The organism is Rhodoferax sp. GW821-FHT09E07 (assembly GCF_059416145.1).
This window is the reverse complement of sequence record NZ_JBWKOP010000005.1, coordinates 165,918-222,731: the sequence shown is the minus strand read 5'-3', so window position 1 is coordinate 222,731 and position 56,814 is coordinate 165,918. Positions and strand designations below refer to the sequence as shown.

56 protein-coding genes (2 of these 56 running past the window's edge) are annotated in these 56,814 nt (G+C 57.8%); 8 read left to right on the top strand and 48 right to left on the bottom strand.

From position 1 onward, the window contains the following. A protein-coding gene (locus tag AC07OE_RS11535) for a hypothetical protein (protein ID WP_495070706.1) crosses the window boundary here: on the bottom strand, positions 1 to 325 show its 5' portion. 278 nt of this gene lie to the left of the window's left edge; only the first 325 of its 603 coding nucleotides appear in the window; the start codon lies at positions 323 to 325; the stop codon falls past the left edge of the window. A gap of 140 nt (positions 326 to 465) precedes the next feature. Next, positions 466 to 2,301 carry an ABCB family ABC transporter ATP-binding protein/permease gene (locus AC07OE_RS11530; protein ID WP_495070705.1) on the bottom strand — a complete coding sequence of 612 codons (1,836 nt, stop codon included), beginning with the start codon at positions 2,299 to 2,301 and terminating at the stop codon, positions 466 to 468. A 40-nt stretch (positions 2,302 to 2,341) separates the two neighbouring features. Between AC07OE_RS11530 and AC07OE_RS11525 the strand changes: the two genes are divergently transcribed. From AC07OE_RS11525 to AC07OE_RS11490, 8 genes are all read left to right on the top strand, one after another. Beyond that, a complete protein-coding gene (locus tag AC07OE_RS11525) occupies positions 2,342 to 2,758 on the top strand; it encodes an acyl-CoA thioesterase (protein ID WP_495070704.1) in 417 nt (138 codons plus the stop codon). A gap of 176 nt (positions 2,759 to 2,934) precedes the next feature. Beyond that, the gene (locus tag AC07OE_RS11520; protein ID WP_495070703.1) at positions 2,935 to 3,831 is read left to right on the top strand and encodes a branched-chain amino acid ABC transporter permease; all 897 of its coding nucleotides are present in this window, start codon (positions 2,935 to 2,937) and stop codon (positions 3,829 to 3,831) included. 1 nt (position 3,832) lies between these two features. Next, on the top strand, positions 3,833 to 4,909 hold the full coding sequence (locus AC07OE_RS11515) for a branched-chain amino acid ABC transporter permease (RefSeq protein ID WP_495070702.1): 1,077 nt from the start codon (positions 3,833 to 3,835) through the stop codon (positions 4,907 to 4,909). Further along, complete coding sequence (locus AC07OE_RS11510; RefSeq protein ID WP_495070701.1) at positions 4,906 to 5,730, top strand: ABC transporter ATP-binding protein; 825 nt, start codon at positions 4,906 to 4,908, stop codon at positions 5,728 to 5,730. The genes AC07OE_RS11515 and AC07OE_RS11510 overlap by 4 nt, the downstream gene beginning before the upstream one ends. Then, a complete protein-coding gene (locus tag AC07OE_RS11505) occupies positions 5,727 to 6,524 on the top strand; it encodes an ABC transporter ATP-binding protein (protein WP_495070700.1) in 798 nt (265 codons plus the stop codon). The genes AC07OE_RS11510 and AC07OE_RS11505 overlap by 4 nt, the downstream gene beginning before the upstream one ends. Positions 6,525 to 6,530: 6 nt before the next feature. Then, positions 6,531 to 8,384: an AMP-dependent synthetase/ligase gene (locus tag AC07OE_RS11500; protein WP_495070699.1), complete on the top strand. Its 1,854-nt coding sequence runs from the start codon at positions 6,531 to 6,533 to the stop codon at positions 8,382 to 8,384. A 49-nt stretch (positions 8,385 to 8,433) separates the two neighbouring features. Beyond that, positions 8,434 to 9,609 (top strand): ABC transporter substrate-binding protein, encoded by a 1,176-nt coding sequence (locus AC07OE_RS11495; RefSeq protein ID WP_495070912.1) that lies wholly within the window; start codon positions 8,434 to 8,436, stop codon positions 9,607 to 9,609. Positions 9,610 to 9,848: 239 nt separating this feature from the next. Further along, a complete protein-coding gene (locus tag AC07OE_RS11490; RefSeq protein WP_495070698.1) occupies positions 9,849 to 10,409 on the top strand; it encodes a PEP-CTERM sorting domain-containing protein in 561 nt (186 codons plus the stop codon). A 63-nt stretch (positions 10,410 to 10,472) separates the two neighbouring features. Here AC07OE_RS11490 and AC07OE_RS11485 read toward each other — a convergent pair whose 3' ends face one another. The 46 genes from AC07OE_RS11485 to AC07OE_RS11260 form a co-directional block, all read right to left on the bottom strand. After that, positions 10,473 to 10,982, bottom strand: coding sequence for a thioesterase family protein (locus AC07OE_RS11485; protein ID WP_495070697.1), 510 nt, complete (start codon positions 10,980 to 10,982; stop codon positions 10,473 to 10,475). Positions 10,983 to 10,991: 9 nt separating this feature from the next. Further along, positions 10,992 to 12,182, bottom strand: coding sequence for an acyl-CoA dehydrogenase family protein (locus AC07OE_RS11480; protein WP_495070696.1), 1,191 nt, complete (start codon positions 12,180 to 12,182; stop codon positions 10,992 to 10,994). After that, positions 12,179 to 13,351, bottom strand: coding sequence for an acyl-CoA dehydrogenase family protein (locus tag AC07OE_RS11475; protein ID WP_495070695.1), 1,173 nt, complete (start codon positions 13,349 to 13,351; stop codon positions 12,179 to 12,181). Before AC07OE_RS11475 ends, AC07OE_RS11480 begins: the two co-directional genes overlap by 4 nt. Positions 13,352 to 13,380: 29 nt before the next feature. Then, positions 13,381 to 14,265 carry an SDR family oxidoreductase gene (locus AC07OE_RS11470; protein ID WP_495070694.1) on the bottom strand — a complete coding sequence of 295 codons (885 nt, stop codon included), beginning with the start codon at positions 14,263 to 14,265 and terminating at the stop codon, positions 13,381 to 13,383. Continuing rightward, positions 14,265 to 14,924: a TetR/AcrR family transcriptional regulator gene (locus AC07OE_RS11465; protein WP_495070693.1), complete on the bottom strand. Its 660-nt coding sequence runs from the start codon at positions 14,922 to 14,924 to the stop codon at positions 14,265 to 14,267. Before AC07OE_RS11465 ends, AC07OE_RS11470 begins: the two co-directional genes overlap by 1 nt. A gap of 130 nt (positions 14,925 to 15,054) precedes the next feature. Next, a complete protein-coding gene (locus AC07OE_RS11460; protein ID WP_495070692.1) occupies positions 15,055 to 15,819 on the bottom strand; it encodes an enoyl-CoA hydratase in 765 nt (254 codons plus the stop codon). A 34-nt stretch (positions 15,820 to 15,853) separates the two neighbouring features. Beyond that, entirely contained in the window at positions 15,854 to 16,660 is an 807-nt protein-coding gene (locus AC07OE_RS11455; protein ID WP_495070691.1) for an acyl-CoA thioesterase, read from the bottom strand. Beyond that, positions 16,657 to 17,553 (bottom strand): alpha/beta hydrolase family protein, encoded by an 897-nt coding sequence (locus AC07OE_RS11450; protein ID WP_495070690.1) that lies wholly within the window; start codon positions 17,551 to 17,553, stop codon positions 16,657 to 16,659. Before AC07OE_RS11450 ends, AC07OE_RS11455 begins: the two co-directional genes overlap by 4 nt. 59 nt (positions 17,554 to 17,612) lie before the next feature. Further along, positions 17,613 to 18,806, bottom strand: a complete 1,194-nt coding sequence (locus AC07OE_RS11445; protein ID WP_495070689.1) for an acetyl-CoA C-acyltransferase — start codon at positions 18,804 to 18,806, stop codon at positions 17,613 to 17,615. An 11-nt stretch (positions 18,807 to 18,817) separates the two neighbouring features. After that, the gene (locus tag AC07OE_RS11440) at positions 18,818 to 19,312 is read right to left on the bottom strand and encodes a DUF4442 domain-containing protein (protein ID WP_495070688.1); all 495 of its coding nucleotides are present in this window, start codon (positions 19,310 to 19,312) and stop codon (positions 18,818 to 18,820) included. 1 nt (position 19,313) lies between these two features. After that, positions 19,314 to 21,713: a 3-hydroxyacyl-CoA dehydrogenase/enoyl-CoA hydratase family protein gene (locus AC07OE_RS11435; RefSeq protein ID WP_495070687.1), complete on the bottom strand. Its 2,400-nt coding sequence runs from the start codon at positions 21,711 to 21,713 to the stop codon at positions 19,314 to 19,316. A gap of 18 nt (positions 21,714 to 21,731) precedes the next feature. Continuing rightward, complete coding sequence (locus tag AC07OE_RS11430) at positions 21,732 to 22,166, bottom strand: DUF2147 domain-containing protein (RefSeq protein ID WP_495070686.1); 435 nt, start codon at positions 22,164 to 22,166, stop codon at positions 21,732 to 21,734. Between the two features lie 44 nt (positions 22,167 to 22,210). Beyond that, the gene (locus AC07OE_RS11425) at positions 22,211 to 24,007 is read right to left on the bottom strand and encodes an acyl-CoA dehydrogenase C-terminal domain-containing protein (RefSeq protein WP_495070685.1); all 1,797 of its coding nucleotides are present in this window, start codon (positions 24,005 to 24,007) and stop codon (positions 22,211 to 22,213) included. 36 nt (positions 24,008 to 24,043) lie between these two features. Then, positions 24,044 to 24,718 (bottom strand): TetR/AcrR family transcriptional regulator, encoded by a 675-nt coding sequence (locus AC07OE_RS11420; protein ID WP_495070684.1) that lies wholly within the window; start codon positions 24,716 to 24,718, stop codon positions 24,044 to 24,046. A gap of 108 nt (positions 24,719 to 24,826) precedes the next feature. Beyond that, complete coding sequence (gene slmA, locus AC07OE_RS11415) at positions 24,827 to 25,498, bottom strand: nucleoid occlusion factor SlmA (RefSeq protein ID WP_495070683.1); 672 nt, start codon at positions 25,496 to 25,498, stop codon at positions 24,827 to 24,829. 56 nt (positions 25,499 to 25,554) lie between these two features. Beyond that, positions 25,555 to 26,985, bottom strand: coding sequence for a sensor histidine kinase (locus AC07OE_RS11410; RefSeq protein ID WP_495070682.1), 1,431 nt, complete (start codon positions 26,983 to 26,985; stop codon positions 25,555 to 25,557). A 22-nt stretch (positions 26,986 to 27,007) separates the two neighbouring features. Continuing rightward, positions 27,008 to 27,691: a response regulator gene (locus AC07OE_RS11405; protein ID WP_495070681.1), complete on the bottom strand. Its 684-nt coding sequence runs from the start codon at positions 27,689 to 27,691 to the stop codon at positions 27,008 to 27,010. A gap of 61 nt (positions 27,692 to 27,752) precedes the next feature. Continuing rightward, complete coding sequence (argB, locus tag AC07OE_RS11400) at positions 27,753 to 28,652, bottom strand: acetylglutamate kinase (RefSeq protein ID WP_495070680.1); 900 nt, start codon at positions 28,650 to 28,652, stop codon at positions 27,753 to 27,755. Between the two features lie 89 nt (positions 28,653 to 28,741). Then, positions 28,742 to 30,607, bottom strand: coding sequence for a polysaccharide biosynthesis protein (locus AC07OE_RS11395; RefSeq protein ID WP_495070679.1), 1,866 nt, complete (start codon positions 30,605 to 30,607; stop codon positions 28,742 to 28,744). Then, a complete protein-coding gene (locus AC07OE_RS11390; protein WP_495070678.1) occupies positions 30,597 to 30,944 on the bottom strand; it encodes an H-NS histone family protein in 348 nt (115 codons plus the stop codon). The genes AC07OE_RS11395 and AC07OE_RS11390 overlap by 11 nt, the downstream gene beginning before the upstream one ends. Before the next feature lie 40 nt (positions 30,945 to 30,984). Then, complete coding sequence (locus tag AC07OE_RS11385) at positions 30,985 to 31,548, bottom strand: sugar transferase (protein WP_495070677.1); 564 nt, start codon at positions 31,546 to 31,548, stop codon at positions 30,985 to 30,987. Beyond that, a complete protein-coding gene (locus tag AC07OE_RS11380; protein WP_495070676.1) occupies positions 31,548 to 32,456 on the bottom strand; it encodes a UDP-glucose 4-epimerase family protein in 909 nt (302 codons plus the stop codon). Before AC07OE_RS11380 ends, AC07OE_RS11385 begins: the two co-directional genes overlap by 1 nt. Before the next feature lie 18 nt (positions 32,457 to 32,474). Next, positions 32,475 to 33,596, bottom strand: a complete 1,122-nt coding sequence (wecB, locus tag AC07OE_RS11375) for a non-hydrolyzing UDP-N-acetylglucosamine 2-epimerase (RefSeq protein WP_495070674.1) — start codon at positions 33,594 to 33,596, stop codon at positions 32,475 to 32,477. Further along, positions 33,589 to 33,792, bottom strand: coding sequence for a hypothetical protein (locus AC07OE_RS11370; RefSeq protein WP_495070911.1), 204 nt, complete (start codon positions 33,790 to 33,792; stop codon positions 33,589 to 33,591). The genes wecB (AC07OE_RS11375) and AC07OE_RS11370 overlap by 8 nt, the downstream gene beginning before the upstream one ends. After that, entirely contained in the window at positions 33,771 to 34,718 is a 948-nt protein-coding gene (locus AC07OE_RS11365) for a Wzz/FepE/Etk N-terminal domain-containing protein (RefSeq protein WP_495070675.1), read from the bottom strand. The genes AC07OE_RS11370 and AC07OE_RS11365 overlap by 22 nt, the downstream gene beginning before the upstream one ends. Before the next feature lie 176 nt (positions 34,719 to 34,894). Next, positions 34,895 to 36,016, bottom strand: a complete 1,122-nt coding sequence (wecB, locus tag AC07OE_RS11360; RefSeq protein WP_495070674.1) for a non-hydrolyzing UDP-N-acetylglucosamine 2-epimerase — start codon at positions 36,014 to 36,016, stop codon at positions 34,895 to 34,897. After that, the gene (locus tag AC07OE_RS11355; protein WP_495070673.1) at positions 36,009 to 37,019 is read right to left on the bottom strand and encodes a polysaccharide biosynthesis protein; all 1,011 of its coding nucleotides are present in this window, start codon (positions 37,017 to 37,019) and stop codon (positions 36,009 to 36,011) included. The genes wecB (AC07OE_RS11360) and AC07OE_RS11355 overlap by 8 nt, the downstream gene beginning before the upstream one ends. Positions 37,020 to 37,021: 2 nt before the next feature. Then, positions 37,022 to 37,900 (bottom strand): dTDP-4-dehydrorhamnose reductase family protein, encoded by an 879-nt coding sequence (locus tag AC07OE_RS11350; protein ID WP_495070672.1) that lies wholly within the window; start codon positions 37,898 to 37,900, stop codon positions 37,022 to 37,024. Then, positions 37,897 to 39,135 carry a glycosyltransferase family 4 protein gene (locus tag AC07OE_RS11345; protein WP_495070671.1) on the bottom strand — a complete coding sequence of 413 codons (1,239 nt, stop codon included), beginning with the start codon at positions 39,133 to 39,135 and terminating at the stop codon, positions 37,897 to 37,899. The genes AC07OE_RS11350 and AC07OE_RS11345 overlap by 4 nt, the downstream gene beginning before the upstream one ends. After that, positions 39,132 to 40,226: a glycosyltransferase gene (locus AC07OE_RS11340; RefSeq protein WP_495070670.1), complete on the bottom strand. Its 1,095-nt coding sequence runs from the start codon at positions 40,224 to 40,226 to the stop codon at positions 39,132 to 39,134. Before AC07OE_RS11340 ends, AC07OE_RS11345 begins: the two co-directional genes overlap by 4 nt. Positions 40,227 to 40,318: 92 nt before the next feature. Next, the gene (locus AC07OE_RS11335) at positions 40,319 to 41,263 is read right to left on the bottom strand and encodes a glycosyltransferase (protein WP_495070669.1); all 945 of its coding nucleotides are present in this window, start codon (positions 41,261 to 41,263) and stop codon (positions 40,319 to 40,321) included. Between the two features lie 7 nt (positions 41,264 to 41,270). After that, positions 41,271 to 42,542 (bottom strand): hypothetical protein, encoded by a 1,272-nt coding sequence (locus tag AC07OE_RS11330; RefSeq protein WP_495070668.1) that lies wholly within the window; start codon positions 42,540 to 42,542, stop codon positions 41,271 to 41,273. 35 nt (positions 42,543 to 42,577) lie between these two features. Further along, complete coding sequence (locus AC07OE_RS11325) at positions 42,578 to 43,756, bottom strand: hypothetical protein (RefSeq protein WP_495070667.1); 1,179 nt, start codon at positions 43,754 to 43,756, stop codon at positions 42,578 to 42,580. An 11-nt stretch (positions 43,757 to 43,767) separates the two neighbouring features. Further along, positions 43,768 to 43,977, bottom strand: coding sequence for a hypothetical protein (locus AC07OE_RS11320; RefSeq protein ID WP_495070666.1), 210 nt, complete (start codon positions 43,975 to 43,977; stop codon positions 43,768 to 43,770). 45 nt (positions 43,978 to 44,022) lie between these two features. Continuing rightward, the gene (locus AC07OE_RS11315; RefSeq protein ID WP_495070665.1) at positions 44,023 to 45,180 is read right to left on the bottom strand and encodes an MBOAT family O-acyltransferase; all 1,158 of its coding nucleotides are present in this window, start codon (positions 45,178 to 45,180) and stop codon (positions 44,023 to 44,025) included. Further along, positions 45,173 to 46,864: an AMP-binding protein gene (locus AC07OE_RS11310; RefSeq protein ID WP_495070664.1), complete on the bottom strand. Its 1,692-nt coding sequence runs from the start codon at positions 46,862 to 46,864 to the stop codon at positions 45,173 to 45,175. The genes AC07OE_RS11315 and AC07OE_RS11310 overlap by 8 nt, the downstream gene beginning before the upstream one ends. A 3-nt stretch (positions 46,865 to 46,867) precedes the next feature. Then, positions 46,868 to 47,128 carry an acyl carrier protein gene (locus AC07OE_RS11305; RefSeq protein ID WP_495070663.1) on the bottom strand — a complete coding sequence of 87 codons (261 nt, stop codon included), beginning with the start codon at positions 47,126 to 47,128 and terminating at the stop codon, positions 46,868 to 46,870. Positions 47,129 to 47,144: 16 nt separating this feature from the next. Then, a complete protein-coding gene (locus tag AC07OE_RS11300; RefSeq protein ID WP_495070662.1) occupies positions 47,145 to 48,020 on the bottom strand; it encodes a polysaccharide deacetylase family protein in 876 nt (291 codons plus the stop codon). Between the two features lie 14 nt (positions 48,021 to 48,034). Continuing rightward, positions 48,035 to 48,337 carry a hypothetical protein gene (locus AC07OE_RS11295; protein ID WP_495070661.1) on the bottom strand — a complete coding sequence of 101 codons (303 nt, stop codon included), beginning with the start codon at positions 48,335 to 48,337 and terminating at the stop codon, positions 48,035 to 48,037. Next, positions 48,330 to 50,159, bottom strand: coding sequence for a carbamoyltransferase family protein (locus tag AC07OE_RS11290; protein ID WP_495070660.1), 1,830 nt, complete (start codon positions 50,157 to 50,159; stop codon positions 48,330 to 48,332). The genes AC07OE_RS11295 and AC07OE_RS11290 overlap by 8 nt, the downstream gene beginning before the upstream one ends. Next, positions 50,156 to 51,226, bottom strand: coding sequence for an SGNH/GDSL hydrolase family protein (locus AC07OE_RS11285; RefSeq protein WP_495070659.1), 1,071 nt, complete (start codon positions 51,224 to 51,226; stop codon positions 50,156 to 50,158). The genes AC07OE_RS11290 and AC07OE_RS11285 overlap by 4 nt, the downstream gene beginning before the upstream one ends. Positions 51,227 to 51,270: 44 nt before the next feature. Next, complete coding sequence (locus AC07OE_RS11280; protein WP_495070658.1) at positions 51,271 to 52,206, bottom strand: hypothetical protein; 936 nt, start codon at positions 52,204 to 52,206, stop codon at positions 51,271 to 51,273. Between the two features lie 275 nt (positions 52,207 to 52,481). Then, positions 52,482 to 53,873 carry a polysaccharide biosynthesis protein gene (locus tag AC07OE_RS11275; RefSeq protein WP_495070657.1) on the bottom strand — a complete coding sequence of 464 codons (1,392 nt, stop codon included), beginning with the start codon at positions 53,871 to 53,873 and terminating at the stop codon, positions 52,482 to 52,484. Continuing rightward, positions 53,866 to 54,618 (bottom strand): nucleotidyltransferase family protein, encoded by a 753-nt coding sequence (locus AC07OE_RS11270; RefSeq protein WP_495070656.1) that lies wholly within the window; start codon positions 54,616 to 54,618, stop codon positions 53,866 to 53,868. Before AC07OE_RS11270 ends, AC07OE_RS11275 begins: the two co-directional genes overlap by 8 nt. Further along, positions 54,618 to 56,045: a PfkB family carbohydrate kinase gene (locus AC07OE_RS11265; RefSeq protein WP_495070655.1), complete on the bottom strand. Its 1,428-nt coding sequence runs from the start codon at positions 56,043 to 56,045 to the stop codon at positions 54,618 to 54,620. Before AC07OE_RS11265 ends, AC07OE_RS11270 begins: the two co-directional genes overlap by 1 nt. A gap of 31 nt (positions 56,046 to 56,076) precedes the next feature. Further along, a protein-coding gene (locus tag AC07OE_RS11260; RefSeq protein ID WP_495070654.1) for an acyltransferase family protein crosses the window boundary here: on the bottom strand, positions 56,077 to 56,814 show its 3' portion. It continues 1,221 nt past the right edge of the window; the window shows 738 of its 1,959 coding nt (coding positions 1,222-1,959); its start codon lies beyond the right edge, outside the window; it ends in the stop codon at positions 56,077 to 56,079.

Below are 56,814 nucleotides of genomic sequence, written 5' to 3'. Positions count from 1 at the left end.
GAAACACCGCCGCATAGGGAATCGCCACCGGCAGCTTGCTCACGCGGGTAGCCGCGGCATCTTCGCGCGCGAACTCGGTGGCAAACGCCCGGAACTGCTCCACCAGCTTCACCTCTTGCGCGGCCAGAAAGCTCCACACCTGGGCCTGGCGTTCGGGGTTCTCTTCGCCCAGCGCACGCAGGTAGCCATCGGTCAGGCCCTCCATCAAACGCTCAATGTCATAGCGCGACAGCGCCTGGCCCAAGAGCGCTATGCGCTGGCGCTGGTCGCGTTTTTTGAGAAACAGAATGCCGCCGGCAATCAGGGCAATGAGAATGAGGTCCATGGGGGAGAAATTGGGGCGTGACAGCAGCGCGGCAGTGTACGCGGCGGCCAATTGCCCCTACGCTTTGGACTTGATTGCTATGATTTCAGGAGCTATTGGCGCAATGGATACGGGGGTCAGAGGCCCAAATAACCATCAAATCATTCCGCACTCTGCTGCAGCGCCCACATCGATGCGTAGCGGCCATTGGCGGCCAGCAGCTGGGCGTGGTTGCCGCGCTCAATGATGTGGCCGGCGTCCATCACCAGGATCTCGTGCGCGTCCACCACCGTGGAGAGGCGGTGGGCGATGACCAGCGTGGTCTTGTTCTGCGCCACGCTTTGCAGCTCGGCCTGGATGGCGCGCTCGTTGGCACTGTCCAGGGCGCTCGTAGCCTCGTCAAAAATCATCACGGGCGGGTTCTTCAGCAGCGTGCGGGCAATGGCCACGCGCTGTTTTTCACCTCCACTGAGCTTCAGCCCACGCTCACCCACCATGGTGTCGTAGCCCTTGGCGGCGGCATGGATGAATGCGTGGATGTGGGCGGCCTTGGCTGCCGCCTCCACCTCGGCCCGGGTGGCACCGGGGCGGCCGTAGGCAATGTTGTATTCCACCGTGTCGTTGAACAACACCGTATCTTGCGGCACGATGCCCATCGCCTGGCGCACGCTGCTTTGCGTGACCTGTTTGATATCTTGCCCTGCAACGGTGATGCGGCCCTGCTGCACATCGTAAAAACGGAACAGCAAGCGCGCCAGCGTGGACTTGCCCGAACCACTGGGGCCGACCACGGCCACGGTCTTGCCCGCGGGAATCTCGAAGCTGATGTGGTGCAAGATGGTCCTGGCCGGGTCGTAGGCAAAGGTCACATCCTCAAAGCGCACGGTGGCATCGGCGCCGTTGGCGGCCAGCTGCAAGGGTTGGGCGCCGGGCACGTCGGCAATCTCGCGCTCCCGCTCCATCAGCGTGAACATCTTCTCCAGGTCGGTCAGGCTCTGCTTGATTTCGCGGTAAATCACACCCAGAAAGTTCAAGGGGATGTAGAGCTGGATCATGAAGGCGTTGACCATGACCAGGTCTCCCAGCGTCATGCGGCCGTCCACCACGCCTTGCGTGGCGCGCCACAGCATGGTGACCAGCGCCGTGGCAATGATGAGTTGCTGCCCGGTGTTGAGCAGAGACAGCGTGGTCTGGCTCTTGACCGCCGCGCGGCGGTAGCGCTCCAGATTTTCGTCGTAGCGCTGGGCCTCGAATTCCTCGTTGTTGAAGTACTTGACCGTTTCGTAGTTCAGGAGCGAATCGATGGCGCGGCTGTGGGCCGTACTGTCCATCTCGTTCATCTTCTTGCGGAACTGGGTGCGCCATTCAGTCACGGTGATGGTGAAGGCGATGTAGACCACCAGCGCGACGATGGTGATCCAGGCGAACCACACATCGAACTTGACCGCCAGCAGCGTGAGCACCAGCGTCACCTCGATCAGCGTAGGAATGATGCTGTAGAGCGAATAGCTAATGAGGGAATGGACGCCGCGCGTGCCGCGCTCAATGTCGCGCGTCATGCCGCCCGTCTGGCGCTCCAGGTGAAAGCGCAGGCTCATGGCATGCAGGTGGCGGAACACCTGCAGGCTGATGGAGCGTGCCGCGCCCTCGGTGGCCTTGGCAAACACCAGTTCGCGCAGCTCGGTGAACAGTGAGGTGGACAGGCGCAGCACGCCGTAGCCCAGCAGCAGCGCTGCAGGCACCACCAACAGCGCCGCGGGGTCGCCGGGCTTGAGCGTCATGGCATCCACCAGGCTCTTGAGCAGCAGCGGAACGCCCACGTTCGCCAACTTGGCGCCCACCATGAAGGCCAGCGCGGCGATCACCCGCCATTTGTAGATCCACAGGTAGGGAAACAGGCGACGCAAGGTCTGCCAATCGGACTTGGCAGGCGTGCTGGTGCCCGGGGCGGCGACCGGGGCAAGAGGTGCGTGGGCGGGGATGCCGGAGGGGCGCATGGGGGACAATCCAGAGAAGAACCAAACAAGGATTGTGCCCATGTCTACCAATTCAAGCCCCCTGCTTGCCCAATTACCCCAGGACCAGGAGCTGGTGCTCAAGGTCATCCCCATGCCGGGCGACTGCAATGCCAATGGCGACATCTTTGGCGGCTGGGTCATGGCGCAGGTGGACTTGGCCGGCTCGGTGCTGCCCGCGCGCTACACGCAGGGCCGCATGGCCACCGTGGCGGTGAACGAGTTTGTCTTCAAGCAGCCCGTGCGCGTGGGCGACATCCTGAGCTTTTTCAGCAAGGTCAGCCGCATTGGGCGCACCTCCATCACGGTGAAGGTGGAGGTCTATGCCGAGCGCTTTGGCAGCCAGGGGCAGTACATCAAGGTCACCGAGGCGTCACTGACCTACGTGGCCATTGACGACAAGGGGCAGCCCCGCGAGATCCCCAAACGCGACATCTGATCACTATTATTTTGATAGCTTCTCACGCATATTTCACGCGGGTTTGAAGCATTTTTTGCTTAAACCCCAAGGCACCAGAACGCACGCCTTCTAGGGGTCTACGAGAATAGTGACAACCCTATCGGTGAATCAGGGGAGCACAGCTATAACCGAACTGCACAACACAAGGAGGCAAGGTGCAGTTCCTTCAATTGCTGATCAGCGGCGTGGCACAGGGGTGCATCTACGGCCTGATCGCACTGGGCTTCGTGCTCATCTACAAGGCCACAGAGACGGTCAGCTTCGCCCAGGGTGAACTGATGATGCTGGGCGCCTTTGGGGGCCTGGTCGGCATGACGCTCCTGGGCATGCCGTACTGGGCGGCCATGCTGCTGGCGGTGCTGGGCATGGCGGTATTTGGCATGTTGGTGGAGCGCCTGGTGATTCGCCCCATCCTGGGCCAGCCGGCCTTCTCCATCGTGATGCTGACCATCGGCATTGGCTATATGGCGCGCGGGCTGATCACCATGATCCCCGGAATGGGTACCGACACCCAGGCCCTGCCCGTGCCCTACAAGGACGAAATCATCAAGATGGGCGGCGACGCCATGGGCATAGGCGCACTGGTGCTCAACGTCGAGCACATGGTGGTGATTGGCGCAACCGGCGTGCTGTGCCTGCTGCTGTTTGCGCTGTTCCGCTACAGCAAGCTGGGCATTGCCATGCAGGCTGCCTCACAAAACCAGCTGGCCGCGTACTACATGGGCATCCCGGTGCAGCGCCTCAATGGCCTGGCCTGGGGTCTGGCCGCCGCGGTGGCTGCCATTGCCGGGCTGCTGCTGGCCCCCATCACCTTTGTCCACGCCAATATGGGCTTCATTGGCCTCAAGGCGTTCCCCGCTGCGGTGGTCGGTGGTTTTGGCAGCCTGCCGGGCGCGATTGTGGGCGGGCTTGTCATCGGGCTGGTCGAATCGTTTTCGGGCTTCTACCTGCCCGACGGCTTCAAGGACACGGCGGCCTACATCGTGGTGCTGGTGATGCTGATGGTCAAACCCAACGGCCTGTTTGGCGACACGCTCAGAAAGAAGGTCTGACGTGCGATTCATCTTCAAGACCGACTACGCGCAGGACATCCGCCTGGCCAAGCACGGCGGACATTTGTTTTGGTACAGCGCGCTGCTGCTGTTGCTGGTGGCGGCGCCCTGGCTGTTTGCCGAGTACTGGCTGGCGCAGCTCACGTTTGTGCTGATCTATGCCATCGCCGGGCTGGGCATCATGCTGCTGGCGGGGTTCACCGGGCTGTTCTCGCTGGGCCATGCGGCGTTTCTGGGCGTGGGGGCCTATGCGCAGGCCGTGCTCACCCACCATGGCGTGCCCTTCCCGCTGGCGCTGGCCTGTGCGGCGGGGCTGTCCGCTGCCGTGGGTTTGGTGGTGGGGCTGCCGGCACTGCGCGTCAAGGGTATCTACCTGGGCATGGCCACGCTGTCGTTTGGCTTCATTGTGGAAGAGGTGCTGGCACGCTGGGAGTCGGTCACTGGGGGGAACGCGGGCATCCACATCGACAAACCGAACATGTTTGGCTGGGTGCTGGAGACGGGCGAGCAGTTCTACTTCCTCTGCCTGGTCATCACCGTCATTGCTACCTTGGGCATCCTGAACTTGCTGCGCTCACCCACGGGCCGCGCGTTTGTGGCTATCCGAGATTCCGAAATCTCGGCACAAAGCATGGGCATCCACCTGGCCTATTACAAGACCCTGTCGTTCTCGCTCTCGGCAGCGCTGGCCGGCATCGCGGGCGCGCTGTATGCGCACAAGCTGCAGTTCATTTCGCCCGACCAATTCAATATCCTGCAGAGCATCGACCTGCTGCTGATGATTGTGATTGGCGGTGTGGGCTCGGTGCATGGGGCATTTCTCGGTGCCATCTTCCTGATCACCATGCCGCAGGCCATTGCGCTGACCAAGGACTACCTGCCCGAGGCCGTGGGCCAGGCGCCCGGCCTGCAGAGCGTGGTGTATGGCGCGGTGCTGATCGCCTTTGTGCTGTTTGAACCCATGGGACTGTATGGCCGCTGGCTCAAGGTACGCACCTATTTGCAGATGTTTCCGTTCTACCGCAAAGGCATGTTCAAGCGGCAGAAGTCGTTCCAAAAGTCTGATCGCCTGAAATGACCGACATGCTGCTTTCTGCCCAAAATCTCAGCGTGCGCTTTGGCGGCGTGCTGGCAGTGAACAACGTGAGCTTTGATGTGAAGCAGGGTGAGGTGTTCACGCTGATCGGGCCCAACGGTGCGGGCAAGACCACAGTGTTCAATCTCATCAGCCGCATCTACACGCCCACCGCGGGCACCATCACTTATGCAGGCCCCGAGGGCCTGCTGCAGCTGACGGAGCAGCCCTCGCAAGCCGTGGCCTCGCTGGGCATTGCGCGCACCTTCCAGAACATCGAGTTGTTCGAGCACGCCAGCGTGCTGCACAACCTGCTGATTGGTCGCCACACGCACCGCAAGACCGGGCTGTGGCAAGACCTGTTCTTCACCCCCAAGGTGCGCGAAGCCGAGCTGCTGGCGCGCGAGAAGGCCGAAGAGGTGATCGAGTTTCTGGACCTGCAGCACCACCGCGACTCGCTGGTGGCCGGCCTGCCCTACGGCGTGCGCAAGGTGGTGGAGATGGCGCGCGCGCTGTGCACCGAACCCAAGCTGCTGCTGCTGGACGAACCGTCCAGCGGTCTGAATGTGGAAGAGACCGACGACATGGCGTTCTGGATCCAGGACATCAAGCACGAGCTGGGTATCACCGTGCTGATGGTGGAGCACGACATGAGCCTGGTCTCCAAGGTGAGCGACCGCGTACTGGCGATGAACCAGGGCGAGGTGCTGGCCATGGGCACACCGCGCGAGGTGCAGGCCGACCCCGGCGTGGTGGAAGCCTACCTGGGGTCCATCGACGATGTGTCCTCATTGCGCCGCCAGGCCACGCAGGAGGCCGCATGAGCACGCAGCCCCCCCCCATCAGCGACCAGCCTGTTCTCAAGCTGCTGAATGTAGAAAGCGCCTACGGCCCCATCAAGGCCATCCGCGGTGTCAGCCTGCAGGTGCGCCGCGGCGAGATTGCCACGGTGTTAGGCAGCAACGGCGCGGGCAAGACCACCATCCTGAAAACTATCTCCGGCATCATCGACCCGCGCAAGGGTTCAGTCGAATTCAAGGGCGAGGACATCACGGCCCAAGACCCGTCCTACATCGTGCAGGAAGGCCTGAGCCATGTGCCCGAGGGGCGCGAGGTGTTCCCGCTGCTCAGCGTGCGCGACAACCTGCTCATGGGTGCCTTCACGCGCTCGGACAGGGATGGCGTGGCCAGGGACATGGAGGCCGTCTACACCTACTTCCCCATCCTGCGGGAACGTGCCACGCAGGACGCAGGGCTGCTCTCGGGCGGGCAGCAGCAGATGCTGGCGATCAGCCGCGCGCTCATGGCCAGCCCCGACCTGATCCTGCTGGACGAGCCCAGCCTGGGCCTGAGCCCGAAGCTCACCAAGGAGATCTTCGAGATCGTAGTGCGCATCAACCGCGAGCGCGGCACCACCATCCTGCTGGTGGAGCAGAACGCCAACATGGCGCTCAACGCGTCGGACTACGGCTATGTGCTGGAGAACGGCCGCATCGTCATGGAAGACACCTGCGCCCACCTGCGCGAGAAAGACGACATCAAAGAGTTCTATCTGGGCATGAAGGAAGACGGTGTGCGCGGCGAACGGCGTTGGAAAAAGAAGAAGACCTGGAGGTAACGCAGCATGGGCCTCTGGGACACCTCCTCCATACAACCGCGCCATGACATCGTCATGGCTGGCGACACCATTCCCGCCATGTTCTGGAACGCAGTGGCACAACGCGGCCCGAACATCTGGATGCGGCAAAAGCACCTGGGCCTGTGGCGCAGCTGGACGTGGAACCAGACCGCCGACGCCGTGCGCGAGATTGCCGGTGGCCTCATTCATTTGGGCTTTGGTAAGGGCGACACCGCCTCAATCCTGGCCAATACCGTGGTGGAGTGGGTGTGGGCCGACCTGGGCATTCTGTCGGCGGGCGGCGTATCCAACGGCATCTACCCCACCGACGCGCCCAGCCAGGTGCAATACCTGTGCGAAGACTCCAGTACCAGCGTGCTGTTTGTCGAAGACGACGAGCAGCTCGACAAGGCTTTGGAGGTGCGCGACCAGCTGCCGTGCCTGCGCAAGATTGTGGTGCTGGACATGGAGGGCCTGCGTGGCCTGAATGACCCCGGCGTCATCAGCCTGGACACGCTGCGCGCATTGGGACGGGCCTACAACGCAGAGTTCCCGCACGCTGTGCCGCAACGCGTGGCGGCCTGCCAGCCGCAGGATCTGGCGATTCTGGTCTACACCTCGGGCACCACGGGCAAGCCCAAGGGCGCCATGCACCTGCACCAGGGCCTGGTGTTCACGGTGCGCGGCTTCAACACCCTGATCGCGCAGAACGACCAGGACGAGCGCATGTGCTTTCTGCCGCTGTGCCACATTGCCGAACGCATGGGCGGCGAGTACTACGCGCTGTACACCGGAGCCAAACTCAACTTTGTGGAGAACCCGGAGACCATCCCCGAGAACGTGCGCGAGATTGCGCCCACGGTGTTCACCGCCGTGCCCCGCGTGTGGGAGAAGTTCTACTCTGGCGTAATGATTGCCCTCAAGGAAGCGGGATGGGTGCAGCAGGCTGCCTACGCCTGGGGCATTGGGGTGGGCACGGCGATTACCGATCGCGTGTTGGCGGGCCAGCCGGTAGATGGCTGGCTGAAATTCAAGTTCAAGGTAGCCCAGGCTCTGGCGCTGAACAATGTGCGCAAACTCATTGGCATCCACCGTGCGCGCTACCTGGTGACCGGTGCGGCGCCCATTTCGCCGGACCTGGTGCGCTGGTACTTGGCACTGGGCGTGCCCATGCTGGAGGTGTGGGGCATGACGGAGACCTGCGGCGCTTCCACGGGCGTGCCGGCCCAGAAAATCAAACCGGGCTCCATAGGCCCGGCAGCCAGCTTCAACGAAGTGAAACTGGACCCGGTCACGGGCGAATTCCTGGTGCGCGGGCAGAACGTGTTTGCGGGCTACCTGAACCAGCCCGAGAAAACCGCCGAGACCATCACCGCCGATGGCTGGCTGCACACCGGCGATGTGGGCGTGGTGGACGAGGACGGCTACTTCCGCATCACCGACCGCATGAAGGACATCATCATCACGGCGGGCGGCAAGAACATCACGCCCAGCGAGCTGGAGAACGACCTGAAGTTCTCGCCCTACATCACGGACGCGGTGGTGATTGGCGACAAGCGCGCTTACCTCACGGTGATTGTCATGATCGACCAGGAGAACGTGGAGAAGTTTGCCCAGGACGCCGATGTGCCATTCAGCAACTACACATCCCTCACCCGCGCCCCCGAGGTGCAGGCGCTGATCCAGGCCGAGCTGGACCGCGTGAACCAGAAGTTTGCCCGCGTAGAGCAGATCAAGAAATTCTTCTTGCTGGAAAACCAGCTCACGGCGGAAGATGAAGAACTCACCCCCACCATGAAGCTCAAACGCAAGCTGGTGGAAAAAAAATACGAAGCCCAGATAGAGGCCATGTACCACTGAGCGGCACACCGCCGCCCAGCACTTTGACCACCAAGGAGACAACACCATGATGACACTGCGCACCTTCGCCGCACTGGGCGCCCTGACCCTGACGGCATCGCTGGCCTCGGCCCAGCAAGGCATCAGCAAGGACGAGATCTTGCTAGGCTCCATCCAGGACTTGTCCGGCCCCATCGCCGGCTTTGGCAAGCAGGCCCGCCTGGGCATGCTGCTGGCCGTGGACGAGATCAACGAGCAGGGCGGCATCAACGGCCGCAAAGTCAAGCTGCTGGTCGAGGACTCGGCCTATGACCCCAAGAAGGCGGTGCTGGCCGCGCAGAAGCTCGTCAACCAGGACAAGATTTTCATGATGGTGGGCCACATTGGCACCGCACAGAACATGGCGGCCATGCCGGTGCAATTCGAGAAGAACGTGATCAACTTCTTCCCCATCACCGCCGCGCGTGAGATGTACGAGCCCTTCCACAAACTGAAGTACTCCTACGCCGCGCCCTACTACGACCAGATGCGCCTGGCGGTACCCAAGCTGGTGAAGGAGAAAGGCGCAAAGAAGGTCTGCACCATGTACCAGGACGATGACTTTGGCCTGGAAGTGCTCAAGGGCGGCGAGGATGGTCTGAAGACCATTGGCATGGAGTTTGCCGAGAAGACCTCGTACAAACGCGGCGCCACCGACTTCTCTTCCCAAGTGTCCAAGATGCAGGCCAGTGGCTGCGACTTCATCGTGCTGGGCACCATCATCCGCGAAACCATTGGCGCCATTGGCACCGCCCGCAAGCTGGGCTATAGCCCCACCTTCATCGGGTCCAGCGCGGCCTACACCGACTTGATCCACAAGCTGGGCGGTCCCGCCATGAATGGCTTCTATGCCACCATGACGGTGCAAAACCCCTACACCGATGAGCAGGCGCCAGCCATCCGCTTCTGGGCCAACAAGTACAAGACCAAGTTCAACGAAGAACCTACCGTGTTCTCGGTCTACGGCTACAGCATCGTCAACACCTTTGCCACCGTGGCCGGCAAGGCGGGCAAGAACCTGAGCACCGAAAGCTTCATCAAGGTGATGGACACGCTGAGCATCCCGTCTGACATCTTCGGCAGCGCCCCCCAGTCCTTCAGCGCCACCAAACGCCTGGGCAGCAGCGCCTCCCGCATCTCGCAGATCACCGACGGCAAATGGAAGGTGGTGTCGGAGTATGTGGGCGACCCAGCCTTGAAGAAGTAAGGATCCCCCGCAGCGACAAAAGCCACCCTAGGGGTGGCTTTTTTTGTTAGTAGCACGCGATAGAACAGCCCCTTAGAGCCCAAACACTCGCAGGCCATCGCCTCATTTGTTACCACGTGTTTCTCCAACGGCATGAAAACTGTTTTAAATCCAAACGGGCTATTGCCCCGACTTGGTGCACAAAAACAGAATGCCTGCAAGGCAGACATCCGCCTGCTTCTCAACCAGTGGAGTGAACAATGAAACTAAAGAGACTTTTTACCGCAACGGGCATCGCAGCCGCCTTGCTGTCCGCATCGATCGCGCAGGCCAATACCAACACGTTTTCGGGCCTGACGGGCAGCATTACTTCTTTGGCCAGCTACACCGAAGACGGCATCACGGCAACGCCAACATCTGGAAGCTTTTGGGGGTGGCCTTCTGCGGGACAGCTGCACCTGGACCCCACCGGTTTTGCCGGCAATACGGTGAACTTTACCTTTGCGTCCGGCCTCTTCAACCTGAATAGCCTGGACATCAGCTTTGCCAGCAACGGCGCCGTGGGTGCCCTGACAGCTTTCGACACCGCCAACAACGTTCTGTTCACCACCAACCTCAATGCCAGTGTTACCGGCACTGTGAACTTTGGCACCTGGAATAATATTGCGCGACTGCAACTGGTCGACACCGGCAGCCACCTGAGTGTGGACAACCTGACGCTGACAGCAGCGGTGCCCGAGCCCGAAACCTATGCCCTGTTGCTGGCGGGCCTGGGTTGCATGGGTGCGATCGTGCGCCGACGCAAAGCCAAACACGTCTGATCACACGCGACCAGCAAGTTAACGGGGGCCCTGGCTCCCGTTTTCATTCATACCGATACGGCCTCAGGACACGATGTAGGCCGCCGCGCCGGTAGACAGCAGCTTGCCATCAGCCGCCAGGAACTCCATACGCGTGGAGGCTACGCGTGAGCCCAGGCGCATGACTTCGGCGCGCAACTCGAAACTCTCCCCTATGCCGGGCCGCAAATAGTCCACGCGTAAATCAATCGTGCCCAGCTTGCTGAAGCGGTGCAGGCGCTGCAAAGGTACCTCATCCATGTGGCGCGCGCCAATGGCGGCCATGACGGCCAAGCCCCCCATGGCGTCCAGCCCCGCGCTGATGACCCCGCCATGGATACGGTTGAAACTGTAATGGCCCACGAGTTCGGGTTTCATCGCGATGTGCGCCACCACGCGTTGGGGCGTGATGCTGGTAATCTTCAATCCCAATACCTGGTTGAAGGCAATGCTGTGCTCAAAGATGTGCCGCAGCCCCTCAACGAATTCGGGTTCAAACACCATCGAGGTCTCAGGGCTGACGACGGAGGTGGCGGGCACAGGGGTTTTAGGCATGGGGCACTCTCACAGGCCGAGCTGACGGCTGGCCAACTCTTTCATGATCTCTTCGGCACCGCCGCCAATCATCATGACCTTGACCTCGCGGTAGATGCGTTCGCACGCGGTGCCACGCATGAAGCCCATGCCGCCCAGAATCTGTACACCCTGGTCGGCGCAGAACTGCATGGTCTGTGTGGCGTGGTTTTTCAGAAGGCACACCTGCGCCACCCACTCGGCGCCCTTGGCGGATTTTTCACCGCGGTCGCCCGCATCGGCGCGCGCTGCCACGGTATGCAGCCAAGCGCGTGTGGACTCGATGCGCATCTTCATGTCCATGAGTTTGTGACGTATCACCTGGTGGTCGATGAGTGCGGTTCCAAAGGTCTTGCGCTGCTGGGCCCAGGCCAGGGCCTCGTCGTAACAGCATTCGGCAAAGCCCAGTGCCATGGCGGACATGGAGAGACGCTCGCCATTGAAGTTCGTCAGGATGATCTTGAAACCCGCGCCCTCCTCCCCCACCAAGTTGCAGGCCGGTACACGCACACCGTCAAAGCGCAGGTGGGCCGTGTCGGAGCACAGCCAGCCCATCTTCTTCAGTGGGCTGCGCGAGAGGCCCACTGCATCGCCCGGCACCATGAGCATGGAGATGCCCATGGGCCCTTTGTTCTGCAGATCCGTGCGCACCGCCACCGTGATCCAGTCAGCGCGCATGCCGGAGGTGATGAAGACTTTCTCCCCGTCCACCACATAGTCGTCGCCATCCCGGCGCGCCGTGGTCCTCAGGGCCGACACATCGGTTCCGCCGCCGGGTTCGGTGATGGCCAGTGCAGCAATCTTGTTGCCAGCCAACACATCGGGAACCACCTGTTGCTGCAAAGAGGCTGAACCGTGGCGCAATACCGGCGGCAAGCCAATGTTATGGCTGAACAGACTGGCCATGAGACCGCCACTGCCGCCCGTGCGAGCCAGCGCGACGGTGAGCGCATTGCGCAGGGCCCAGGGTGCAGGTGTCCCGCCCAGCGCTTCGGGGTAGCCCAGGCCCAGCCAGCCCAGATTGGCTGCGCGCCGGTAGAGTGCACGCGGAAACTCGCCCGCCTCTTCCCAGTCATTCAGATAGGGTGCCACCTCGGTGCGGATGAAGCGGCGAGCGGCGTCTTCCACCGCGGCAATGTCTTCGGGCCCGACCTCCAGGTGCGCCTCCCGCGCTGCGCTCATGCAGGTCTCCGCTTGGCCACACCCATGGTCTTGGCGATGATGCCCATCATCACTTCATCGGCCCCACCGCCGATAGAGCCCAGACGGCTGTCCCGGAACATGCGCGCGACCTTGTTTTCCCAGGTGTAGCCCATGCCACCCCAGAACTGCAGACATCCATCGGGGATCAGCCGCCCCAGGCGCCCCGCCTTGAGCTTGGCCATGGAAGCCAGCTCCAGCACTTCCTGCCCACTCACGTAGAGTTCGCAGGCGCGGTAGGTCAGCGCGCGCAGGCTTTCCACCTCGGTCTTCATTTCGGCAAGGCGAAACTGCACCCACTGCTGGTCAGCCAGCGTATTGCCAAACATCTTGCGTTCCTGCGCCCACTCCACCGTCCAGTCAATGCAGTTGTTCAGGGCCTGCAGGCAGCTGGCCGCGCACCACAGGCGCTCTTCCTGGAATTGCTGCATCTGGTACACAAAGCCCGCGCCTTCCTGGCCAATCAGGTTGCGCTGGGGCACGCGCACTTGGTCAAAGTACAGCAGGCCGGTGTCGCTGCTGTGCATGCCGATTTTCTTGATCTTCTGCGCCACCTCAATACCCTTGCGCAGCTTGCCGTTTTCGCGCAATGGCACCATCACCAGACTTTTGTTCTTGTGGGCGGGCCCGTCTCCCGTGTTGACCAACATACACATCCAGTTGGCCTGCAGGCTGTTGGTGATCCACATTTTCTGGCCCGTGATCACATAGTCGTCACCGTCCTTGCGCGCGCGGCTGGTGATCGCCGACACATCGCTGCCTGCTCCGGGCTCGCTCACACCGATGCAGCCTACGGTGTCGCCGGCAATGGCCGGTACCAGAAACTCGCGCTTGAGCTCTTCGCTACCAAACCGTGCCAGGGCTGGCGTGCACATATCGGTTTGCACGCCAATGGCCATGGGCACGCCACCGCAGTCGATATGGCCCAGCGCCTCCGCCATGGCCAGGCCATAGGAATAGTCCAGCCCCGCGCCACCATAGGCCTCGGGCTTGGTCAGCCCCAGCAAGCCCAGGTTGCCCAGCTTCTTGAAGATGGCGTGGGCCGGGAACATTTCTGCCGCCTCCCATTCCTCCACATGCGGGTTGATCTCGGCGTCGATGAAGCGCTTGAGGGTCTTCTGGATTTCCTGGTGTTCGTGAGTGAACTGCATGCCGGGCTCCCGCAGGTGGTGGTGGGCAATTACTTGGAAAAAACCTTGGGCGTCTGTGCGCGATGAAAACCGTTGAAGGGTTTGATGGCATCGCGCGCCTGGGCTTTCTCGTCGGCCACGCGCATGGGCCAGCCCATGCGCACCTGGGGCCGCGCACCGTCGATGCGCAGCGTGCTGCCGCTGATAAAGGCGGCCGCGGGACTCAGTAAAAACACGATGCCAGCGGCGGTCTCTGCTTCGGTGCCAAAGCGGCCCAGCGGTACGGTCTTCGCCATCTCGCGCAGCATGGGGCCCATCTCTGCGGGGTAATGGTCCATGCCGCTGGAAGCGATGTAGCCCGGCGCCACCGCATTCACACGCACGCCGCGGCCCGCCCATTCGGTGGCTGCGGTTTCGGTAAAGCTGACCATGCCCGCGCGCGCCGCGCCGCTGTGGCCCATGCCGGGCATGGAGCCCCACATGTCGGCCACGATGTTGACGATGGCGCCACCTTGCTTGTTCATGCTCTGGCTGAAGCACTCGCGCGCCATCAGAAAACCGCCAGTCAGGTTGGTGTTGATCACCGCCTCCCAGCCCTTGGCGCTGATGGCTTCCAACGGCGTCATGTACTGGCCGCCGGCGTTGTTCACCAGGCCGTCGATGCGCCCGTGCTGGGCCACGATGGCGGCCACCGTTTGCTGCACCGCCTCTTCCTGCCGGATGTCGCACACATGCTCGCTGGTCTGGCCACCGTCTTCGGCAATCTCAGCCGCCACCTTCGCCAGCTTCTCGGGCTTGCGGCCTATCAGCGCGACCGTGGCCCCCAGGGCCGCCAGCTCATGCGCCACGCAACGGCCAATGCCGGAGCCGCCTCCGGTGACCACTACCACCTTGCCCGCGAACAAACCAGGCGCAAACACGGAACCGTAAGACATCAGGACTCCTTCAGAAACAAGGCCACGGCGGCGTCACCTAGCTCCTCCACGGACGCCCCCTTCTTCGCATCAAACCACTGTACCGACCAGTTGAGCGCGCCCAGCATGAGCAGGCGCGCCAGCTTCACTGGCGCCTTCAGCTGGCCTTTGGCATGCAGGGCTTCCAGCACCGGCATCCACAGGGCTTCGTAGTCAGCAATGAGCTTGGCGAGCAGCTTGCGCTGGCGGCTGTTGAGCGAGCGCCATTCGTACAGCATCACCGGCACGAAATCATTGCCCGGCCCCAGCAGCCCCGCAAAATGCGTATGCACCAGCGCGGTCAGCTGCGCGGCCGGTGGCAGTTCGGCGTAGCCGGGCTGGCTGAGGGCGGCGTGCTGGTTGGCCAACGCGGTGTGCATGCCCTCCTCCATCACGGCGAACAGCAGCGCGTCCTTGCTTTTGAAGTGGTAGAACGGCGAGCCGCTCTGCATGCCAGCGGCGGCCGCGATGTCGCGCGTGGTGGTGGCCGCAAACCCCTTGCGGCGAAACAGCTGCGCCGCGGCCTTCAGCAACTCGTGGCGGCGGTTGCCATCGTCGCGTTCGTCCTCGGTTTTGCGGGGCCGACCACGCGGGCGCTTGGGGGCGTCGATATCAGTCACAACAAGATCGGAAGGCGTCATGCCCTCGACCTTACCAAGCCTTGTTATTTTTAGCAAGCAATTGCTTGGCGAAAATAATGGGGGTTTGCTCTCTTTTTAATAGCTAATTGTGTAATATCTGCGGGAGCTAGAGGCCTATTTTATGCAGACATCAGACCTTGCTGAAGTCTGGCTTGCGCTTTTCCATGAAGGCCGAGAACGCCTCTTTGGCGGCTGGGGCCTGCAACATGCGCCCAAAACTCACCGCTTCTTCGTCAATGCGCTCCAGCACCTGGGCCATCTGGCCCTTCTTGAGCAGGCGTTTGGTTTCTACCAGCGAAGCCAGAGGCTTGGCGGCCAGCTTGCGAGCCTGGGCCTGGGCAATGCCATTGGCTTCGGTGGGTGGCACCACGCGGTTGGCCAGGCCTACCTCGAGCGCGGCCTCGGCCATGAAGGGTTCACCCATGAGCAGGGCTTCGGCTGCCCGGTGGTAGCCCAGCATCTGTGGCACCAGCAGGCTGGAGGCTGCCTCGGGGCACAGACCCAGGTTCACAAAGGGCATGGAGAAAGCGGCGTTATCGCCCGCGTAGACCAGGTCGCAATGGAACAGCATGGTGGTACCGATGCCCACGGCCGGGCCGCAGACAGCCGCCACGATGGGCTTGGGAAAGGCAGCCAGGGCGCGCAGGAAGCGGAACACCGGCGCATCGTTCGACTTGGGCGTGGCGCTGAGGAAGTCGCCAATGTCATTGCCCGCGCTGAACACCGTGACATCGCCCTGGAACACCACCACACGCACCGCCGCGTCGTCGCGCGCAGTGTCCAGGGCATCGGCACAAGTGGCGTACATGGCCTGGGTGAAGGAATTTTTCTTGTCCACCCGGTTCAGGGTGATGGTGGTAATGCCGTCGGCGGTGTCGATCAGGATGTCTTGCATGGTCGGTCTCTGTGGAAAGAAATACGCGATTGGATCACTGTTTGTAGTAAACGATCTGGTGCGTGGTCACCAGCAGCACACCGGCCTGGTTCCAGAGCTGGCTGCTCTGGTCAAAAAAACCGTTGCGAAACGCCTGCGCCCGCGCCTGGCCCAGCAAGTAGCCACTGCCAGTCTGCGCGAGTTGCTCGGCGCTGACATGGAAGTACACGGTCATGGACACCGTGCCTGCCGGCACATGGGTGGCGCGGCGGATGAACACGCGCGGAAAGAAGATGTCGGAGATGGAAGCCAGCGAGGCGAAGTCCAGCGGACGTGGCGGTTGGTCACGCACCCAGAGCTGGGACAGGCTGGTGTCACCACCGCCGTCCCATACCTCGGGCAGGCCACCCACGATGGGGCGCGACTCGAAGCGCCGCACGAACTCCATGGGCGCGCGCACCGTGGGCAAGGGCACGTCTTCGGGCGGTGGGCAGACGGGCATGGGTTCGTCGTCCAGGCCCCAGGTCTCGCGGCGCACGGCGGTCACTGCCGTTGCCGTCATCACGGCCTGGCCGTCCTGCTGCATCTCGATGACCCAGTGCTGGGTGGACCGATTGGTCCGCGCCGGGCGTGCCTGCACGACAAAATGGCCATCGGCCACCGCGGCGCAAAAGTTCACGGTCAGCGAGATCGGATCGCCCAGGCGATCCGGATGGCGCAGCACTGCGCTCAAAGCCTGGGCTGCGGTGATGCCACCAAATGGCCCCACCATATTGGCGTAGGCCGGATGGGTGTGGCCTAACCAGCTGCCATCGGGCTGGCGCTGAAGGGCAACAGCTTCGTCAAACGGATGGGTATTCATACGGGCGCGGCCAGGGGGGCTGCGGTGGATGCAAATCCGCTGAGCCATTGCTCCAGGCGCGGCCACAGCAGGGACTGGTGCTCTACGCGAAACGGGCCGAAATGGCCCAGGCGACGCACGGAGAGGTCCGCAGGCGCGATGCGGTGCACCTCGCGTGGAGCATTGGCGTACAGGTTGATCAGACTGTGCGTTCCGCGCAGGGTCATGAGTTCGTCGTCTGTGATGGACAGCGCCACCACCGGGAACTGCACCTGGGCGTAGCTTTGTTGCGCAGCACTGCCTTCGGCACCGACGCTGTAGCGCGGATTCAGGCACCACTTGCGCCACTGCAGGATCACGCCCTTGGGTAGGTCCCCCACCTTGCGCAGGCGCTTACCTGGAAAGTAACCAAACAGCCGCGTGGCCAACGGCACCAGGATGAACCAGAAGTAGGGAACGATGCGCTTGAGCTGGGGCGCGTTCTCGCGCCAGTAGCCGCTGCCCGCCGCCACGCTGAGCAGGCCATTCACCAGATGTGCATTGCGCAGCAGGCCGGGCAATTGCGCGCCCAGGCTGTGGCCCAGCAGGTACAGAGGCTGTGCTGGCAGGCTAGCCTTGGCGTGGTCGATCACGGCTTCGTAATCACGCGCCCAGTCATACAGGTCGGCGCTAAAGCCCTTGAGCCCGCCCGCGGGCAAAGAGTCGCCCATGCCACGGTAGTCAAAACTGGTCACCTGCCAGCCCTGGGCTGCCAGCCACTGGGCAAAGGGTGCGTAGTAGTCCTGGCGCACGCCCATGGCGCCGCCAATGACCACGCTGCCACGCGCGGCGCCCTGGGCCGCGTAAGTGCGCAGCGATAGCGGCGTGCCATCGGCCGTCAGAAGGGTTTGGGGGACAGAAGCAATCGTGGCCATCGTGGTCTCCTCTGAAAGAATAAAAAAGGCCACCCGCGGTGGCCTTGTGGCGCGACGTATCAGACGCGTTCAAAAATCCCGGCTGCTCCCTGCCCGGTGCCTACGCACATGGTCACCATGCCGTACTTCAGGTTGTGGCGGCGCAGTGCGTGGATGACGGTCGCGGCACGGATGGCACCGGTGGCGCCCAGTGGGTGGCCCAGCGCGATGGCGCCGCCCATGGGGTTGACCTTGGAGGCATCCAGGCCCAAGGTGTTAATGACGGCGAGCGACTGGGCCGCGAAGGCTTCGTTCAACTCAAACCAGTCAATATCGCTATGCTGCAGACCCGCGTAGCGCAAGGCCGCAGGGATCGCCTCGATGGGGCCAATGCCCATGATTTCGGGCGGCACGCCGCGTGCTGCAAAGCTCACAAAGCGGGCCAGCGGTGTCAGGCCAAATTGCTTGACGGCCTTTTCGCTGGCCAGGATCAGCGCGCCGGCGCCATCGCTGGTCTGCGAGCTGTTGCCGGCGGTGACGCTACCGCGTGCTGCGAACACGGGCTTGAGCTTGGCCAGGCCTTCGAGTGAGGTGTCCGGGCGCGGGCCTTCGTCCAGGTTCACGGTACGAGTCTTGGTACGCACTTCACCCGTCGCCAGGTCGGGCGTGCGCTCGATGACGTCGATGGGTGTGATTTCGTTGGTGAATTCACCGGCCTGCTGGGCCTTGATGGCACGCAGATGGGATTCCAGCGCGAAGGCGTCTTGCATCTCGCGCGTCACCTTCCATTGCTGGGCCACCTTCTCCGCAGTCAGGCCCATGCCGTAGGCGATACCGACGTTCTCGTCACGCTCGAAGATGGCGGGGTTGAACGAGGGCTTGTTGCCGCCCATGGGCACCATGCTCATGGATTCGGCGCCGCCAGCGATCAGCACATCGGCCTCGCCCACGCGGATGCGGTCGGCCGCCATCTGGATGGCAGAGATACCGGAAGCGCAAAAGCGGTTGACGGTGATGCCGCCGACAGGGTGGTCAAAGGCCAGGCCCACGGCCACGCGGGCCATGTTCATGCCCTGCTCGCCTTCGGGGAAAGAGCAGCCAATGATGGCGTCTTCAATGGCTTTGGGGTCCAGCGTGGGGACTTGCAGCATGGCGCTCTTGAGGGCAGCAACCAGCAGTTCATCGGGGCGGGTGTTGCGGAAGTAGCCGCGGCCGGAGCGCCCGATGGGCGTGCGCGTGGCGGCAACGATGTAGGCGTCTTGGACTTGTTTCATGGGGAAACTCCTTATTTTTTGGGGGTGGGTATCCACGCCCAGATGAATTCACATTGGATGGGCTGCTCGCCCGATTCGTCGCTGACCTGCACGGGCACGCTGACTTCGCCCTTGTCGCTTTGCTGCATCTGCAGGCGCTGCGCGTCGGACAGCGTGGCCACGGCGCGCATGGCGCCCTGGGCACGGCGTTTGAAGTCGATGCGCATGGTCTTGGCCAGGGGCAGGCAGTCGTCACGCACATTCATGCCCACCACCATGCCGGTGGCCGTTTCGGCCAGCAGCGCCATGGCCGCAGCATGCACGCCCTGGATGTGGTTCTGCACGCGGCGCACATTGGCCACGGCAATTTCCACACGTTCAGGCGCCATGTGCGCAAAATCCAGCCCCGCCGTGCCCGTGAAAGGCACCGCGCGACCCATGACCTTATTGCGCAGCCAGGGGCGCAGTGCAGCGGGCACGCGGTCCAGCTTGGCGACCGAACGGGCAAGGCGGTTGGGCTGGGCCATGTCAGTTACGCACCGGTTTGCCCGTGGACATCATGCCCATGATGCGTTCTTGCGTCTTGGGGTGGGTCAGCAAGCCGCAGAAGGCTTTGCGCTCCATGGCCATCAGGTATTCCTCGGTCACCAACGTACCCGCATCCACCTGGCCACCGCAGACCACTTCGGCAATCAGCAGGCCGATGTGGAAATCGTGCGCACTGATGAAACCACCGTCACGCATATTGACCAGCTGGGCGCGGATGGTGGCAATGCCGCTGCGACCGGCCACGGGGAAGCTGCGCTTGTGCGGCGCGCGGTAGCCGCCGGTGAACAGGGCCTTGGCCTCGTTGATGGCGACGAACAGCAGCTCGTCCTTGTGCGGCACCACGATGTCGCTGTCCAGCAGGTAGCCCAGCTTGCGGCTTTCCAGTGCGCTGGTGCCCACCTTGGCCATGGCCGCGGCGGTGAAGCCTTCGGTGAGGAAGGGCAGGACGTCCTTGGAGGTGGACAGCGCCATGTTTTCGGCGGCACGGCGGGCGATGTAGGTCAGGCCGCCGGCACCAGGCACCAGGCCCACGCCGACTTCGACCAGGCCAATGTAGCTTTCCATCGCGGCCACGCGCTTGCTGGAGTACACCGCCAGCTCGCAGCCACCGCCCAAGGCCAAACCGCGAATGGCAGAGACCACGGGCACGTTGGAGTAGCGCAGCTTGAGCATGGCGTTTTGCAGCTCGGCCTCTGCGCCTTCGATGGCTTTGGCGCCGCCCATGATGAAGGCGGGCATCATGCCTTGCAGGTCGGCACCGGCAGAGAACATCTCGTCGGGCGACCAGATCACCAGGCCCTTGTAGTCCTTCTCGGCCAGTTCCTGCGCCTGCAGCAGGCCTTCGATCACACCGCCACCGATGGCGTGCATCTTGGTCTTAATGCTGGCGATGAGCACTTCGTCGTCCAACGTCCACAGGCGAATGGATTCATCCTCGAAAACGGTCTTGCCCGCGGTCTCGGCCTTGGGGGCGTTGGCACCCAGCACGCTCTCGGGGAAGTGCTGGCGCTCGTACACGGGCAGCTGGCGCACGGGCACAAAGGTGCCGGTGCTGGGGTTCCACGAACCGGCTGGCGTGTGCACACCGCCGGCGTCTGCCACGGGGCCCTTGAAGACCCAGTCGGGCAGCGGGGCCTTGCACAGCGCCTTGCCGGCATCGATGTCTTCCTGCACCATCTTGGCGACTTCGAGCCAACCGGCTTCTTGCCAGAGCTCGAACGGGCCCTGTTTCATGCCGAAGCCCCAGCGCATGCAGAAGTCCACATCGCGCGCGTTGTCGGCAATGGCGGCCAAGTGGATGGCAGCATAGTGGAAGCTGTTGCGCAGGATGGCCCAGAGGAACTGGCCTTCCTTGCCTTCGGCGTTGCGCAGCAGTTTCAGGCGCTCTGCGGCTGGCTTCTTGAGCATGCGGCCATAGACCTCGTCGGCCTTTTGGCCCGCGGGCACGTACTCTTTGTTGGCCAGGTCGAAGCGCGAGACATCACGGCCCACCTTCTTGAAGAAGCCGGCCTTGGTCTTCTGGCCCAGGTTGCCCATCTCCAGCAGAGTCTTGAGCACCGTGGGGGTGGCGAAGCTTTCGTAGAAGGGGTCGGTCTCGATAGAGAGCGTGTCCTGCAGCGTCTTGATCACGTGAGCCATGGTGTCCAGGCCCACCACGTCGGCAGTGCGGAAGGTGCCGCTTGACGCGCGGCCCAGCTTCTTGCCGGTCAGGTCATCAACCACGTCAAAGGTCAAGCCGAAGTTTTCCACTTCCTTCATGGTCGTCAACATGCCAGCGATACCGACACGGTTGGCGATGAAGTTGGGAGAGTCCTTGGCACGCACCACGCCCTTGCCCAGGTTGCTGGTGACAAAGCCTTCCAGCGCGTCCAGGTACGACGCCTGGGTGGTGGGGGTATTGATCAGCTCCACCAGCGCCATGTAGCGGGGGGGGTTGAAGAAGTGGATGCCGCAGAAGCGGGGCTTGATTTCCTCCGGCAAGGCTTCGCTCAGCTTGGTAATCGACAGGCCCGAGGTGTTGGACGCCACGATGGTGTTGGGGCCAATGAAGGGCGCGATCTTCTTGTACAGGTCCAGCTTCCAGTCCATGCGCTCGGCGATGGCCTCGATGATGAGGTCGCACTCGCGCAGCTGCTCCAGATGCTCTTCGTAGTTGGCTTGGCCAATCAGCGCTGCATCGTCGGCCACACCCAGGGGTGCGGGCTTGAGCTTCTTGAGGTTGTCGATGGCTTTGGTGACGATGCCGTTCTTGGGGCCTTCCTTGGCAGGCAGGTCGAACAGCACCACAGGCACCTTCACGTTGACGAGGTGGGCCGCGATTTGCGCGCCCATCACGCCTGCGCCGAGGACGGCGACTTTTTTTACTTGGAAGCGGGACATAGAAATTCCTGAAAGGGGTTACTGGACGCGAATCCAGGTTTGGGTGCGGTAGAAGAAGGCGATGTAACCGCGCATTTCAATCCTCTTGCCGCCGTCGATGGGCGTCATCGTCATGCGGTAGACCTTGCCGGTAGTGGGCTCCACGATGGTGCCGCCTTCCCACACGTCTTTGCCGTCAGCCTTCTTCAAGCCGCGAATGAGCTCCAGCCCCACCATGGGCTGGTCCTTGCGGTCGTCCTTGCACTCGACGCACTTTTCATCGGGCTTGGCCTTGGGGTCCAGCACCTTCTCAATGGTGCCGGAGATCACGCCGTTGTTCTCCACAATGCGGATCTCGGACTTGGCCGAGCCGTCCTTGTCGTCAATCGTTCTCCACAACCCCACAGGGGTCATCTGGGCCATGGCTGATACAGCACTCAGACCCAGGGCTGCCACCGCTATTGCTCGAATCATTGTTGTCTCCTTGTGTTGCGGGCGGGGTTGTGAAGCAGCGCGGTTCAGGCGAACACGGCGTCGGTGTCCATTAGCACCTTGGAACCGGCGCGCGCTGTGCGCATCAGCGTTGCGGTCTCGGGGAACAGCTTGGCAAAGTAGAAGCGTGCGGTTTGCAACTTGGCCGTGTAGAAGGGGTCGGTGTTGCCGGATGTGATTTCGCGCAATGCCACTTGGGCCATGCGGGCAAAGAAGTAACCAAACACCAGGTGACCGGCCACGCGCAGGTAGTCCACCGCCGCAGCGCCCACTTCGTCGGGGTTCTGGAAACCCTTGAAGCCGATTTCGGTGGTGAACTTGGTCATCTGGTCGCCCAAAATGGCGATCGGCGTGATGAACTCGGACATCTTTTCGTTGGTGCCTTCTTCTTCCACCAACTTGCCGATCAGCTTGCCGAACTTCTTCAGCGTGGCGCCGTTGTTGCCCAGAATCTTGCGACCCAGCAGATCCAGCGACTGGATAGTGTTGGTGCCTTCATAGATCATGTTAATGCGGTTGTCGCGCACGAACTGCTCCATGCCCCATTCCTTGATGAAGCCGTGGCCGCCAAACACCTGCATGCAGGCGTTGGTGGAGATGTGGCCGTTGTCGGTCAGAAAGGCTTTGGCGATGGGGGTCAACATGGCCACCAGCTCGCCGGAGTCCTTGCGCACCTTCTCATCGGGATGGCCGTGCTCTTTTTCCAGCAGCATGGCGCAGTACGCCTGCAGCATGCGGCCGCCTTCGGCATAGGCCTTGGCAGTGAGCAACATCTTGCGCACATCGGGGTGCACGATGATGGGGTCGGCGGGCTTGTCCTTGGCCTTGGGGCCGGTCAGCGATCGCATCTGGATGCGGTCCTTGGCGTAGGCCAGGGCGTTCTGGTACGCCACTTCGGTCAGGCCCAGGGACTGGTTGCCCACGCCCAGACGTGCGGAGTTCATCATCACAAACATGCCCTGCATGCCCTTGTTGGGCTGGCCGACCATGGTGCCGATGGCATCTTCCATGACGATCTGTGCCGTCGCATTGGACTTGATGCCCATCTTGTGTTCCAGACCACCACAGTAGATGCCGTTACGCGAACCCAAGGAGCCGTCCTTGTTCACATTGAACTTGGGCACGATAAACAGGCTGACACCCTTGATGCCGGGAGGCGCGTCGGGCAGGCGGGCCAGCACCAGGTGGATGATGTTGTCGGCCATGTCGTGCTCACCGGCACTGATGAAGATCTTGTTGCCGGTGATCTTGTAGGTGCCATCGGCCTGGGGCTCGGCCTTGGTGCGCATCAGGCCCAGGTCGGTACCGCAATGGGGTTCGGTCAGGCACATGGTGCCGGTCCACTCGCCGCTGGTCATCTTGTGCAGGTAGGTCTGCTTTTGCTCTTCGGTGCCGTGCGTATGCAGGGCGTGGTAGGCGCCATGCGTCAGGCCGGGGTACATGGTCCAGGCCTGGTTGGCGCTGTTGAGCATTTCGTAAAACATGCCGTTGACCACCAAGGGCAGACCCTGACCGCCAAACGCGGGGTCGCAGCCCAGCGCCGCCCAACCACCGTCGATATAGGTCTTGTAGGCTTCCTTGAAACCCTTGGGCGTGGTCACCGCGTGGGTCTTGGCATCCAGCGTGCAGCCTTCGGCATCGCCCGAAATGTTCAGCGGGAAAATCACTTCCGAGGCGAACTTGCCGCCTTCTTCCAGCACCGCATTGATAGTGTCTGGGTCGATATCTGCATGCTGAGGGATCTGCTTCAATTCATCAACGACGTTGAGCACTTCGTGCATCACAAACTGCATGTCGCGCAGTGGAGGGGTGTAAGTTGGCATGGTGCTTTCTCCTTGGGTAACTGACAAAAATCGGGATTAAACGGGGTGGGCGCCGTAGCGCGCGAGGATGTTGGCGAAGCCCCGGTTGGCGCGTTCGATGGAACCAGGGTTTTTGAGGAAACGGGCCTCGTAGTGCAACGCGAGGATCAGCCCATGGATCTCAAAGGCCATCTGGTGTTCGTCCGCATCGGCCTGCAGGTGGCCGCACTGCTTGGCCAGCACCACGGCACGGTACAGGGCGCTGAGCCAGGTCTGCACCGACGTGGCCAGTGCGTCGCGCACGGGGCCGGGCCGGTCATCAAACTCGACGGCGCCGCTGATAAAGATGCAGCCCGACTGGATTTCCACGGCCACGCGCTTCATCCAGTTGTGAAACAGCGCCTCCACCCGGGGCAGGCCGCGTTCGGCATGCAGCGCGGGATAGAACACTTCTTGCTCAAAGCGGCCGAAGTATTCCCGGATGACGGAGATCTGCAGTTCCTCGCGCGAGCCAAAGTGGGCGAACACGCCGGACTTGCTCATCTGCGTGACCTCGGCCAGCACCCCAATGCTCAGGCCTTCCAGGCCAATTTGTGTGGCAAGACCCAGGGCAGCCTCGACGATAGCGGCTTTGGTTTGCTGGCCTTTTTGCATCGCACGCTTGGAGGGCGCGCGCTTGGCCATCGTGTCGGAGACACTGCGGGGCTTGCTGGGAACCGACACGGAAGACATGGATAGGCAGACCACAAAATAGAACGATCGTGCTATTTTGCAACATTTCCACCACCCGCCCCCATAACCCCGGTGTTCTAGAGGGCTTCTCCTAGCGAGACTACGGGTTTACCCGAGCATGACTTGCAGCGCAGGCTCCAGGTGCTCGGAGGGCAAGCGCTTGAAACCTGAGCGCGCGTAGCGCTGCAGGCGGCCGGCCACAAAGGCCGTGACGGCGGCGGCACGCACCTGGGCGTCTACGGTGGGGGTGGCCGAGGCTTGGGTGTTGGCGCTGTCGCGCAGACATTGCTTGAGCGCGGATTCCACCTTGTCAAACAGCTGGTTCATGCGCTGCTGCAGACGCTCGTTTTCCAGCACGAGGGCATCGCCCACCATGACGCGGGCCATGCCAGGGTTCTTCTCGGCAAACTGCACCAGCATGGTGGCAATGCGCGCGGCTTGGCGTGCGCCTGCATTGCTGCCGTCAGCGGCTTGGGGTTCGCGCTCCACGATCTGGGTGATCAGCGAGAACACCGTGCCTTCGATGAAATCAATGAGGCCCTCGAACATCTGCGCCTTGCTGGCGAAATGGCGATACAGCGCGGCTTCGCTGACGTCCAGCCGGGCAGCCAAGGCTGCGGTGGTGATGCGTTCGCCACCGGGCTGCTCCAGCATGCTGGCCAGGGTCTGCAATATTTGCACCCGACGCTCACCCGGCTTGGGACGCTTGCGGCCCGTGCTCTGGTGCTCGGTATCTGCAGCGTGGGCAGTGTCGGCAGAGGGTGCAAATGCGTCGGGCATGGTGGGTCAGGCGGTTGGGTCGAATCATTCTCGCACAGCGCTGGGGAGCTGCAAGGTTAGGCCGGCAGGCTCAGCCACACCCGCAAACCACGCCCCGCAGCCCCACTGCCCAGCTGCAGCGCGCTGCGGTGCACCCGGGAGATTTCGTCGGCAATTGCCAGGCCCAGCCCATTGCCCTCCACGGCGGTGCCAGGCACGCGGTAGAAGCGCTCCAATACGCGGCGCCGCTCGGCCACAGGGATGCCCGGTCCATCGTCTTCCACCTCTAAAAACGGCTGAGGAGCGGCGTCGGGCGCTGCGGCACGCATGCCGCAGCGCAGCGTAACGCGGCCACCCGCAGGCGTGTACTTCAGCGCGTTGTCCACCAGATTGACCAGCAGTTCGCGTAGCAACCATTCCTGGCCTGTCACATGGGCCGGGGCCACGTCCAGGCCAAAGTCGATGTCCTTGCGCATGGCGGCCTCGAGCTGGACTTCGAGCACCACTTCGCACAGCTGCTTGAGGTCTACACGCTGCATGGGCTGCCCCTGCGCGCTGCGCGAGTCCGCCCGTGAAAGTGCCAGCAGCTGGTTCGCCAGCTGCGACGTGCGGCGTGCCGCATGGCGCAAACGCAGCACCTGGTCCGCTCCTAAAGTAATAGTGGCTGGCGAAGTATTGGCGGGGGCTAGCGAGCCATTTTGTATATTTTTTGCGCCGCTGACGGCCTGTGCCCAAGCTTCCACCTGGGCCTGCAGGCCGGCCAGCGGTGTGCGCAACTGGTGGGCCGCGTCGGCGACAAAGCGGGCCTGGCTCTCGGCTTGGGCATTGACCAAACCGAACAAGCGGTTCAGCGACAGCACCAGGGGCCGCACCTCGTCGGGCGACGCATCGGGGTCCAGCGCAGACAGGTCGCGCGGAGAGCGGCGCTCCACGGCATCCCTGAGCTCCAGCAGCGGGCGCAGCGCAGTGCGCACCGCCCAGTTGACGGCGAAAAACCCCGCCATGGCCAGCACCAGATTGGGCAACAGCACCTTGAGCGCCAGCAGCCGCAGCCACTGCTGGCGCGGGTCAGAGCCATCGGCCAACCGCACCACCAGCTCCCCGGCCACAGTCCGCACGCGCTGGCTGACGATGCGGTAAGTCACGCCCTCGTGCTCTTCGCTGGAGAACTCCGCCTCCTTGGTGGTCGGCGGCAGGCCGGTGAGCCAGTCGTCCCCCACCAGCACATGACCGTCCAGGCTCACAACGGCAAAGGCCGACATGCCCTGCCGCACGCTGAGAAACTCGTCGACTGGCGGGGCCATCAGCAGCACAGGGGGCGCCGTTTCGGTGTCTCCGCGCGCCACCACCGAATCGGCCATCAACGGCACCAGGTTGAGCAACTGGCGGTCCTGTTGCAGCGCGGCGCCATCGGCCGAACGGAAGTCAAACCAGGTGTTGAGCGCGGCCAGTAGCAGCAAGGGCAATAGCAAGAGCAGCAGCAGGCGACGCTGCAGACCGGAGGACATGCCGCTGGTCATCCGGGTCCGTTCACGTGCCCAGCAATTCCAGCCGGTAGCCAAAGCCGCGGATGGAGCGCAGCGCAATGCCGTGCGGCTCCAGCTTGCCGCGCAGGCGCGAGATGTAGACCTCCACCGCGTTGGGCGTGATCTCCTTGTCCCAGCCGGTCAGGGCCTGCAGCAGCTTGTCCTTGTTGGCAGGCTTGGGGGCCTGCAGCAGCAGGTACTCCATCACCGTCCATTCGCGCGGGCCCAACTCGATGGGCTGACTGCCAGCAGCGGTGCGGATGCAGGCCTGACGCTGGGCGGTGTCCAGTTCCAATGGGCCAAAACTCAGCGTGGCCGAGGTAGCGGCCTGGGAGCGGCGCAGCAGAGCGCGCAGGCGAGCCAGCAATTCTGGCAATTCAAAGGGCTTGACCATATAGTCGTCGGCGCCCTGGTCCAGCCCCTGCACGCGGTCTTGCAGCGCGTCGCGCGCGGTGAGGATCAGCACCGGCATGCTGTGGCCGTTTTTGCGCAGCGCCTGGGTAAGCGCCAGGCCGTCCATGAGCGGCAGGCCGATGTCGACCACGGCCACGTCAAACGATTCGGCCTGGGTGACCTCCAGCGCGCGCTCGGCGCTGCCCACCCAGTCCACTGCATAACCGGCATCCGACAGACCCAGCTTGATGCCGCTGGCCACCATCACATCGTCTTCCACCAGCAGCAGTCTCATAGCGATTCAGGCCTCTAGCACCCGTAGATATTGCGCAAGTAGCTATTGATTGAATAGCAAATTAATGCGAACGGATCATGGTGCCGAAGGCCTGGTCGGTCAGGATTTCGAGCAGCAGTACGTGGGGCACGCGGCCGTCGATGATGTGTACCGAGTTCACGCCGCTCTTGGCTGCGTCCAGCGCGCCGGCGATCTTGGGCAGCATGCCGCCACTGATGGTGCCGTCGGCAAACAGCTCGTCGATGCGCTTGGCGGTCAGGTCGGTCATTAGCTGACCGGCCTTGTCGAGCACGCCGCTGATGTTGGTCAACATCATGAGTTTTTCGGCCCGCAGCACGGTGGCCAGCTTGGCGGCCACCACGTCGGCGTTGATGTTGTAGCTCTCGTTGTGCTCCCCAAAACCGATGGGGCTGATCACGGGGATGAAGGCATCGTCCTGCAGCGCCTTGACCACGCTGGGGTCCACGCTGACGATGTCGCCCACCTGACCCACATCGTGTTCCTTGCTAGGATCCGCGTTGTCCAGCATCTTGAGCTTGCGCGCGCGGATCATAGCGCCGTCGCGCCCGGTCAGGCCAACGGCTTTGCCGCCGGCCTGGTTGATCAGGCCCACGATGTCCTGCTGCACTTCGCCACCCAGCACCCACTCCACCACTTCCATGGTAGGGCCGTCGGTCACACGCATGCCCTGGATGAACTGACCTTGCATGCCCAAGCGCTTGAGCGCGCTCTCGATCTGCGGGCCACCGCCGTGCACCACCACGGGGTTGATGCCCACCAGCTTCAGCAGCACCACATCTTCGGCAAAGGCCTTTTGCAGCGCCGGGTCGGTCATAGCGTTGCCGCCGTACTTGATGACCATGGTCTTGCCGTGAAACTTGCGGATATAGGGCAAGGCCTGGGCCAGGATCTGCGCCTTGTCAAAAGGGGCAATGGAGGACGGTGCGCTGGAGTCAGACATGGTCGAGGTCCGTAATGAGTCGGGGAATGAAGCGCAAATTGTGCCGCAATGCCAAGGCAAATCCTTGCGGCATCCCTACGGCAAGACAACTATGCGGGCTTGTAGCCCTGCACGTGCTGGGACATAAAGGCTTTGATGGCGACCGCGTCATTGGCATTGGCCTCCTGCATCAGCACCTGCAGCTCCTGCTGCAGCGCAGCCCAAGGCATGAAGGGCTCATGCGCTTTCATGATGCGCGGGTGGACCGTGGGCTGCGGGTTGTCGCCGATCAGCAGCTCTTCGTACAGCTTCTCCCCCACGCGCAAGCCAGTGACGGCAATCTCGATATCGCCCGTGGGGTGCGCAGCATCGCGCACCGAAAGACCGGATAGCTGCACCATGCGCCGCGCCAAGTCCATGATTTTGACGGGCTGGCCCATGTCCAGCACAAACACGTCGCCGCCCTGCCCCATGGCCCCGGCCTGCAACACCAGCTGCGCGGCTTCGGGAATCGTCATGAAATAACGCGTGACTTCTTCGTGAGTCACCGTTAACGGCCCGCCCGCTGCGAGCTGCTTGCGGAACAGGGGGACCACGCTACCGCTGGATCCCAGCACATTGCCAAAGCGCACCATGGAAAAACAGGTCCCTGTATTGGCATCGGCGAGCGCCTGCAACACCAGTTCGGACACTCGCTTGGTGGCACCCATCACATTGGTGGGGCGCACAGCCTTGTCCGTGCTGATCAGGACGAATCGTTTGGCCCCACTGGCCGCCGCGGCCTGCGCCATATTTAGGGTGCCGAACACGTTGTTGCGTACGCCCTCGCCGGGGTTGTTCTCCACCATGGGCACATGTTTGTAGGCGGCCGCATGGTAGACCGTGGCGGGTTGGTATGCGTCACAGATGGCACGCAGACGCTCGGGATTGGTCACGCTGCCAAGCAAAGGCACCAGCTCCACAGACAACTGCTGGGCCTTGCAAATCGCCTCCAGCTCCTGGTGGATGGCGTAAAGGCCAAATTCGTTGTGGTCCAGCAGCAGCAACTGGCGTGGATGCTGCAGGACGATCTGCCGGGTCAATTCGCCGCCGATGCTGCCTCCGGCACCACTGACCAGGACCACTTGATTGGCCAGATCCCGCGCCAATAAAGCCGGATTGGGCGGCACGGGTTCACGGCCCAGCAGATCCTCAACGTCCAACTCGTGAATGTCCTGCACCGTGACCTTGCCACTGGCCAGATCCGCCATGCTGGGTAGCGTGCGCACGTGCACTGGCAGCCCCTGCAAGGATTGGATGATCTGGTTGCGCCGTTCACGGGTTGCGCTGGGCATGGCAAGGAGGATGTCGGTAATGCCCTCGCTGTGCACCAGTTGCAGCAATTTGTCTGCGGAATGCACCACAACACCATTGATGCTGCGTCCATCCTTGCTGGCGTCATCGTCTACAAAACCCACCAAAATGTAATGGCGGGCCAAGCCCAAAGCGGCTGCGGTTTGGGCTCCTGCGGACCCCGCACCAAATATCAAAAGCCGCCCAGATCTGCCCAAAGACTGCCCAGCCAAACCTGCCAACCAAAAACGGGCAAACGCACGACTGGCTCCGACCAGCAGCAGAAATACAATGGGTTGCAATAACCCCAAACTGCGAGGCACTCCCTGCCATTGTTGCCACAGCAGTACAGCTGTCAGCAACAAGGCATAGAGGGCGACGGCCTTGCCGGTAGCCACCAAGGCAGCTTGCCCCGTGTAGCGGAAAATAGCTCGGTATAGGCCAAACCGCACAAAGATGGGAGTTGCCAGCAATGGCGCAACCCCGTACACCCACCACTGCTCCCCGATAGGGTAATAGGTGTTATCCAGGCGAAGAGCGTAGGCAACCCAAGTGGCCACCAACGCCAAGAGCACATCTAGAGCTATGACTGCCAAGCGCTTGGCGGGGCGCGGCCAAGCAAGGACCCGGCGACTATTGAGCATTAATGGCGAAAGATTCCTTGGTCTGGCCCTGCGCAATCTGGGCTGACAACCATTTCGGCGTCAAACCACGGCCAGACCAAGTCTCTCCATTGGGGCCACGATACTTAGGAGTCACGGCAACAGTAACCTTTTTGGTAGATTTGGGAGCCTTTTCAGCTTTGACCTTGCGCCCGGCCTTGGTAGGCTTGGTTGCTCGCAAATCTTTGACCGTGATACCAAACGCCTGCATTTTGGCCAGTATTTCCTGTACCGTGCCACTAAACTCCTTGGACTTAATTTCATCCGCCTGCTTTTGCAGCTTTTCAATTTGGTTTTGAATATCAATCAAATTAGACATGTTTATCTCCAATACAGACTTACCTACAACACCTTCCAGTTTAATGCGAAACCCCATCCTGACGGAATACTTTTACAGCAGTCAAAAGAATAATTCTGACGTCTAAAATCAAAGATTGATGATGTAGATACTCCACATCCAGTGCAACCTTCTCAGAAATTGGAAGCTCATCCCTACCATTAATTTGCGCCAATCCTGTCAATCCGGGCACCAGACTATGCACATCATATTGGGTACGCAACTCGATTAAATCTTGCTGATTGAACAAGGCAGGGCGAGGGCCTACGAAACTCATATCCCCGCAAAGAATACACCAAAGCTGCGGGAGTTCATCCAAGCTTGTTTTTCGAATGAAACTGCCAATTGGCGTGAGATAAGAGTCCACATCAACCAAAAGATGTGTGGCCACAGCTGGAGTATCCACACGCATACTTCGGAACTTCGGCATCAAAAATATTTGATTTTTCTTCCCAACACGATCTGACCAATACAAAACTGGACCAGGTGAAGTAATGCGCACCAGCACAGCAATGCATAGCAATGGCAGGGCAAACACTATCACAGCACACACTACAAGCGCGACGTCCAACAGTCTTTTATACATTATGCAATTGCCGACGCAGCACTGCGCAGGCCGGCCTCCACAGAGAATGGCGGAGTCCACCCCAGAAGATTACGCGCCTTTGAAATATCTACTTGCAAATTGCCACATAGGCGTTGCACCTTGTCCGTTTTTCCGAGAACAGCCCCTGCCACTGTCAAAATAAATGCAGGTATTGGTACCAAGCGCTCCTCAACCTCCATTGCCCGAGCTAGCTCACGCACCAGTTCAGTGGTCGACAGGTCACGCCCATCGCTGACAAAAAAAGTTTGATTCGCAGCGGCCGGATGGCTAACACAAATATCAATGAAGTCGACTAAATTTTCGATGGAGACCAAGCTGCGCTGGTTAGATATCGCACCGAATGGGAGAGGCAACTTGCGGCCAATAGCCTTCATCAACTTAGAAAAATTTGCCTTAACCCCTGGCCCATAAACCAACGGAGGACGAATCACTACAACGTCCATATCGCTGGTTGCGGCCAGCGCCCGCAAACATTGCTCAGCCTCCCATTTGCTTATCCCATAGGCATCTATCGGCGCGGGAGCATCGGTCTCTAGAAATGGGCGGCCAGCTTTCGTCGCTTCGCCATTTACTTTAACTGAGCTCACATAAACAAACCTCTTCACGCCGGCATGTGCAGCTTGCAATGCCAGTACGCGAGTTCCATCGACATTGACTGCTCTATATTCCGTCAAAGGATCTTGCGCTGAATCCGTCATATGATGGACACGGGCAGCCAAATGAACTATCACATCCACATCTTGAAGTTCGCGAGAAAAATCCGCATCCGCACACATTCTTTGGGTAGAAAATACCAACCTACTCGTCAACCCGGATGGCTGCATCTGCCAGCGTTTTAGCAACGCAGTGCCTACGAATCCACGCGCTCCTGTTACGAGTATTGTCATCCGATCGCTCTTGGTGATTTATTGCCGCCAAACCGTGCGGTTCACATAACTGGCATAACTCATTACCAACCTAACAATTTTGCGTGAGACCGCCGGGGCCAAGTAATCACCCACTTGACGCATTGGGCCATGCTCAGCGAATTGCTCGCAAACCACTTTGACTGCATCGAGCACCTCCCCGGTCTTGAGCCCACACATAATCAGTGTACCTTCATCCATTCCCTCGGGGCGCTCATGCGCATAGCGGATTGTGATCGCAGGTATGCTCAGCAAAGTGGATTCTTCCGTAATGGTGCCGCTGTCCGAGACCACACACTTTGCTTCCATTTGCAGCTTCACAAAGTCGAAAAAACCCATCGGCTTAGCGAAGTCCACCAACGGGTGGATATCTGTTACACCCAAAGCATCTAGCCGCTTGCGGGTTCGAGGATGGGTGGACACGATGACAGGAAAACCATAGGTGCTGGCCAGCGCGTTGAGTGTGGTGACTAGATCACGCAGATTCTCCGGCGTGTCCACATTCTCTTCACGGTGCGCACTGACCACGAAAAATTCGCCCCGCTTGAAGCCTAGCCGTTGCACCACATCCGACTGCTCAATGCTCGGCATGTAATGCTTTAACACTTCATCCATGTGCGAACCGGTTTTTATGATTGTCTCTGGCCTAATGCCTTCGGCAATCAAGTAACGCCGGGCGTGCTCCGTTAGCACGAGGTTGATATCACTCAAATGATCCAGCACCTTGCGATTGAGCTCTTCGGGCACCCGCTGATCAAAGCAACGGTTGCCCGCCTCCATGTGAAATACCGGTATCTTGCGCCGCTTAGCTGCAATCACTGCCAAGCAAGAATTGGTGTCTCCATAAAGCATCACTGCATCTGGCTTTTCTTTGGCAAATATTTCATCGGACTTCATGATGACCTGTCCGATGGTCTGTGCAGCGGTTTCTCCCACCGCACCCAGAAAATAGTCTGGTTTACGGATTTTCAAATCTTCGAAAAAGATCTGATTAAGTTCGTAGTCGTAATTTTGTCCCGTGTGAACAAGCACATGGCGGGTATGTCGATCCAATTCGGCAATCACACGGCTCATCTTGATGAGTTCGGGCCGGGTACCCACAATGGTCATGACTTTAAGCATGCAATTCTTCCTTGATGTAATCGAGCTTCAACAATAACTGTTTAATCTGCTCGACATCCAGCCGTTTGGTATTGTGTGACGTGTAGTCATCCAGATGCGACAACTTTTCCTCCCCTGCACTGAAGTACTGCGCGTAGTTTAGATCCCGGTTGTCGGCAGGATGACGTGTAGCAGCTACGTTGACCGATCCAGTAATTGCTCACCTTTGGACATAAACCCCAAAGAACGCAATAGGATTGCTTGTTTACGGGCAGTTTCGGGCTTCGCAGCTGCATCTCGCCAATTTTGACGCACACAAATAAATAAAAGCAAAATAAAACCCGTTCCAACAGCTGACAAGGTAGCGATCATCGCCCTCTTCATTGCGACAGGGGCGACAGGAAGCGTAGGGGTCTGTATAAGCACATCACGTGTCAATCCTTTTAATTCTCGGGCGATGCTCAGCGAATCGGTCAAATAGCGGGCTTGCAATTGGCCAACGTCTATCACACTGTTTTCCAATCTGCCAACAGTTGAGTGCTTCCCTGAAGATACAGCCAAATCCGCCACCATACGATTCAGCAACAAATTGACGGCTTTGAGGCGTATTTGCGAGCTTGCATACTGCTCCTCCAATATCTGGCGTTCAAAATCACGGGGTAACGTACTTTTTAACCATGCATCGATTACCGCATTGGAGATTGCCTGCGCTTCTTGAGGGCTTTCCCCGACTACTTCCAAACGGAGTAAGTCATCCTTGCCAACGGTGCACTTGATCTTTTCAGACAAATCTTTACGCGCCTTTTCCAACCCAGCATTTCCCTGCAATCCCATAGATTGAACTACGGGATCCAATACGATAGGCGATGTAATAATCGTGACGACTTGCGCTGGTGTTAGGATTTTTGCCTGTGTTTGTGTTTGTGTTTGTGTTTGTGTTTGTGTTTGTGTTTGTGTTTGTGTTTGTGTTGGCAAAAGTAGCAAGGCTTGACTGACAAAACTCTGAGGCTTGATATATGTAATACCCAAAGCCATAACACCTACCAGTATTGGAGCGCCAATCAATAGCCGGATATTTTTAGCCACAAGCAAGAGCAGATCCAGCAAACCATATTCTTCATTTTGATGTATTAAGGTACTCATTTTTCACTTTATTGAATGCAAACCATGTCATTTGAAGGGCAAGCCACCCGATCAAATCAAATGAGTAAGCATGTGCGCATGCAAATGCACACTCAAAAAATGTCACTACTTCAAGTATCGACTATGGGACTTGAACCGTGCACGCACTTATATCAAATATAAAATTGACATGGATCTCACTGCCGCCAAACCGTGCGGTTCACATAACTGGCATAACTCATTACCAACCTAACAATTTTGCGTGAGACCGCCGGGGCCAAGTAATCACCCACTTGACGCATTGGGCCATGCTCAGCGAATTGCTCGCAAACCACTTTGACTGCATCGAGCACCTCCCCGGTCTTGAGCCCACACATAATCAGTGTACCTTCATCCATTCCCTCGGGGCGCTCATGCGCATAGCGGATTGTGATCGCAGGTATGCTCAGCAAAGTGGATTCTTCCGTAATGGTGCCGCTGTCCGAGACCACACACTTTGCTTCCATTTGCAGCTTCACAAAGTCGAAAAAACCCATCGGCTTAGCGAAGTCCACCAACGGGTGGATATCTGTTACACCCAAAGCATCTAGCCGCTTGCGGGTTCGAGGATGGGTGGACACGATGACAGGAAAACCATAGGTGCTGGCCAGCGCGTTGAGTGTGGTGACTAGATCACGCAGATTCTCCGGCGTGTCCACATTCTCTTCACGGTGCGCACTGACCACGAAAAATTCGCCCCGCTTGAAGCCTAGCCGTTGCACCACATCCGACTGCTCAATGCTCGGCATGTAATGCTTTAACACTTCATCCATGTGCGAACCGGTTTTTATGATTGTCTCTGGCCTAATGCCTTCGGCAATCAAGTAACGCCGGGCGTGCTCCGTTAGCACGAGGTTGATATCACTCAAATGATCCAGCACCTTGCGATTGAGCTCTTCGGGCACCCGCTGATCAAAGCAACGGTTGCCCGCCTCCATGTGAAATACCGGTATCTTGCGCCGCTTAGCTGCAATCACTGCCAAGCAAGAATTGGTGTCTCCATAAAGCATCACTGCATCTGGCTTTTCTTTGGCAAATATTTCATCGGACTTCATGATGACCTGTCCGATGGTCTGTGCAGCGGTTTCTCCCACCGCACCCAGAAAATAGTCTGGTTTACGGATTTTCAAATCTTCGAAAAAGATCTGATTAAGTTCGTAGTCGTAATTTTGTCCCGTGTGAACAAGCACATGGCGGGTATGTCGATCCAATTCGGCAATCACACGGCTCATCTTGATGAGTTCGGGCCGGGTACCCACAATGGTCATGACTTTAAGCATGCAATTCTTCCTTGATGTAATCGAGCTTCAACAATAACTGTTTAATCTGCTCGACATCCAGCCGTTTGGTATTGTGTGACGTGTAGTCATCCAGATGCGACAACTTTTCCTCCCCTGCACTGAAGTACTGCGCGTAGTTTAGATCCCGGTTGTCGGCGGGGATCCGATAGTAGTCGCCCATGTCTTCCGCCTTGGCCATTTCCTCGCGCGAAATCAGTGACTCGTATAGCTTCTCGCCATGCCGAGTGCCGATGACCCGAATCGGGCTGTTTTTCTTAAAAATTTCCTTGAGTGCTTGAGCCAGATCGGCCACTGTCGAGGCCGGTGCTTTCTGCACAAACAGGTCCCCTTGTTTCCCATGCTGGAAGGCGTACAAGACCAGATCCACAGAGTCCTCCAGCGACATGAGGAAGCGCGTCATATTCGGATCGGTCACAGTCAACGGCTTATCTTCCCTCAGTTGTGAGACGAACAACGGAATGACTGACCCGCGGGAGGCCATCACGTTGCCGTAGCGTGTGGCGCACAAAACGGTTTCGTTTTCGCTCAAGGTGCGGGCCTTGGCGACCATGAGCTTTTCAGCCATCGCCTTCGAAATGCCCATGGCATTGATGGGATACACGGCCTTGTCCGTGCTCAACACAACCACCCGGCTCACATTGTTGGCGATGGCCGCATTCATAACGTTCTCGGTACCCAGCACGTTGGTCCGGACCGCTTCCATCGGATAAAACTCACACGAAGGCACCTGCTTCAGGGCGGCAGCATGGAACACATAATCCACGCCCTTCATCGCTTGGCTCACGCTGTCGCACACGCGCACATCGCCGATATAGAATTTCAGCTTGCTGTGATTGAGCGCAATGCGCATTTCCTCCTGCTTTTTTTCGTCCCGGCTGAAGATGCGGATCTCACGCACACCGGTCGCCAAGAAACGCTTCAAGACGGTCTGTCCAAACGAACCTGTACCGCCGGTAATCATCAATACCTTGTCATTAAACATGCTTATTCCGTTCTGGTTTTTCCGTATTCTCTGCTTGCGTACATGGCCTGCACCAACTCCGGCCAGGGTGCGGCCTGGTAGCCCGTTGCCCGTGTAAAGCGGCTCGAATCGAGCGAGCGGTCCATTCTGAACGCGTCATCGCGAACGATATCGATCGACTTCGCGTAAGTCCTGGCGAAGAGTTGAAGCAGCTCATACTTGTCGATTGGCGCCGCCCCGACATGGTACAGGCCGTGCAACTCAGGACGGGGGATCACCACGTCGCTAACAACGCGGGCAAATTCTGTGTTAGGCAGACCCGAGAATATAGCGCGGCCAAAGCCTTTGCAGCGCCCCTGCTGAGATAAAAACCATTCCAGCAAACCATAGTCGCTATGCAACTCATGACCTATCGTTGAGGTGCGCAATGTTAAAGCGTGCGGGTAATCGACCTCACCCAGTTGCTTGGACTTGCCGTATACATCAGCCGCGTCCGGCACATCGGTTTCCGAATAATTACCTTTATCGCCGGAGAATACGCAGTCCGTGCTCACATGGATTAATCGGGCGCCAGACAGGGCACAAATGTCTGCCATGCGGTGAGGCAACAGCGCATTGAGCGGCAGTGCAAGCTGCGGATCCTCAGCCTCTTTATGGTGTTTGGTTAGGCCAATGCAATTGACCACCAGATCCGGCTTCACCCGGGAAAATATCCGCACTAAGGCATCCGGCTTTTCCACATCCACGCCTGCAACCAGCTGCTGCTGTTCGCCAGGCTGGAAATATTTGGCATCCTGATCGGAGCGCATGCTGCCCCAGACCTGCAAGTCTTTATGAGCGCTAAGCACGCGAAACATGGCGCTGCCAATCATTCCGCTTGCACCGAATACCAATACTTTCATACAACACTCCCCTTCGTTCTGGATGCGGCGCCCAAGTGTTCCACCAAATCATCAATCAACTTGTCATGATGAAAATGCGCTTCGTAATAGCGCCGCCCGTTGATCCCCATTTGCGCCCTGGCCTCGGCGGGCATCTGATATAGCTGCATCACCGCCGCAGCGAGCCGGCCTGCATCTTGCGCCGGTATGCTCAAACCGGCTGCAGCCTCCGTGACCAACCGTGCACCTTCACCGTTGAGGCAAGCCAGTATCGGCCGCCCCGCGGCCATATAGGCTTGGACTTTGTTTGGCACAGTAAGGGCAAACGCCGGCTGGTCTGCAAGGGTCACCAATAAGGCGCCGGCCTTTTGCATCAAACCCGGCATGGTTTCTACAGGGAGTCGACCCGGCAAATGTAAATTGGTCAACCCCCTTGCCTCTACCTGCTCACGCATCCATGCCCAGCTACTGCCCTGGCCAAAAACAACGAAACGGATTTGCGTGATATCCCTAAGCAACTCTGCCGCCTCAACGATCACATCCACGGCCTGGCCGGAACCCACGTTGCCGGCAAAGATCACCGCGAATCCCTCATCCAGTGCCGGCACCACGGGCAGGTCAGCGTCCTTGTCTGAGGGCGCAGCAAACACCGCATCCACCGAATTGGGGAAATAGGCGAGCCGCTTGCCAGGCGCCAGCGCAGCAACCGGGGCTTCGAATGCCCTGGATTGCAACAACAACAAATCCGCGTGCGAATATATCCAACGCACGACCCGCCGGACGATGCCCAATATCAAAGGGCTGTGCACATATCCGGTCGCGGAAAGACTGTCAGGCCACAGGTCTTGCACCCAGAGAATGACCCCACAACGCTTCAACCACCCAAGGAAAATACCAGGTATCGCCTGCAATATCGGCGACGGGGCATAGACAAACACGACATCGTACCGGCGCTTGCGCAACATCCAGGGCGCCAGCAGCAATCCAGATATCACAAACGACAGATAGTTGAGCATCAACCTCAACGCACTTTTGGATCCACGAGGCAGTATGGGCAGGCGAAAAACTGTCGCGGCGTTCCACGATTCCGTCTGGCATCCCCGGGCACGATAGCCGGAATAAACCGTACCCTCCGGGTAATTCGGCTTCCCGGTTACGACGTCCACCTCCAATCCCCGCTCCAATAATGAGGCGACTACGGAATTGACAGAAAAGTTCTCTGGCCAGAAATATTGCGAGACGACAAGCACTCTCATGTGGTCGCCACCTCAGCCTGAATCCTTCCATATAAATCCAGATATTCCGAGACCATGCCGGTCCAGGTATACCTTTTCAGCACGAATTCCCGGAACTCGATCGCCACCCGGTCTATCAGTTCTGGCCGGTTGAGCAGGTAGATTAGCCCCCCGGATATTCCGTCGGTTGTAGCCGGCACTTCAAGTCCAGGGTCCAGGCTCCGGATCTCGCCAAATCCACACTGATCAGTCAACATGACTGGGGTACCACACACGCCAGCCTCAAGGGCGACAATCGACATGGCTTCTTGCCTGGATGGCACCACAAGCATGCTTGCCATTTGGTAGGCGGCAGCCTTGTCGGCCCCCCCTACGAATCCCAGAAAATGCACGCGCTCCGCCAGGCCATTGTTCGCGGCATACCCGACCAAGCCCGCTTGCATTCCCTCGTCAGGGCCGGCAAAAACCAGGTGATGGTCGGGAATACGCCCCTGCACTCGGGAAAACGCGCTCAGCAACAGATCGGGCCCTTTTATTGGATTGAGCCGCCCCATGAACAGTATGGTCGGCACCTCCGGCAAGCCTCTCCTGGCTCGGAATGCCTCAGTATCCACCGGAGGAAAGTCTTCCTCACATACCCCATTGGAAATCACGGTCACCTGTGACGAACGTACGCCATACGCCTCGAAGTGGGGGAATTCACCCGCAGTAACAGCAATCCACGCCGACGCGTTCCGGACAATCGCATTACCGATAATGAGGTTGTAACTCTTCTTCAACCATGCAGAACGACCGAAAAGCGGCAGTGCCCCTGCAGGACACACGGCGTACGGCTTGCCTGCACGTCGAGCGGCGATATAGACAATGGCATTCAGCAACGTCCAGTGCCCCATCAGGTGGACCACATCGGCACGGTCAACCAAGCCCTTGATTTCACGCCAGCTGATACGCGGAACGTAAAACCGGCGCCACAACAAAGGCATGGCGACGACGTCCGCCGGCTTGAGTGACTCCTCGCGCTCCAAATCATGGCCGGTGTTAATGGTCAGTACCGTACACCGGACACCGGCTTGCGCCAGAGCACGGCTCATCTGAAATGTACGCTCAGCCATGCCCCCACCGGTTTCGAAATCAATTGAGGAATTTACGTTAAGTACGTGCATGCATGGGCCCGGCGCATCGATTCAGAAGATTCGAAAAAATATCAGTTAGACGGGGTGGCACCGCGACTCCGGATTCTCCAGAGGAATTTGTGCGCGTATCGATTGAACAGCCCGTTCACAAACATCCTCAAAAACCGGACGCTCATCAAACTGCCAGGTGACAGACGGGCCGCCGAAGCCATCTCCCTGAAGGCCATCAGGTACCGACCGGCACGCAGATGCAACTGTGCAACCAGCAGGTGTGCATTCCCCATGGCCTGATGTTCCACTGCCAGCACCTCCGCTGGCAAATCCGGAAGTTCATAAAAGCCGGAAATAACCCGTAGCGCCTCCTCGGCACGATCCACCGGGGTTTCGGAAAAGGATTGCGAGCCGTCATGTACGCGAAATGCCGCGAGTGACTCAGGGATCCGAACAAACTGCCCTTGCAGACCCAGGCGCAGCCAGCAATCGTAGTCCGGGAACCGGTGAATCTCGGTGTTCCATCCGCCGGTCTTCAGGAACGGCGCACGCCAGAAAAAAGCACCGGCACTTGGGGCGCAAATGAATTTCGTGACCATTTCCATGTAACTGTATTCTGGGGCGGTCACCCGCCTGACGACCCGCGAACCGGGATCTATCAAATCAAAATCACAATAGCTGAGCACTGCCTCAGGATGACTCAACAGACACTCAACAGAGCGGGTGATGGCACGTGGCAGCAACAAATCATCAGCCGAAAGATAGGCCAGGATTTCGCCCTTGGCCATGCTCCACCCCTTGTTCAGAGTGGAAGACTGGCCCATATTTTTCTGGCTTTCCCAGTAGAACCGGTTCCCGTAACTTTCCAGCACGGCGTGCGTTCCATCGGTAGAACCATCATCCAGCACTATGAGTTCGATGTTCGGATAGTCCTGCCCAAGCACGCTGTCGACAGCCTGCTTCAGATAATCAGCATGGTTGTAAGTGGGGATCACAACGGAAACCAGTGGGGATTTATTATTCATATGGCAATTAATACACCGTCCGACTCAGAGGATCGTGTTTGGCATTCAGGATGTACAACCCGAAAGCCAGATGGAAAATAAATAAACCACTCCCGAGATAGCTCGTAATCACAGGGAAGTGAATGGAAGACAAGAACATCGAAAGGACGAACAGCAAATTGGCAGCCTGAACCTCCGCCAACCCGCCGTCAGGCCGGGTGGCATTTTCCGTTTTAACCTGCCGCAAAGACTTGATAGTGAAATGAAGCAGCAGAAAGAGATTGACTCCGCCGAACACCAGCCCAGAGATGCTCAGGTAAGAGAGATAAGCGATTTCAAAATCAGGAGCGACGTCATAATATTCCTGCAACCCGACCCCCAGGAGGTAGTCCATGGGCGTCCTGGTCAGCATGTATTCGAGCTGACGTCCGACAAACAGGTCATACAGGTCATCCGCGCGATATGATCTCACAAAACCGAAATCCGCTAGATAATAAATTGACATGAACGTGGCAACCACTGCCATTAACATCAGGAACTTGCCGGCGGAATATATTCCAATATAGAATTTAATGAAGAGGACATAGCAAATTAGGAACGCGAACATCACTCCGGCGGTGATATTGGGACTGGAGGAGTACAAAACCAAAGGAACCAGCAAAAACCAAAAGCACCTTGTCATTCGCCCCATTTGAACAGTCTTGGTCGTATATGAGAAACCGAGGATGGTCAGCATGATGCAGAACTGCCCGTAAGCCTGGGCCTGCAGGCTCACGGAATTCAAGCCATCAAAACCCAGACCGAAATGGCTGCTGAAAGTGTTGTATATTGACCTGTACGCGGGCAAGCCAAACGCGCGGTTAGCCTCAGGAAAAATGCTTGAAAGTAGCCCCTGGTACCCGAACATTGCCAACACCAACTCGACCGCCAGCGACAGCAGCATAATCATCCAAAAGAGAAACACGCAGCGCCAGACTGAAGCGATATCAAATTTCAATGCCAGCATGACAATGTACAGTCCCGCAACACCGTAGCATATTGTCAGCAAGTGAACGATCAGGTTGTTGCCAGAGCCGACGAGGTAATACACCAAGGTGTAGACTGTCAGGAACAGGAGATAAAGAAAAACATTCTTCGGAATTTTGAATTTGCGAGACGCAAGACAAACGCCAACGTAGTATGCAAAGCCGATGGTCACAGCATGGCGGAACGACATCCCAAAGACAGACTCCGCCATGCTGACAATCAGCAATAGCAGCACCAACATCAATGCAACGAAATTTCTGTGAATCTCACCCATTACCGGATTCAATATTGCGTGAAATTACATCGCGGTTATTGAATATGACCGCACAGATCATTCCTGAGAATCCAGTCAGAAATAACTGACGCCATGAATTTATTACCGCCAGCTGTATAGTGCCCATAATCGATGAATATCGTATCGCGGTACTTAGACATTTCTGATTGCGGGTCAATAAAACCTGCATTCATCTCTTTCGCAAATTTGCGCACCCAATCACGCTGTTGCCAGTAAAATGGGTTTTCAAGATTCGGATTGAGCGCCTTTATCTGGTTTTCTTCATTCGACAGCGGCTTGAAAGATTCAGCATGCCACAAATCATGCTCCCAGAAAAATGCAACATCTTGATGCCGTGTCCTTGAAGCCGCGAGCATGGCGCTGGCGTAACTGCGAAATCTTTCGAGGTTCTTGGCATTCAGTGCATCCGTGTTTTTTTCCTCGGTCCGGGCAGAACTGCCCATCTCTGCGGAGGCGCCCCTTTTCAATATCGGTTCGATGAAGATGCCGATTTTCTGGACAATTTTTCCAGCCACCGCGACAGTGGCAAGGTTATCCGACAACCGGCGCGTCACGACCTCAATGGTCGAGACCATCCCAGTATCATTCACAAGGCGTTGGAATTCCGCCTCCCACGGATGACGTCCCAGCAGCCTGGAATTGGCGGTGATCCCGCCGGCGAAGTTATTTAGCGATGAACCGACAATAATCAGATCCGGATCCCAGTTGATATAGTCATCCAGATAGGCGGGAGTTATTTCGGATATGCGGTTAAAATTGACCGCCGCATTGATTACCTCTACTTTTTTTCCCCGGCATACGGTCGCTTGGTTCAGATTTTCAGTCAGATACTGCGATATCGTCTCTGCCGAGGTAACTCTGGGCACGCCCGGCAATGGAGTCCCCCCCAAGCCGGCGTACAGCACTGACCCGCCCAAAAGCATAACCCTGATGGTATTAGGCGGCTTTACCTGGCTGTACTCCCTCAACTCACGGAACCCGCTTCCGTTGATCGAGTATCCCGGCGAGTTGAATTTCGGATTATTCCGCACCAAACCATAAGGTGACCATTGGTAAGGATGAAATGACGTGAACGGTTTGCCCGACCAGTGTGATATCCCTACTTGCAAGATAATTTCGCACCAGAGCACCGCGAAAAGAAACAATATTATTCCGCGTGTGACATTGACATTCGAGTACTGCTGCGTTTTCATAATTCAGGGAGTCAAAATCGGCCGTAAATCAGATTGGCTCCCATACCATCCGACAAAATGCTGACCTGCATCAGCAATAGCGAGAAAAACACAATCCCCAACAACTGGAAAAATATTCCTATTACTTCCTTGTTGAATATCCTGTTCAAAGGCACCTTAAAGGCTAGGGCCATGCACGCGACAATGAACGGGAATGTCACTACTCCCGCCAGAATGGCCATTACAAGAAACCAGTCTTCCGGATTAATTAACCGAACCATCTTGATTTAAAGCCCTATAGATTGCCGCAACGAAAGCGAATTCATGTTAAACAGAATCCAGCCCAGTGAAATAAAGAAGAATGTCGTGCATACTGAGCATACACGTACGACCCACTGCATAAAAGGCCCGGTAAAGATTTGCAATTTATTAAATCCCGCAAGATATGGCCGACACATCTCGTAGGCAACAATGATCAGCGCATTGTAAATACCCCAAAGAATGAAATTCACACTCGCGCCATGCCAGAATCCAGAAACGGCAAATGCTGCGACGGTTACAACAGCCATCGTAAGCTTGGGGCCAGCACCCTTGACAGTCGCAAACTTCCGGGCCAACGGGACATAAACATAGCTAGTAATTGCCCGCATCAGGGAAATATGCCATCGCTGCCAGAATTCGACAATATTCCTAGATATTAGCGGGTTATTGAAGTTTTCTGGTGTCTGTATTCCCATCAGTTTTGAGGATCCTATCGCCATGTCACTGTATCCAGAGAACTCGAAATAGAGCTGGAATGTAAATATAAGTGCCCTGATCAAAAATTCCAAGCCTGAGACACTGAGTCCATCCGGGACAGGCAATCCGTGTGGTGCGAGAAGTGGCGACAGCACCAGCGTCTTGGTCGCCCCCCAAAGTATCCGGAAAACCAGCGGAATAATCTGGTTCGGACTGGGCAACTTTGGATCCTTGACTGACTTGTCAAATTCACGGTAATAGTGCATCGGCCCCGCAAGGAATGTGGGAGCGAAAAACAGATAATTCAGAACGGTTATGGGTTTTGGATTCTTGACCAGCCCACTCTGGTAGTCGCGCAGGAAGGTCAACAGTTTTACAACGAAATAGCTAATGCCGACAAACCCGGCCAGCGGCAATGCAGGAACCAGCACAAAGCCGATGCACTTGGCCACTGCCCACAAAAGCACAGCAGGTATCAGTACCCACATCACGGAAAGTCGCATGCGTATGAGCAAGACTGAAATAAGGGCAAATCCAAACAGGATCGCCAATGGCACCGGCGCGACTTTGAGCCCCATCGAAATAAGCCCCATGCTGACTACCAACAGCATGATTTGAAAAATCCTGTTAGCAGCCTGTGATTTAGCGGTGGCGCCCACTATGCCGGTAAATATGCAGGCAAACCAGTAGATACTCCAGCTAAACATTTTTGGCCTCAATAATTTTCATCAGCTTTTCTTTGTTTTCCTTGCGCGCCATCTTCCCGGACGTGGACTTGATCAGCCATCTGGGAGGCAGAAGCCGGATCAATGATGCCGCCACGCCCAATTCGTAGGTGATCTTTGTCCTGATTTTGCTGACCACGATTTTCTTTTCCGACTCTTCTGCCAATTCGGTTTCCGCCAGAATGGCCAGCCGTTCTGATCCGGTTGCGTCATCTGCAAGTCCAAGCGCAACGACTCGCCCTGGTATCAGTCCGGGAATGCCGAACAGCAGCTCCTCGATGTCGCCGGCGTGGAGGTTTTTGCCCTGAATGATGATGATGTCCTTCAGACGGCCAGTAACATACACCGCATCGTTGCTGACGAAGCCGGAGTCCCCGGTGCGGTAGTATCCATCCGCAGTAAATGCTTTGGCCGTCGCTTCAGGATTGTTCCAGTATTCTGAAAACATGAAATCGCTTTTGATGGCGATTTCGCCAACTGCAGACACAGATTCCAATTCGGACTCAGGTTCCAATATCTTCAGGCTGACGCCGGCAACCGGACGCCCGCAACTGACCAATATCCGAACATCCTCGCTACCTGATGGTGGAAGAACCTGACGACTGGCCAGCGCCTCCTTGGAGACTTCCAACAACGCATCCATGGAATTTGTCAGCTGGGTCACTGCAAACACATTTTCCGCCATGGCATAAGATGCACCCAAGCTAGCGCGCGTGCAGCCAATGCCCTCGAATGCCTGCAAAAATTTTTCCTGACTCTGGCATGTAACGGGTTCTGAGCAGTTGGTCCACAAGCGAATGCTGCTCAGGTTCCAGTTGGCCGCCCCGATCGCACGCTGTAGCCCCTGCGAAAGATATGTGTATGCGAAATTTGGCAACCAGCACAGCGTCGGCTTGTATTTGGTAATGGCATCAAATAGCAGGCCGGGTTTTGCAGCCCACGTGAGCGTCGGAATTTCAATAATGCTTATACCGGCCAGCATCGGAACAATAAAACACGAAATCAATCCCATGTCATGGTAGAGCGGAAGCCAGCTTACAACGACATCCGTTTTCGCATCCAGTGCAATGGCGTTGCTGTAGGCTTCGAAATGCCGGACAACACTGTGGTGGGACAATGCAACGCCCTTCTGGAGTCCGGTCGTGCCAGATGAGTGCTGGATGAACGCAATATCTGCCCCGCGCCGCTGAACGCTGGGCGCAATACACCGGGCTGCGACATCCGATGGCGATATCACTCCGACTCCAGAAGGCAGCTGCACGCTGGCATCCTTCAGTCGGAACAATGTTTCATTATCGATGACCAACATCTCTGGGGCCATGCTGTCCAGGAAATGGACAATTGTCTTACGCAGTTTCTCCGGCTCAGTCTTTGACGAGAAAGGAGGCATCATGGCGGGCACATGCCCGGCCAGCATAGCCCCCAAAAATGCAGCATGCAGATCCCGTGACGGATACAGGCAGACAGCTATCCTCTTTCCGAAGCCATCACCAAACGCAGCGGCGTACTGCAGCGCACGCTCTTTAAGTTCGCCGTATGTAACATCTATGCAATATTCGGGGCCGGCGTAGTACGTGCACCATTTTCGATCCGGCTGTATTTCTGCCAGGGAAAGGAAGCGATCCCCAATTGACTCACTCACGCGCCCCTGCGTAACTGACGTCATATATTAAAGTTCTTCCAATTTTTCCGGCACAAACTCCAACAGCAGCGACAAACTACCAAGGGTCTCTCTGTTGATTTCTTGATCGTGAATGCGAATTCCCGGAAATTCTGCCTCCAACGCGGTCGCCAGCCTGACCAACCCAAGAGAGTCACAAATTCCTACCTCGATGAAATCATCGCCGGGATCAATACCTGCTTCAGCATCTCCCCCCATAAACAGATCTCTGATGATGGTCATCAATTTTTGTTCTGTGGTCATTTTCATTCAATATCTATTTAAATTAAGCTTCCGAAAGTGTGAGCAAGTTAAAAACCCGTTCCCGCTTGGCACTGTACTTTCGATCGTACAGCCCACCCAGCACCAACCTGACTTGGCTCAAGCTGAAATGCGACTCAACATTGGAGCGATCCAGAAACAAAGGGTTGTGGTGCGCCGAAATGGGTTCGCAATTCGTGCAGAACACCTCGGCATAGTTTGCCTGAACGATCGATCTGAATGCAGCGGCACTGTAGGAGGACTCTTCACCACCTACCCAGGTAAAGCCTGAGACCGGATGCCCCAATCGGGACTCCAACTGGCTTTTCGACTCGATGATTTCTTCATGGAATTGGGAATCCGTCAGATCTTTTGTGAGGCGCCTGTGATTCATTGAATGGCAGGTCACTACGTGGCCGCGCCGCTCCAAGTCCCGCACATCATCCCATGACATTGCCAGATTCCCCGTATGCAATCCATGGTGCGAAATCCGATGGTCGATGGCAAATTGTTCCTGCGCATCGCTGGCAGCATCCAGGAAAGCGACGGGGATCATGAACCAGCCAGTAAACCCAAACTCTTCCAGCAACGGTGCCGCGACTTCATAATTCGATTTCAAGCCGTCATCAAACGAGATCAATATCCCCGGCTTCTCGCTGCGCCAATCCCCGCCTGCAATAAGTCCCCGCAGCTGCGTTTGATTGCAGTCAACATATTCAGATGCGTACCACTCCAGCTGCTGGCGAAAGTTCGAAGCAAATTGCTCCGGCGTGTCATGGTAGTTTAAGGCGCGGACATAAGGCATCTTGGGCCTGTTAAACCAACGGTCGGTCAAACGATAAGCCAACGCCGAACCCAGGACACTTCCCGTCGCAATTTTTGCGACCTGCTTGATAGACATTTGCAATTCAACCTTCAATACATCGCATAGACAAAATCAGAAACGTTCTGATCGGTTGAATCTTTCAAGCGCAGTTCTTTCGCCATCTTCCGCAGTTCCGGACCGAGGGCAGCCAGCTCTTTCATTCCATGCCGCTCCCAAATGGCAAGCAGGGCGGCAACCGTCTCCTCCTGGGGAACAATCGATGCAGGCTCATACACGTCTTCAAAATAGCTCGCCGTGTCTGCCTCGATCTGGACCGGAATCGTCGCGGCAACCGCTGCCTGAAGCGGTGCCAATTTGGACTGGAATAATTTCAACAAATCAGCATCAGTCAAGGTCAAACTCCTTCTTCCATGAATCATCGGTTACGATGGCCGGTTGTTCGGTCCGGTACAAAATGTACCCCCCGAGGACCAGTGCATCTATTTCCGTCCGCAGAAAACACCTGTACGCATCCTCAGGCGTGCACACAATGGGCTCGCCGCGAACATTAAAGGAACTGTTTACCAGTATCGGGCAACCGGTTAGCGCCTCAAAGGATTCCAGAATCGAGTGGATCCGCGAATTGACGTCCTTACTGACAGTCTGGACACGTGCGCTGTAATCGACATGCGTGATAGCCGGTACATCGCTACGCACCGAATTCACAATTTGCAGCATGTCTTCGGGATCAGCGGCCGGCTCAGGATACAGCCGACGATCTTCCCGCACCGGAGCTACGATCAACATATAGGGACTGTCTGAATCGAGCTCGAAATAGTCAGACACCCGATCCCTGAGAACCATGGGCGCGAACGGCCTGAAGGATTCGCGGAACTTGATTTTCAAGTTCATGCGCGACTGTGTGGCTGCCGAACGCGGATCACCCAGTATGGAGCGTCCGCCGAGTGCCCTGGGGCCGAACTCCATCCGGCCTGAAAACATTCCTACGATTTTTTCTTCAGCCAAAAGAGCCGCTATTTCCTTGGCACCACCGTCAGTCGCGTCCAGCTTGTGGTGCACTGCCCCTGTTCGCTTCAGAAATGCCGCAATCTCGCCATCTTTGTACTCAGGACCGATGAAACTGCCTCGCTGCATGTCAGCACCTTTTTCCGGCGCCGGTCGGGTGCCGCCCAGCATTTCAATGTCCGCCAGATATGCCGCTCCAATGGCCCCCCCGGCATCGCCGGCTGCCGGCTGTATCCAGACATTGTCAAAGATACCTTTCTGAAGGATTTTGCCATTTGCCACGCAGTTCAGCGCCACCCCCCCGGCGAGGCACAGATTTGGCGCGCCGGTCATCGCACGCAGATGCTTCGCAAGCTTCAGCATGATTTCCTCGGTTACGCATTGAATGGAAGCTGCCAAATCCATTTCTTTTCGCGTAATGCGGGTTTCCGGGAGCCGTGGATCACCGTCAAAAAGCCGATGGAAGCGCTCGCTGGTAAGCGTTGCCCCCAGGTGGAAATCAAAATATTCAAGATTCAGCCTGAATGAACCGTCTGCCTTCACGTCTATTAAATGGCTCTTTATCTTTTCGGCGTAAATCGGTTTTCCGTAGGGCGCGAGTCCCATCAGCTTGTACTCGCCACTGTTGACCCTGAATCCGCAGTAATAGGTTACTGCGCTGTACAACAACCCAAGTGAATGCGGGTATCGGATTTCTTTAAGGAGTTCAATCCGATTGCCCCTTCCCACTCCCAAGCTTGTGGTCGCCCATTCTCCCACGCCGTCTACACACAGCAGTGCGGCTTCCTCAAAGGGCGAAGGATAATAAGCAGAGGCCGCATGGGAATAGTGGTGCCGCGCATGAAAGATGGAAACCTGACAGTTCAGCATCTTCTCAAGATGCTCTTTAAAATATGGTTTTACGCCGAAAAAAGACCTTGCAGCTTTGGCAAAATGCAACTCTGACGCGGGCGCAAACGCAACCGACGATCTGATAATCCGGTCCGCAGTCAGTGCCGGGTCATCGTAAAAGGCAATGGCAGACAAATCCACGCCATCCACCTCAGCCTCCTCCAGGCAATAGTTGATGGCATGCCGGGGGAAGCCGGCATCATGCTTGCGCCTCGTAAATCTTTCCTCTTGGGCCGCGGCGATGATCTTGCCATCCTTCAGGATGGCGGCAGCGGAATCATGATAGTAGGCGGATACGCCCAGCACATACCTTGTCATTTTTTATTTCCCTGTTCAGGAGCCAGCATATTAGCGAGCGACTTGCCGATGACTTCATGGGCCAGCGGTGTCAGGTGGCAATCGGTCTGGAATCTGAATGTCCTCCGGACGCTTGCCGGGTAGGCCCAGAGGTCGTCAACAGCGTGATGAACAGTCGCATTGTTTGCCTCGACGAACTCATCAAAACGCTTACGGATGTCCGCATAGCTCGCCGTTTTTTCAACGTATTGATAGACCGGCAGGATCACGATTTTTACCGGCACCTTGGACTTCGCAATCCATTGCCCGAGAATGGCGCTCATCAACCGCCACCCCCGGCCGTCCGCCGTTTTGTACTCCGGCAGCGGCTGGTAGCGGGTCAGTTTTTGGATAGAGTCCTTGAATTCCGGGCCAAACATGTTCACCAATTTGCGCAGCGCACCGAGTCGGCCAACCGCATTCGACCTCGCCACCGACTGCTCGGCTGCGAGGCTGTATGGCGCCTGCACAGGAACGCCCCGCAGTACCAGCTCATTTGCGGCGGATAGTTCGTACCATGGCTTGGGAACTATCAATGGCTGACCATCCCGGTCACTCCACTCCCTGCTTTCCAGCACGATTCTTTGAATGTTTTCCACCAGCACGCCGATCACCACCATGTCGTGTTCGACTTTTTCCGCGTATTGCTGGTAAATCAGGTACTGCTGATCTGTCCCACTGCCGCTCAAACCGAAATTCAGGACTTCGGTGTCGTCAAGATTTTTTTCTAGCACCTCAGAATATCTCTTCCCATTGCTGACTCCATCGCCCGCTGTGTAGGAGTCACCGAAAACCAGAATGCGCTTGCTCTTTGATTTCTCGGGTGTGACCTCGCTATTACAGCGGAATCCTTCCTGGTTGGTCTTGATGAGATAGCCACCGCCCTCATGCTCAACACGCAGCTTCAGTCCCGGCAGGAACCTGTATCCGAACATCGCATCGTGTTGCATCAGCTGGCGGTGGGACGGTCCGTGGCCGCCAGCAGGTGTCCCGCCATTCTCAGATCCAGCCTCTCTGCCGCACCGATTTTGATGATTATTTTCAGTCATGTTAGATACCAGATTGATTTTTTCAAAGGCGTGGGGACGGCGTCCTAGCGCAACCACGTCTGGAGCGTCGATGCACCAATTGGCTTGTTCACCTCGATCTTTTCCAAATACCCAGGATCAACCGACTTCCACAGTAGTTCAAACTCCCGTATTAATAATTCAGGAGTCTCCGCGCCATTGGCGATGCGCTGATTTGGGCCAGCAAACCAGAACTGCTGAATATTCTCTTCGATCTGGAGAATCATGCCGGCATGCTCATAAAACTCACCCGGCTTGTATTCGGTGTTGACCATGAGATAAGGCTTGCTGCTGAACCAAGCCATGGTCGCCGGCCCAGAACCAGCGCCCATATGCATTGCCGATCCATGAATTAGGGCCATGTCTTGTTCCACACCTGTGTGATGATCTTTAGCCAATATGACATTGCAGCAATTGCGCATACGCTCGTCAATCTCTCCTCTTGCACAAATGACAATGAATTTGACCGGGTATCGCGTTTCACAATACCTAAACAAGGCGATCCAGCTGTCCAGCTGTGAATTCCTATGCTGATGCCAACCTTTGTTATTTCTTATATTGATGGTGACCGGAACCTGGAGGTACGCATTTTCTCGATAAAAGTTGTCCGTCCAATCCTTTAAAAACGGGCGACAAGACAGGAGGGGAATTGAGCTGTGCTCCTTGTAGTGCTCCAGCAGCAAATCATTGAAAACAATGGGACTCAGATATTCACGCGTCGCCATGCTCCAGCCGGAAGGCCAGACATGGTAACGGTCGGCATTGTCGGCAATCAGGCGATGCAAGTGCTTGTGCGAGTTGAATACAAAGAACGCCCCCAGCTTCTGATTGACCTGCGCCAGCGGCAGCAGTGATGCAACGTGGTAGAGGACGTTGTCTTCGGTAACGGTGCCGGCAAACACGGGGTCCGAAGATGCAGGGTTGACGGGATCGTACACAATGGCGAAATCAACGATGTCCACTTGATGCTTCTGAGCTAGCACTAGGGACGCTTCCTGGAATAACAAGAGGTCCCCCACGCTGAAAGGCTGGGACGATGTATCGTAAATTGCCAATATTCGGCGATCCTGGGATGCGCCATCTAGAAGCAAATTTCCCAGAGCAGAAAAAGCCCAGGTGGTGAATCGCAATAAACGACGCACCGGCCGGTATACGGGGCGGAGAAATGATCGTATCTTGTCCCGTCCCCTGTGGACAAGGACCGCGAAATAGGAACGCCCGTCATTATTTTCAGAATTCATGCTAGTTCAGCTATGTCCTCATTTGTCAGGGGATGAACGTGCCATTCCACCCGACACCGCTGCCAGACCAGCCCGACAAACGGCGTCACGACAGCCATGACCCCAAGATACCCTAGCGCCACGCCCTCCACTGAGTAATATTTCCCAGCGATGATCACAACAAACCCGGTCAGCGCGCCACCGGCGATGGATATTCCCAGTAGTGGTTCTTTTTTGTGCGCGCGCAAATAGGTTGACATGGGCAATGAGGCCACCAAGATTATTGTGGCGACCAGCAAACAGGCCGTTGTAGATGGCGACAACAAACGTGTCGCCATTGGATGATGGAGGGCACCCAAGGCGTAGACCAAGGTCCAGATGCCAAGAGCTCCAGCAGATGTCACTGCAACAACGACCGCGGTCAGCCGCCAGAACACTCTGTCCAGTTCGGCATATTTATTCTGCGCAATCAGCATGCCGAAGGACGGTGCCTTGGGAGCAATCCAGCTCGAAGCTACCGACGTCAACGCTGCAATGAACGCCCAGGTCATCCCCATTTGTCCAGCAACGATCGCACCCTGATAATGAAACAGAACCGGCGTAAACAGCGAAAAAGTAAAATAGCCGCTGAGCCAGCTCAGTGAAACCCGCCACTGCATTGGCAATATGTCATCGCGCCAGTTCAAACGCGGGCCCGCTGGATGGCCAAACATGATTACCTTGATAAAACCTCTGTATCTGCTCCCGATCATCACCACCATTGCAATCAAGGCAGCAATACCCGTAATGGAAGTCACCCACAGCCCACACCCGAAATAGATACCGCACCAAGCTACGGTACTCGATGCGATGGACTGAATCAGCCTGTACCGATAGACATTCGAAACCTGGTTGCAACCCTCCAGCAGCGCCCACACCGGCATGAAACACAGGTTAACTCCCGTCACAAGGCATAGCACTGCCCACGGCCAGCCCCAGACCGCCACATGTTCCCATCCGGTTGAGCCAAAAAAAACAAAACCTCCCATGACCAGGAAAATTGCCGCAGCCGCCCCGGCGGCAAGATACCAGCGCAGTGCAAACCGACCTAGACTTACAAGTCTGGATAACGCATCTGGATCACCTGTCAGCCGTCCCTGTGCGTCGAGAGCCAGTTTTGCCCATTCATGGCTGGCGTAGGCACTGATAACCGTACCCAATCCAAGTTCTGCAAATACTTGCATTGCCTGAACTGAGAAAAATGTGTAGTAATACCCCTGAAGCTCTGGAGGAAAAAAGGCTGCGATCAGCAGGGTCGTCATCAACCCGGCAACCATGGTCCAGATCTTTCCGGAGATCGCAAAGAATACTGCGCGATCTATGCCCAAAAATCGAAAGACCCTAACCCTGAGTTGGTTCAATTCAAACATGCCGATCAGAAACAATGCAAAGGCTATCCGACTTCCACCGAGCCACTGCAAGTGGGTATTCTGTCTGTGCAAGCATCAGGCTCTCCAGATTGCCAATGTCACGGTGGTATACATTGTTGTGAAAGGTATTGATGCGCCCCATGAAATGCGGAAGCACTTCCGTACTGAAATCGATCACCTCTTTACCTAAGCTGGCCATGAAATCAATGACGGTAGGCGCCAGAATATAGACAGCGGCATTGGCTAAGTTGCCGGGCGGCTCTTTGACCTTTTCGTGGAACGCGATGACCGAACCCTGTCCATCCAGCTCCACAATGCCACAGGTCTGCGGTATATCGGTGTGAAAGGTCATCATGGTGATATCGATGTTGCTGGCCCGTTTGTAAAACCGGTCCGTGAACGCACTCACATCAAACAGGGACAAGTTGTCTGCATGAATCAGCATAACCGGGTCTTGCTTGAAGAAAGCCCTGTTTTTCAGGACGGTACCAGCCGTGAGCAAAAGCCGCTCCTCCATGACCGTGGTGATGTGGACAGGATAGGAGCAGCCCGAAACATAGGTTTGTACTTTCTCCGACAAATAATGCAGATTTATGAGAATGTCCTTGATGCCGGCATTACTCAAAAGCTCAACCCAGTGGTCAATGAGCTTCCGTCCGTTGATCTCAACTAGGCACTTGGGCACTTTGTCCGTCAATGGGCGCAGTCGCGTGCCCAGACCGGCGGCCAGCAGGAGGGCACGCATCAAACAAGCTCCTGCAGCAATTCACTGGACTGGATAGGCGTGTTGCCCACACGCCCGACCTGGACCGCAGCCGCCAGCGAGCCCAGACAGGCAGACTCCCAAATATTGCCACCGCTGGCCAGCGCCAATGCGCTCGTGATCAACAAAGAGTCACCAGCGCCGGCAACGTCCTTGGGCGCCGTGTTCAGCGCACCGACCCTATCCGTCAGCCAGTCACTGGTATGCCCGTTGCCCGCATGGATCAGGAGGCCCTCTTCGCCGAGCTTGAGCAATATATTGTGCGCCGCTGACTGGTGCCTGAGAGTTTCAGCTAAGACAACCAGCCCGTCCTCATGATTGCGGGCACTGATGCGCGCTTCGCGCTCGGTCGGAGTGAGTAGATCCATCCCCTTGAAACGGCTGATATCACCCACCTGGGACGACGACTGGCTATCGGCTGCCAGCAACACGCCATGTCGCTTAGCACTCTGGATAATCTTCTCAACCAGGGGCTGCGGAAGACAGCCGTAGTTGAAGTCGGAAAAAACCAGTAAATCCATCGTGTCAAGCACTTGATCGATCTCCGATAGGATTTGTGCTTGATGCGCCACCGATATGGCACCCTGGTGCAAATGACTCACGCGCAGCAGGCTTTTGCCCTTGCAACGATAGCGCTGCTTCAGGGTGGTGGGCCGGCTGTCATCAAGCACTAGGTGCGATTGCACGCCGGCATTGGCCAGCCCCTTGACGGCAAAGTCTCTTGCTGCATCAGCGCCTGTCACGGATATGAATCGCACCGACGCGCCCAGCCCTGCCGCGTGCGCTGCAACTATGCCCGCGCCACCTATAAAGCGAGTCGAGTCGATGGGCGTAACGACGATGGTAGGATCCTCCTGGGACATCCCCAAGGGCTGGCAGGTTATGTATTCATCAACAATGAGGTCACCGACAACACATACGCGAAGCTTGGCAAACTGCTGCACCAAACTGGCCAGCCGAGCGCGCTCTATACTATGACGCGCAAGAAAATCCTGAGGTAGGGAGATAGAGCGCGAATCAAATTCCCGAAATTCCTTGCGGATCAAGTCCAGCGATGAAAACACCGTCTCGCCCGAACTGAACAACAGCTTGCCGCCATATTGCGCCAACGTTTCGGATTCCGGGTTAAACAGAGACTCGTGCTCTTTGCCCTTGACCACAAAGTCGGGGCGCAGCCGCTCGATCACCACTGCCACGGGCTCATCCACGATGAATGCATCGTCCACCCAGCTGTTACTTTGAACCCCTTCCAGACGGAGTTGCTCCGGCACATGAGCAGCACTACCTGCAATACGGTCGCTTTCTACCGCGACGATTAGGCGACCGCCGTACTCTTTTGCGAAACGTAGCAGGCGAAGATGCCCTGGGTGCAGCACGTTAAAGTGCCCTGATACAAAAACAGTACGCATTCGCAATCGTCCTTACGCTGATGGATTCGCTTTAGTCCGCAAACCCAAGAAAGATTTTTTCATTCCTATTAACCAGAAACCGTGCCGCCGCAGATGTGAGGTGTGCATCGTCGAATGCCGTGAGATCTGTCGTTCGGTCTGAATTCAGAGTTGCCAGGCAGCCGGTCTTGTCACAAAAAGTTTGAAATGCAGAGACATAGTCAAGCTTGAGGTTACGGGCAATCAAATTCAACTCCCAATCCAGTGACTCGATTGGTTTCAGTAGCGCAGGAACTAGGCGTTCAGGCGGGGCGCTGGTTTCATGCGAACGCATGAAGTCAACCACTTCCAGATGCAATGCCTTACCCCAATGCGGCACCGGCCCCACCAGCACAATCCGCTGCACCCCTGCAGCGTGTAATTTTTGTATCGTTTGCGGCAATTTTGCAATTGAATTTTCCGGCACGGACTGCGGCCAATCATGCGCCAGCACCACGGTTGCCGGCCGGAGCGCGGCAATGCGCCTGAAAACATCATCATTGATGGTACGGCAAAGAGGCCTATCTTTCTTGTCAAAATCCAGGATTGGCGGGCATGAGCTGGATGTGAATTGCGCGACGGATATGCCTTTGCCTTGTGCCTCATCGTCCAGAGCGCGATACAACATAGCCCCGTGCGAATCGCCCCAAATCAGCATCATCGGCACCCCCGCCTTCACCTGTGCACATTCGGCCGCGAAATCCTGTTCAATGCCGGCCAACAGGCAGCGGTGGTTGCGGAAGCTTTCGCG

What these genes read in the sequence shown, in the direction of transcription:
- AC07OE_RS11530 (WP_495070705.1), bottom strand. Translation starts at nt 2,301, where the DNA reads ATGCGCCCCTCCGGCATCCCCGCCCACGCACCTCTTGCCCCGGTCGCC.
- AC07OE_RS11525 (WP_495070704.1), top strand. Translation starts at nt 2,342, where the DNA reads ATGTCTACCAATTCAAGCCCCCTGCTTGCCCAATTACCCCAGGACCAG.
- AC07OE_RS11510 (WP_495070701.1), top strand. Translation starts at nt 4,906, where the DNA reads ATGACCGACATGCTGCTTTCTGCCCAAAATCTCAGCGTGCGCTTTGGC.
- AC07OE_RS11505 (WP_495070700.1), top strand. Translation starts at nt 5,727, where the DNA reads ATGAGCACGCAGCCCCCCCCCATCAGCGACCAGCCTGTTCTCAAGCTG.
- AC07OE_RS11500 (WP_495070699.1), top strand. Translation starts at nt 6,531, where the DNA reads ATGGGCCTCTGGGACACCTCCTCCATACAACCGCGCCATGACATCGTC.
- AC07OE_RS11495 (WP_495070912.1), top strand. Translation starts at nt 8,434, where the DNA reads ATGACACTGCGCACCTTCGCCGCACTGGGCGCCCTGACCCTGACGGCA.
- AC07OE_RS11490 (WP_495070698.1), top strand. Translation starts at nt 9,849, where the DNA reads ATGAAACTAAAGAGACTTTTTACCGCAACGGGCATCGCAGCCGCCTTG.
- AC07OE_RS11485 (WP_495070697.1), bottom strand. Translation starts at nt 10,982, where the DNA reads ATGCCTAAAACCCCTGTGCCCGCCACCTCCGTCGTCAGCCCTGAGACC.
- AC07OE_RS11480 (WP_495070696.1), bottom strand. Translation starts at nt 12,182, where the DNA reads ATGAGCGCAGCGCGGGAGGCGCACCTGGAGGTCGGGCCCGAAGACATT.
- AC07OE_RS11475 (WP_495070695.1), bottom strand. Translation starts at nt 13,351, where the DNA reads ATGCAGTTCACTCACGAACACCAGGAAATCCAGAAGACCCTCAAGCGC.
- AC07OE_RS11470 (WP_495070694.1), bottom strand. Translation starts at nt 14,265, where the DNA reads ATGTCTTACGGTTCCGTGTTTGCGCCTGGTTTGTTCGCGGGCAAGGTG.
- AC07OE_RS11465 (WP_495070693.1), bottom strand. Translation starts at nt 14,924, where the DNA reads ATGACGCCTTCCGATCTTGTTGTGACTGATATCGACGCCCCCAAGCGC.
- AC07OE_RS11460 (WP_495070692.1), bottom strand. Translation starts at nt 15,819, where the DNA reads ATGCAAGACATCCTGATCGACACCGCCGACGGCATTACCACCATCACC.
- AC07OE_RS11455 (WP_495070691.1), bottom strand. Translation starts at nt 16,660, where the DNA reads ATGAATACCCATCCGTTTGACGAAGCTGTTGCCCTTCAGCGCCAGCCC.
- AC07OE_RS11450 (WP_495070690.1), bottom strand. Translation starts at nt 17,553, where the DNA reads ATGGCCACGATTGCTTCTGTCCCCCAAACCCTTCTGACGGCCGATGGC.
- AC07OE_RS11445 (WP_495070689.1), bottom strand. Translation starts at nt 18,806, where the DNA reads ATGAAACAAGTCCAAGACGCCTACATCGTTGCCGCCACGCGCACGCCC.
- AC07OE_RS11440 (WP_495070688.1), bottom strand. Translation starts at nt 19,312, where the DNA reads ATGGCCCAGCCCAACCGCCTTGCCCGTTCGGTCGCCAAGCTGGACCGC.
- AC07OE_RS11435 (WP_495070687.1), bottom strand. Translation starts at nt 21,713, where the DNA reads ATGTCCCGCTTCCAAGTAAAAAAAGTCGCCGTCCTCGGCGCAGGCGTG.
- AC07OE_RS11430 (WP_495070686.1), bottom strand. Translation starts at nt 22,166, where the DNA reads ATGATTCGAGCAATAGCGGTGGCAGCCCTGGGTCTGAGTGCTGTATCA.
- AC07OE_RS11425 (WP_495070685.1), bottom strand. Translation starts at nt 24,007, where the DNA reads ATGCCAACTTACACCCCTCCACTGCGCGACATGCAGTTTGTGATGCAC.
- AC07OE_RS11420 (WP_495070684.1), bottom strand. Translation starts at nt 24,718, where the DNA reads ATGTCTTCCGTGTCGGTTCCCAGCAAGCCCCGCAGTGTCTCCGACACG.
- slmA (WP_495070683.1), bottom strand. Translation starts at nt 25,498, where the DNA reads ATGCCCGACGCATTTGCACCCTCTGCCGACACTGCCCACGCTGCAGAT.
- AC07OE_RS11410 (WP_495070682.1), bottom strand. Translation starts at nt 26,985, where the DNA reads ATGTCCTCCGGTCTGCAGCGTCGCCTGCTGCTGCTCTTGCTATTGCCC.
- AC07OE_RS11405 (WP_495070681.1), bottom strand. Translation starts at nt 27,691, where the DNA reads ATGAGACTGCTGCTGGTGGAAGACGATGTGATGGTGGCCAGCGGCATC.
- argB (WP_495070680.1), bottom strand. Translation starts at nt 28,652, where the DNA reads ATGTCTGACTCCAGCGCACCGTCCTCCATTGCCCCTTTTGACAAGGCG.
- AC07OE_RS11395 (WP_495070679.1), bottom strand. Translation starts at nt 30,607, where the DNA reads ATGCTCAATAGTCGCCGGGTCCTTGCTTGGCCGCGCCCCGCCAAGCGC.
- AC07OE_RS11390 (WP_495070678.1), bottom strand. Translation starts at nt 30,944, where the DNA reads ATGTCTAATTTGATTGATATTCAAAACCAAATTGAAAAGCTGCAAAAG.
- AC07OE_RS11385 (WP_495070677.1), bottom strand. Translation starts at nt 31,548, where the DNA reads ATGTATAAAAGACTGTTGGACGTCGCGCTTGTAGTGTGTGCTGTGATA.
- AC07OE_RS11380 (WP_495070676.1), bottom strand. Translation starts at nt 32,456, where the DNA reads ATGACAATACTCGTAACAGGAGCGCGTGGATTCGTAGGCACTGCGTTG.
- wecB (WP_495070674.1), bottom strand. Translation starts at nt 33,596, where the DNA reads ATGCTTAAAGTCATGACCATTGTGGGTACCCGGCCCGAACTCATCAAG.
- AC07OE_RS11365 (WP_495070675.1), bottom strand. Translation starts at nt 34,718, where the DNA reads ATGAGTACCTTAATACATCAAAATGAAGAATATGGTTTGCTGGATCTG.
- wecB (WP_495070674.1), bottom strand. Translation starts at nt 36,016, where the DNA reads ATGCTTAAAGTCATGACCATTGTGGGTACCCGGCCCGAACTCATCAAG.
- AC07OE_RS11355 (WP_495070673.1), bottom strand. Translation starts at nt 37,019, where the DNA reads ATGTTTAATGACAAGGTATTGATGATTACCGGCGGTACAGGTTCGTTT.
- AC07OE_RS11350 (WP_495070672.1), bottom strand. Translation starts at nt 37,900, where the DNA reads ATGAAAGTATTGGTATTCGGTGCAAGCGGAATGATTGGCAGCGCCATG.
- AC07OE_RS11345 (WP_495070671.1), bottom strand. Translation starts at nt 39,135, where the DNA reads ATGAGAGTGCTTGTCGTCTCGCAATATTTCTGGCCAGAGAACTTTTCT.
- AC07OE_RS11340 (WP_495070670.1), bottom strand. Translation starts at nt 40,226, where the DNA reads ATGGCTGAGCGTACATTTCAGATGAGCCGTGCTCTGGCGCAAGCCGGT.
- AC07OE_RS11335 (WP_495070669.1), bottom strand. Translation starts at nt 41,263, where the DNA reads ATGAATAATAAATCCCCACTGGTTTCCGTTGTGATCCCCACTTACAAC.
- AC07OE_RS11330 (WP_495070668.1), bottom strand. Translation starts at nt 42,542, where the DNA reads ATGGGTGAGATTCACAGAAATTTCGTTGCATTGATGTTGGTGCTGCTA.
- AC07OE_RS11325 (WP_495070667.1), bottom strand. Translation starts at nt 43,756, where the DNA reads ATGAAAACGCAGCAGTACTCGAATGTCAATGTCACACGCGGAATAATA.
- AC07OE_RS11320 (WP_495070666.1), bottom strand. Translation starts at nt 43,977, where the DNA reads ATGGCCATTCTGGCGGGAGTAGTGACATTCCCGTTCATTGTCGCGTGC.
- AC07OE_RS11315 (WP_495070665.1), bottom strand. Translation starts at nt 45,180, where the DNA reads ATGTTTAGCTGGAGTATCTACTGGTTTGCCTGCATATTTACCGGCATA.
- AC07OE_RS11310 (WP_495070664.1), bottom strand. Translation starts at nt 46,864, where the DNA reads ATGACGTCAGTTACGCAGGGGCGCGTGAGTGAGTCAATTGGGGATCGC.
- AC07OE_RS11305 (WP_495070663.1), bottom strand. Translation starts at nt 47,128, where the DNA reads ATGAAAATGACCACAGAACAAAAATTGATGACCATCATCAGAGATCTG.
- AC07OE_RS11300 (WP_495070662.1), bottom strand. Translation starts at nt 48,020, where the DNA reads ATGTCTATCAAGCAGGTCGCAAAAATTGCGACGGGAAGTGTCCTGGGT.
- AC07OE_RS11290 (WP_495070660.1), bottom strand. Translation starts at nt 50,159, where the DNA reads ATGACAAGGTATGTGCTGGGCGTATCCGCCTACTATCATGATTCCGCT.
- AC07OE_RS11285 (WP_495070659.1), bottom strand. Translation starts at nt 51,226, where the DNA reads ATGACTGAAAATAATCATCAAAATCGGTGCGGCAGAGAGGCTGGATCT.
- AC07OE_RS11275 (WP_495070657.1), bottom strand. Translation starts at nt 53,873, where the DNA reads ATGTTTGAATTGAACCAACTCAGGGTTAGGGTCTTTCGATTTTTGGGC.
- AC07OE_RS11270 (WP_495070656.1), bottom strand. Translation starts at nt 54,618, where the DNA reads ATGCGTGCCCTCCTGCTGGCCGCCGGTCTGGGCACGCGACTGCGCCCA.
- AC07OE_RS11265 (WP_495070655.1), bottom strand. Translation starts at nt 56,045, where the DNA reads ATGCGTACTGTTTTTGTATCAGGGCACTTTAACGTGCTGCACCCAGGG.